The 55,554-nt window shown below is 73.8% G+C and carries 50 protein-coding genes, 1 other RNA gene and 1 pseudogene (1 of these 52 only partly in view); 28 read left to right on the top strand and 24 right to left on the bottom strand.

The genetic code is table 11. From position 1 onward, the window contains the following. Together AB0O40_RS11240 and AB0O40_RS11235 are read left to right on the top strand one after the other, a co-directional pair. Positions 1-1,016, top strand: the 3' portion of a protein-coding gene (locus tag AB0O40_RS11240) for a LacI family DNA-binding transcriptional regulator (RefSeq protein ID WP_365038314.1). The gene continues 7 nt to the left of window position 1, outside the view; only the last 1,016 of its 1,023 coding nucleotides appear in the window; its start codon lies beyond the left edge, outside the window; the stop codon is at positions 1,014-1,016. Positions 1,017-1,144: 128 nt separating this feature from the next. Further along, the gene (locus AB0O40_RS11235) at positions 1,145-2,026 is read left to right on the top strand and encodes a phosphatase PAP2 family protein (protein ID WP_365038311.1); all 882 of its coding nucleotides are present in this window, start codon (positions 1,145-1,147) and stop codon (positions 2,024-2,026) included. A gap of 81 nt (positions 2,027-2,107) precedes the next feature. Here the strand turns inward: AB0O40_RS11235 and AB0O40_RS11230 are convergent, their stop codons facing one another. The 3 genes from AB0O40_RS11230 to AB0O40_RS11220 form a co-directional block, all read right to left on the bottom strand. Continuing rightward, positions 2,108-3,091: an oxidoreductase gene (locus AB0O40_RS11230; protein ID WP_365038308.1), complete on the bottom strand. Its 984-nt coding sequence runs from the start codon at positions 3,089-3,091 to the stop codon at positions 2,108-2,110. Positions 3,092-3,137: 46 nt separating this feature from the next. Further along, positions 3,138-3,503: a YbjQ family protein gene (locus AB0O40_RS11225; protein ID WP_365038305.1), complete on the bottom strand. Its 366-nt coding sequence runs from the start codon at positions 3,501-3,503 to the stop codon at positions 3,138-3,140. A 63-nt stretch (positions 3,504-3,566) separates the two neighbouring features. Then, a complete protein-coding gene (locus tag AB0O40_RS11220; RefSeq protein ID WP_365038302.1) occupies positions 3,567-5,663 on the bottom strand; it encodes a PIG-L family deacetylase in 2,097 nt (698 codons plus the stop codon). A 357-nt stretch (positions 5,664-6,020) separates the two neighbouring features. Between AB0O40_RS11220 and AB0O40_RS11215 the strand changes: the two genes are divergently transcribed. Together AB0O40_RS11215 and AB0O40_RS11210 are read left to right on the top strand one after the other, a co-directional pair. After that, a complete protein-coding gene (locus tag AB0O40_RS11215) occupies positions 6,021-9,008 on the top strand; it encodes a bifunctional [glutamine synthetase] adenylyltransferase/[glutamine synthetase]-adenylyl-L-tyrosine phosphorylase (RefSeq protein ID WP_365038299.1) in 2,988 nt (995 codons plus the stop codon). A 6-nt stretch (positions 9,009-9,014) separates the two neighbouring features. After that, positions 9,015-11,297 (top strand): restriction endonuclease, encoded by a 2,283-nt coding sequence (locus AB0O40_RS11210; RefSeq protein WP_365038296.1) that lies wholly within the window; start codon positions 9,015-9,017, stop codon positions 11,295-11,297. Here AB0O40_RS11210 and AB0O40_RS11205 read toward each other — a convergent pair. Together AB0O40_RS11205 and AB0O40_RS11200 are read right to left on the bottom strand one after the other, a co-directional pair. Continuing rightward, positions 11,294-12,304, bottom strand: a complete 1,011-nt coding sequence (locus tag AB0O40_RS11205; protein WP_365038293.1) for a hypothetical protein — start codon at positions 12,302-12,304, stop codon at positions 11,294-11,296. The genes AB0O40_RS11210 and AB0O40_RS11205 overlap by 4 nt on opposite strands. Before the next feature lie 109 nt (positions 12,305-12,413). Next, on the bottom strand, positions 12,414-13,775 hold the full coding sequence (locus tag AB0O40_RS11200) for a glutamine synthetase family protein (RefSeq protein WP_365038290.1): 1,362 nt from the start codon (positions 13,773-13,775) through the stop codon (positions 12,414-12,416). Positions 13,776-13,938: 163 nt separating this feature from the next. Here AB0O40_RS11200 and AB0O40_RS11195 point away from each other — a divergent pair, with 163 nt between their 5' ends. From AB0O40_RS11195 to AB0O40_RS11185, 3 genes are all read left to right on the top strand, one after another. After that, positions 13,939-14,355, top strand: coding sequence for a hypothetical protein (locus AB0O40_RS11195; protein ID WP_365038287.1), 417 nt, complete (start codon positions 13,939-13,941; stop codon positions 14,353-14,355). Positions 14,356-14,427: 72 nt separating this feature from the next. Continuing rightward, positions 14,428-15,087: a DUF3105 domain-containing protein gene (locus tag AB0O40_RS11190; RefSeq protein WP_365038285.1), complete on the top strand. Its 660-nt coding sequence runs from the start codon at positions 14,428-14,430 to the stop codon at positions 15,085-15,087. After that, on the top strand, positions 15,084-15,764 hold the full coding sequence (locus tag AB0O40_RS11185; RefSeq protein ID WP_365038282.1) for a DUF305 domain-containing protein: 681 nt from the start codon (positions 15,084-15,086) through the stop codon (positions 15,762-15,764). Before AB0O40_RS11190 ends, AB0O40_RS11185 begins: the two co-directional genes overlap by 4 nt. A 3-nt stretch (positions 15,765-15,767) precedes the next feature. Here AB0O40_RS11185 and AB0O40_RS11180 read toward each other — a convergent pair whose 3' ends face one another. Then, complete coding sequence (locus AB0O40_RS11180) at positions 15,768-16,649, bottom strand: alpha/beta hydrolase (protein WP_365038279.1); 882 nt, start codon at positions 16,647-16,649, stop codon at positions 15,768-15,770. Positions 16,650-16,672: 23 nt separating this feature from the next. Further along, positions 16,673-17,353 carry a DUF998 domain-containing protein gene (locus tag AB0O40_RS11175; RefSeq protein ID WP_365038276.1) on the bottom strand — a complete coding sequence of 227 codons (681 nt, stop codon included), beginning with the start codon at positions 17,351-17,353 and terminating at the stop codon, positions 16,673-16,675. A 117-nt stretch (positions 17,354-17,470) separates the two neighbouring features. On the opposite strand from AB0O40_RS11175, the gene AB0O40_RS11170 reads away from it, so the two are divergent. Next, positions 17,471-19,222, top strand: a complete 1,752-nt coding sequence (locus tag AB0O40_RS11170) for an NAD+ synthase (protein WP_365038273.1) — start codon at positions 17,471-17,473, stop codon at positions 19,220-19,222. 61 nt (positions 19,223-19,283) lie between these two features. Here AB0O40_RS11170 and AB0O40_RS11165 read toward each other — a convergent pair whose 3' ends face one another. Further along, the gene (locus AB0O40_RS11165) at positions 19,284-20,306 is read right to left on the bottom strand and encodes an endonuclease/exonuclease/phosphatase family protein (protein WP_365038270.1); all 1,023 of its coding nucleotides are present in this window, start codon (positions 20,304-20,306) and stop codon (positions 19,284-19,286) included. A 328-nt stretch (positions 20,307-20,634) separates the two neighbouring features. Here AB0O40_RS11165 and panB point away from each other — a divergent pair, with 328 nt between their 5' ends. From panB to AB0O40_RS11150, 3 genes are all read left to right on the top strand, one after another. Continuing rightward, positions 20,635-21,486: a 3-methyl-2-oxobutanoate hydroxymethyltransferase gene (gene panB / locus AB0O40_RS11160; RefSeq protein WP_365038268.1), complete on the top strand. Its 852-nt coding sequence runs from the start codon at positions 20,635-20,637 to the stop codon at positions 21,484-21,486. A 160-nt stretch (positions 21,487-21,646) separates the two neighbouring features. Then, positions 21,647-22,669 carry an ATP-binding cassette domain-containing protein gene (locus AB0O40_RS11155; RefSeq protein ID WP_365038264.1) on the top strand — a complete coding sequence of 341 codons (1,023 nt, stop codon included), beginning with the start codon at positions 21,647-21,649 and terminating at the stop codon, positions 22,667-22,669. After that, positions 22,666-23,526 carry an ABC transporter permease gene (locus AB0O40_RS11150; RefSeq protein WP_365038261.1) on the top strand — a complete coding sequence of 287 codons (861 nt, stop codon included), beginning with the start codon at positions 22,666-22,668 and terminating at the stop codon, positions 23,524-23,526. The genes AB0O40_RS11155 and AB0O40_RS11150 overlap by 4 nt, the downstream gene beginning before the upstream one ends. Positions 23,527-23,621: 95 nt before the next feature. On the opposite strand, the gene AB0O40_RS11145 is transcribed toward AB0O40_RS11150, so the two are convergent. Next, positions 23,622-27,101 carry a BTAD domain-containing putative transcriptional regulator gene (locus AB0O40_RS11145; RefSeq protein WP_365038258.1) on the bottom strand — a complete coding sequence of 1,160 codons (3,480 nt, stop codon included), beginning with the start codon at positions 27,099-27,101 and terminating at the stop codon, positions 23,622-23,624. A gap of 208 nt (positions 27,102-27,309) precedes the next feature. Here AB0O40_RS11145 and AB0O40_RS11140 point away from each other — a divergent pair, with 208 nt between their 5' ends. After that, positions 27,310-28,110: a site-2 protease family protein gene (locus tag AB0O40_RS11140; RefSeq protein ID WP_365038255.1), complete on the top strand. Its 801-nt coding sequence runs from the start codon at positions 27,310-27,312 to the stop codon at positions 28,108-28,110. A gap of 9 nt (positions 28,111-28,119) precedes the next feature. Here AB0O40_RS11140 and AB0O40_RS11135 read toward each other — a convergent pair whose 3' ends face one another. Next, positions 28,120-28,302 carry a hypothetical protein gene (locus AB0O40_RS11135; protein WP_365038252.1) on the bottom strand — a complete coding sequence of 61 codons (183 nt, stop codon included), beginning with the start codon at positions 28,300-28,302 and terminating at the stop codon, positions 28,120-28,122. A 100-nt stretch (positions 28,303-28,402) separates the two neighbouring features. After that, positions 28,403-29,149, bottom strand: coding sequence for an NADPH-dependent F420 reductase (npdG, locus tag AB0O40_RS11130; protein WP_365038249.1), 747 nt, complete (start codon positions 29,147-29,149; stop codon positions 28,403-28,405). Between the two features lie 85 nt (positions 29,150-29,234). Here npdG and AB0O40_RS11125 point away from each other — a divergent pair, with 85 nt between their 5' ends. Then, on the top strand, positions 29,235-29,837 hold the full coding sequence (locus AB0O40_RS11125) for a hypothetical protein (protein ID WP_365038246.1): 603 nt from the start codon (positions 29,235-29,237) through the stop codon (positions 29,835-29,837). A 373-nt stretch (positions 29,838-30,210) separates the two neighbouring features. Here the strand turns inward: AB0O40_RS11125 and AB0O40_RS11120 are convergent, their stop codons facing one another. After that, a complete protein-coding gene (locus AB0O40_RS11120) occupies positions 30,211-30,447 on the bottom strand; it encodes a hypothetical protein (protein ID WP_365038243.1) in 237 nt (78 codons plus the stop codon). Positions 30,448-30,504: 57 nt separating this feature from the next. Here AB0O40_RS11120 and map point away from each other — a divergent pair, with 57 nt between their 5' ends. Both map and AB0O40_RS11110 read left to right on the top strand, forming a co-directional pair. After that, positions 30,505-31,362 carry a type I methionyl aminopeptidase gene (gene map / locus AB0O40_RS11115; RefSeq protein ID WP_365038240.1) on the top strand — a complete coding sequence of 286 codons (858 nt, stop codon included), beginning with the start codon at positions 30,505-30,507 and terminating at the stop codon, positions 31,360-31,362. A 135-nt stretch (positions 31,363-31,497) separates the two neighbouring features. Beyond that, the gene (locus AB0O40_RS11110) at positions 31,498-32,145 is read left to right on the top strand and encodes a biliverdin-producing heme oxygenase (RefSeq protein ID WP_365038237.1); all 648 of its coding nucleotides are present in this window, start codon (positions 31,498-31,500) and stop codon (positions 32,143-32,145) included. A 117-nt stretch (positions 32,146-32,262) separates the two neighbouring features. On the opposite strand, the gene AB0O40_RS11105 is transcribed toward AB0O40_RS11110, so the two are convergent. Continuing rightward, positions 32,263-32,916, bottom strand: coding sequence for a PhzF family phenazine biosynthesis protein (locus tag AB0O40_RS11105; RefSeq protein ID WP_365038235.1), 654 nt, complete (start codon positions 32,914-32,916; stop codon positions 32,263-32,265). A 231-nt stretch (positions 32,917-33,147) separates the two neighbouring features. Here AB0O40_RS11105 and efeO point away from each other — a divergent pair, with 231 nt between their 5' ends. The 4 genes from efeO to AB0O40_RS11085 are packed head-to-tail and all read left to right on the top strand — an operon-like array spanning position 33,148 to position 37,528. Then, entirely contained in the window at positions 33,148-34,296 is a 1,149-nt protein-coding gene (gene efeO / locus AB0O40_RS11100) for an iron uptake system protein EfeO (RefSeq protein WP_365038232.1), read from the top strand. A 50-nt stretch (positions 34,297-34,346) separates the two neighbouring features. Further along, positions 34,347-35,645, top strand: a complete 1,299-nt coding sequence (gene efeB / locus AB0O40_RS11095; RefSeq protein WP_365038229.1) for an iron uptake transporter deferrochelatase/peroxidase subunit — start codon at positions 34,347-34,349, stop codon at positions 35,643-35,645. 46 nt (positions 35,646-35,691) lie between these two features. After that, positions 35,692-36,651 (top strand): iron uptake transporter permease EfeU, encoded by a 960-nt coding sequence (efeU, locus tag AB0O40_RS11090; RefSeq protein ID WP_365038226.1) that lies wholly within the window; start codon positions 35,692-35,694, stop codon positions 36,649-36,651. Next, on the top strand, positions 36,539-37,528 hold the full coding sequence (locus AB0O40_RS11085) for a hypothetical protein (protein ID WP_365038420.1): 990 nt from the start codon (positions 36,539-36,541) through the stop codon (positions 37,526-37,528). The genes efeU and AB0O40_RS11085 overlap by 113 nt, the downstream gene beginning before the upstream one ends. 15 nt (positions 37,529-37,543) lie before the next feature. On the opposite strand, the gene AB0O40_RS11080 is transcribed toward AB0O40_RS11085, so the two are convergent. Then, complete coding sequence (locus tag AB0O40_RS11080) at positions 37,544-38,155, bottom strand: GNAT family N-acetyltransferase (protein ID WP_365038223.1); 612 nt, start codon at positions 38,153-38,155, stop codon at positions 37,544-37,546. Between the two features lie 47 nt (positions 38,156-38,202). After that, on the bottom strand, positions 38,203-38,961 hold the full coding sequence (locus AB0O40_RS11075; RefSeq protein WP_365038220.1) for an SDR family oxidoreductase: 759 nt from the start codon (positions 38,959-38,961) through the stop codon (positions 38,203-38,205). Between the two features lie 101 nt (positions 38,962-39,062). Here AB0O40_RS11075 and AB0O40_RS11070 point away from each other — a divergent pair, with 101 nt between their 5' ends. The 3 genes from AB0O40_RS11070 (at position 39,063) to eda (ending at position 42,139) form a co-directional block, all read left to right on the top strand. Further along, positions 39,063-40,430 (top strand): multidrug effflux MFS transporter, encoded by a 1,368-nt coding sequence (locus tag AB0O40_RS11070; protein WP_365038217.1) that lies wholly within the window; start codon positions 39,063-39,065, stop codon positions 40,428-40,430. A 9-nt stretch (positions 40,431-40,439) separates the two neighbouring features. Beyond that, a complete protein-coding gene (locus AB0O40_RS11065; protein ID WP_365038214.1) occupies positions 40,440-41,441 on the top strand; it encodes a small ribosomal subunit Rsm22 family protein in 1,002 nt (333 codons plus the stop codon). 68 nt (positions 41,442-41,509) lie between these two features. Next, the gene (gene eda / locus AB0O40_RS11060) at positions 41,510-42,139 is read left to right on the top strand and encodes a bifunctional 4-hydroxy-2-oxoglutarate aldolase/2-dehydro-3-deoxy-phosphogluconate aldolase (protein WP_365038211.1); all 630 of its coding nucleotides are present in this window, start codon (positions 41,510-41,512) and stop codon (positions 42,137-42,139) included. Positions 42,140-42,161: 22 nt separating this feature from the next. On the opposite strand, the gene AB0O40_RS11055 is transcribed toward eda, so the two are convergent. After that, positions 42,162-42,914 carry a bifunctional DNA primase/polymerase gene (locus tag AB0O40_RS11055; protein WP_365038208.1) on the bottom strand — a complete coding sequence of 251 codons (753 nt, stop codon included), beginning with the start codon at positions 42,912-42,914 and terminating at the stop codon, positions 42,162-42,164. 361 nt (positions 42,915-43,275) lie between these two features. Between AB0O40_RS11055 and ddaH the strand changes: the two genes are divergently transcribed. Continuing rightward, positions 43,276-44,085: a dimethylargininase gene (gene ddaH, locus AB0O40_RS11050; RefSeq protein ID WP_365038205.1), complete on the top strand. Its 810-nt coding sequence runs from the start codon at positions 43,276-43,278 to the stop codon at positions 44,083-44,085. Positions 44,086-44,133: 48 nt separating this feature from the next. Here the strand turns inward: ddaH and yaaA are convergent, their stop codons facing one another. Next, complete coding sequence (gene yaaA / locus AB0O40_RS11045) at positions 44,134-44,934, bottom strand: peroxide stress protein YaaA (RefSeq protein ID WP_365038417.1); 801 nt, start codon at positions 44,932-44,934, stop codon at positions 44,134-44,136. 123 nt (positions 44,935-45,057) lie between these two features. Here yaaA and AB0O40_RS11040 point away from each other — a divergent pair, with 123 nt between their 5' ends. Then, positions 45,058-46,512, top strand: a complete 1,455-nt coding sequence (locus AB0O40_RS11040; protein WP_365038202.1) for an RNB domain-containing ribonuclease — start codon at positions 45,058-45,060, stop codon at positions 46,510-46,512. Here AB0O40_RS11040 and AB0O40_RS11035 read toward each other — a convergent pair. Next, on the bottom strand, positions 46,499-47,125 hold the full coding sequence (locus AB0O40_RS11035; protein ID WP_365038199.1) for a hypothetical protein: 627 nt from the start codon (positions 47,123-47,125) through the stop codon (positions 46,499-46,501). The genes AB0O40_RS11040 and AB0O40_RS11035 overlap by 14 nt on opposite strands. Then, positions 47,122-47,902: pseudogene (locus tag AB0O40_RS11030) on the bottom strand (MerR family transcriptional regulator). The gene AB0O40_RS11035 and the pseudogene AB0O40_RS11030 overlap by 4 nt, the downstream one beginning before the upstream one ends. A gap of 78 nt (positions 47,903-47,980) precedes the next feature. Between AB0O40_RS11030 and rnpB the strand changes: the two are divergent. Beyond that, positions 47,981-48,384, top strand: an RNA gene (gene rnpB / locus AB0O40_RS11025) — RNase P RNA component class A. 48 nt (positions 48,385-48,432) lie between these two features. On the opposite strand, the gene AB0O40_RS11020 is transcribed toward rnpB, so the two are convergent. From AB0O40_RS11020 to AB0O40_RS11005, 4 genes are all read right to left on the bottom strand, one after another. Continuing rightward, the gene (locus tag AB0O40_RS11020) at positions 48,433-48,981 is read right to left on the bottom strand and encodes a hypothetical protein (RefSeq protein ID WP_365038196.1); all 549 of its coding nucleotides are present in this window, start codon (positions 48,979-48,981) and stop codon (positions 48,433-48,435) included. 158 nt (positions 48,982-49,139) lie between these two features. Next, a complete protein-coding gene (locus AB0O40_RS11015) occupies positions 49,140-50,414 on the bottom strand; it encodes a bifunctional RNase H/acid phosphatase (RefSeq protein ID WP_365038193.1) in 1,275 nt (424 codons plus the stop codon). Next, positions 50,414-51,157, bottom strand: coding sequence for a C4-type zinc ribbon domain-containing protein (locus AB0O40_RS11010; RefSeq protein WP_365038414.1), 744 nt, complete (start codon positions 51,155-51,157; stop codon positions 50,414-50,416). Before AB0O40_RS11010 ends, AB0O40_RS11015 begins: the two co-directional genes overlap by 1 nt. Further along, positions 51,154-52,011, bottom strand: a complete 858-nt coding sequence (locus tag AB0O40_RS11005; RefSeq protein WP_365038190.1) for a Nif3-like dinuclear metal center hexameric protein — start codon at positions 52,009-52,011, stop codon at positions 51,154-51,156. Before AB0O40_RS11005 ends, AB0O40_RS11010 begins: the two co-directional genes overlap by 4 nt. 175 nt (positions 52,012-52,186) lie before the next feature. Between AB0O40_RS11005 and AB0O40_RS11000 the strand changes: the two genes are divergently transcribed. The 3 genes from AB0O40_RS11000 to AB0O40_RS10990 all read left to right on the top strand — a co-directional run bounded on the left by AB0O40_RS11000 (position 52,187) and on the right by AB0O40_RS10990 (position 54,763). Further along, complete coding sequence (locus AB0O40_RS11000) at positions 52,187-53,371, top strand: hypothetical protein (RefSeq protein WP_365038187.1); 1,185 nt, start codon at positions 52,187-52,189, stop codon at positions 53,369-53,371. Positions 53,372-53,556: 185 nt separating this feature from the next. Beyond that, positions 53,557-53,748 carry a hypothetical protein gene (locus AB0O40_RS10995; protein ID WP_365038184.1) on the top strand — a complete coding sequence of 64 codons (192 nt, stop codon included), beginning with the start codon at positions 53,557-53,559 and terminating at the stop codon, positions 53,746-53,748. A gap of 166 nt (positions 53,749-53,914) precedes the next feature. Continuing rightward, positions 53,915-54,763: an alpha/beta hydrolase gene (locus tag AB0O40_RS10990; RefSeq protein WP_365038181.1), complete on the top strand. Its 849-nt coding sequence runs from the start codon at positions 53,915-53,917 to the stop codon at positions 54,761-54,763. Between the two features lie 66 nt (positions 54,764-54,829). Here AB0O40_RS10990 and AB0O40_RS10985 read toward each other — a convergent pair whose 3' ends face one another. After that, on the bottom strand, positions 54,830-55,336 hold the full coding sequence (locus AB0O40_RS10985; RefSeq protein WP_365038178.1) for a hypothetical protein: 507 nt from the start codon (positions 55,334-55,336) through the stop codon (positions 54,830-54,832). Positions 55,337-55,554 lie beyond the last annotated feature (218 nt).

The raw sequence follows: 55,554 nt of genomic DNA, 5'->3' as shown, positions 1-55,554 counted from the left end.
CGAGGCTTGCCGACATCGCAGCCCAGGCGGGGGTCAGCGAAGCCACAGTCAGCCGCGTGCTCAACGGCAAGCCCGGTGTGGCCGCGGGCACCCGCGAATCCGTGCTGGCCGCGCTCGACGTGCTCGGGTACGAACGCCCGGTGCGGCTGCGCCAGCGCAGCGCGGGCCTGGTCGGCCTGATAACCCCCGAGCTGGACAACCCGATCTTCCCGGCGCTGGCCCAGGTCATCGGGCAGGCGCTGACCCGCCAGGGCTACACGCCGGTACTCGCCACCCAGACGCCGGGCGGCTCCACGGAGGACGAGCTCACCGAGATGCTGGTGGACCGCGGGGTCTCCGGCATCATCTTCGTCTCCGGACTGCACGCCGACACCACCGCGGACACCGCGCGCTACGACCAACTGCGCGGCCAGGGCGTGCCGTTCGTCCTCATCAACGGCTTCTCCCCCAAGGTGCAGGCGCCCTTCGTCTCGCCCGACGACCGGGCCGCGATGCAGCTGGCGGTCACCCACCTCAGCGCGCTGGGCCACACCCGGATCGGGCTGGCGGTCGGCCCGAAGCGGTTCGTGCCGGTGCTGCGCAAGATCGAGGGCTTCGTCGCCGGCATGCAGGAGCGGCTGGGGCTCGGTGCCGAGGAGGCGGACGAGCTGGTCCAGCACTCCCTGTACACGCTGGAGGGCGGGCAGGCCGCGGCCACCGCGCTGATCGGCCGGGGCTGCACCGCGATCATCTGCGCCAGCGACATGATGGCGCTGGGTGCCATCCGGGCCGCCCGGCAGCAGGGGCTGCGGGTCCCGCAGGACGTCTCGGTGGTCGGTTTCGACGACTCCCCGCTCATAGCGTTCACCGATCCGCCGCTGACCACCATCCGGCAGCCCGTGCAGGCCATGGGCCAGGCGGCGGTGCGCACGCTCCTGGAGGAGATCGCGGGCACCCCGGCGCCGCACACCGAGTTCGTCTTCATGCCCGAGCTGGTGGTCCGCGGCTCCACGGCCTCCGGGCCTGGTCGGGGCTAGGGGACGGGCCGGGGTCGGGGCCGTTCTGGAGGGGGGCGTACGAGTCCTCCACGAGGCGGACCCGATGCGGGCAAGACCGTCCGGAGGGATGATCGGAGGGTCGGACGCATCTGGCAGACTCTTTCCCTATGGGTGAAGCGAGCGTGAAGGCACTGGAAACCCGGACGGATGTCTCGTCACCCCCCGTGAGCGAGGACCGGACGGGGCACAGCCGCGGCCTGGTGCAGCGGCTGCGGGCCCCGCGACGCCCCCAGCTGTGGTTCGAGGTCCTGCTGATCGGCATCAGCTACTGGACGTACTCGCTGATCCGCAACGCCGTCCCCGAGCAGAAGGCGGCGGCCCTGGCCAACGCCGACTGGCTGTGGCGGCTGGAGCACCACCTCGGCATCGCCGTGGAGAAGAGCGTCAACCACGCGGTCAACGGCGTCACGTGGCTGATCGTGGGGATGAACTACTACTACGCCACGCTCCACTTCGTCGTGACCATCGGCGTCCTGGTGTGGCTCTACCGCAGCCATCCCGGCCGGTACGCCGCCACCCGCCTGGTGCTCTTCGCGACCACCGGCGTCGCCCTGGTCGGCTACTACTTCTACCCGCTGGCCCCGCCCCGCCTGATGAACGGCGGCGGCTTCATCGACACGGTGCTGGTGCACCACACCTGGGGCTCGATGGCCTCGGGGAACTTCAAACACGTGTCGAACCAGTACGCCGCGATGCCGTCCATGCACATCGGGTGGTCGCTGTGGTGCGGGCTGACGATCTTCGCGCTGGCCCGGGCGCCCTGGGCCAAGATCCTGGGCCTGCTCTACCCGACCGCCACGCTCGTCGTCATCGTGGCCACCGCCAACCACTTCTGGCTGGACGCGGTGGGCGGCATAGCCTGCCTCGCCTTCGGCTTCGGCGTCTCGCGCCTCTGGTACGGCTCGCTGCCGTACCGGCTGCCGAGGCAGCCCCGGGCCGATGCGCCCGCGCCGCTGGCGAACGCGCTGCTGAACCGTATCCGCCGCTGAGGCGGGGCCCCAGGGGGCCCGTACGTGACCGAGGGCGGTCCGGCCCGGAAGCCGGACCGCCCTCGCGCGTGTCCGGCCCGGTCAGGCGGTCTCGGCCGGCCGGTGGTGCAGCTCCTCCAGGAGGACCAGGTCCTCGGGGGTGAGCCGCAGGGCGCCGGCCGCGACGTTGGCCGCCAGGTGGTCCGGGTCGCCGGTGCCGGGGATGGCCAGCACGTGCGGGCCCCGGTGCAGGGTCCAGGCGAGCCGGACCTGCGCGGTGCTCGCGCCGTGGGCCTCGGCGACCGCGCGGATCTCCGGGGCGTCCACGGCCGCGGCCCCGGCCTGGCCCCGGCGGGCGGCGATCGCGTAGAAGGGCACGAAGGCGACGCCCTGCTCGCCGCAGGTGCGGACGAAGGCGTCCTGGTCGGGGCGCATGGCGATGCCGTACGGGTTCTGCACGCAGACCACCGGCGCGATGGCCCGGGCCTCGGCGAACTGCTCGGGGGTGACGTTGGAGACGCCCAGGTGCCGGATCAGACCGGCCTCGCGCAGCTCGGCCAGTGCACCGAAGCGCTCGGCGACCGAGGCGGTGCCCAGCACCCGGAGGTTGACCACGTCCAGGTGGTCCCGGCCCAGCTGGCGCAGGTTCTCCTCGACCTGGGCGCGCAGCTCGGCGCCGGTGGCGGCGTGCGGCTGCCACTCCCCCGCCCGGTCCCGGGAGGGGCCGACCTTGGTGGCGATGACCAGGTCGTCGGGGTAGGGCGCCAGGGCCCGGTTGATCAGCTCGTTCGCCGAGCGCAGCGGCGAGAAGTAGAAGGCCGCGGTGTCGATGTGGTTGACGCCCAGCTCGACCGCCCGGCGCAGGACGGCGACGGCGCCGTCCCGGTCGGCGGGGATGGCGTCCGGGATCAGCGCCTCGCCCTTCTGGGGCAGGCGCATGGCGCCGAAGCCGATCCGGTTGACGGTCAGCTCACCGCCGAGCTTCCAGGTGCCGGCGGCGTCGGCGGTGACGGGGCCGGTGCTCTTCTCGGTGCCGGCGTCTATGAGCGTGCCGGTCTCGGTCGTCGTGGTCCGGGGTGTGATCATCCGCGGATGATCACAGATCGCGCGCGGGATCGCCAACGAATAGGCGCTACTCCGGTACGAGCACCACGGCCGTGCCGTAGGCGCACACCTCCGTGCCCACGTCGGCCGCGTCGGTGACGTCGAACCGCATCATCAGCACCGCGTTGGCCCCGCGGGCCTGGGCGTGCTCGATCAGCCGCTCCATCGCCTGGTTGCGGGTCTCCACCAGGGTCTTGGTGAGCCCCTTGAGCTCGCCGCCCAGCATGGACTTGAGCCCCGCGCCGATCTGGCTGCCGAGGTGGCGGGAGCGGACGGTGAGCCCGAAGACCTCACCGATCACCTGCTGCACCCGGTGCCCCGGCACGTCGTTCGTGGTCACCACCAGCACCCCGGCCTGTCCGCCGGGCCCGCCGCCGTAGTCGTCGATTCCCATCCCCCCACGGTGCCGCCCGGCCGGGCGGCCCGCATGCGGGGAAGGGCCGTAAGGGGGTGCCGACTACGGCCGGTCCGCCGGTTCGGCGACCGCCGGCCGCCACGGCTGGGCCCGGCCGCTGCGGCCGCCGGCCGGGTACGTGGTCCAGTGCAGCTCGGCGTCCAGCCCCACCACCGCCAGGCTGATCGCCCCCGAGCTCTCGGCGGCCCCGGCCGGGGCGCCCGCGAACAGCACCTCCGACTCGGTCCAGGCCGGCGGCGCGCCCCGGGGGGCCACTCCGACCGTGCCGGTGTCGGCCCGGCCGGCCAGCAGGCGGCCCGCCGCGCCCACCGCTCCGTACCCGGCGTTCGCCCCCGCGTCCAGCGCCGGCGAGACCAGCGGCCGCACCGCGCCCGGCGCCAGGAGGACGGTGCGCACCGCCCCGGAGTCGGGCTTGCGGTAGAGGAGCCGTACCGCCCGGCCCTCGGGCAGCACCGAGAGCGGCAGGGTGGTGGCCGGCAGTCCGGTCGGGAAGGGGCCGGTCAGCGGCCCGTCGGGGGTGCGCTGGTACCAGGCGAGGACCGAGCGGGAGGTGGCCGCGACCACGTACCGGCGCCCGCCGGAGTCCTTGGCCGCGACCGGGTCGCTCTGGAGGTCGGCGCCGCCGAGCGCGCGCCACCGGCTCCAGGTCCCCTCGGGAAGCTGTTCGCGCACCCGCAGGGTGCGGCGGGAGTCCCGGACGTACACCGCCATCCGGCCGCTGCCGTCGAGGACCACCGGGGCCGGGGCGCTGATCGCCGAGGTTCCGCGGGCGTCGGAGGTCTCGGGGGTGCCGAGCGACTGCCAGGGGCCGAAGGCGCCGCCGGGCCCGGTCTGCTCGGTGAGGACCACCTCGCGCCGGTAGTCCGCGGGGCGGGGGCCCAGGGTGGTGCGGACGCCGTAGACGGCGAGCCGGCCGCCGGGCAGCCGGACGGCCTGGGCGCCGGGGTCCAGACCCGCGCCGGGCAGCAGCTCCGGGCCGGTCCAGCGGCCGCGGGCGCCGGTGCGGTGCCAGACGCCCAGCTGCCCGTCGAGCACCGCGAAGGCGTACAGGTCCCCGCCGGAGCCCTCGACCAGCCAGGAGGTGGACTCGCCCCGGGTGTAGCGCTGGCTCTGCACCCAGTTGTTGCCGGTGGGCCGGCCCGCGACCTTGCGGTCGCCGCAGCCCGCCGGGCTGTCGCAGTAGTCCTGGTGGTCGGTCCAGGAGTACGTCTTGAGTATCCGCAGCTTGGCGCCGGTGGTGCCGGGGTCCAGGACGTGCGGCAGGGAGCTGTTCAGGTAGCCCAGGTAGTTCTGGACGGTGAAGTGGGGCCGGTTCTTGTACTGCGCGTAGCGGGCGGCCGCGGCCTGCGCGAAGCGCGCACCGTACATGTGGTCCTGGTGGTCGGTGAGCTTGCCGCTGCGCAGGGACCGCCCGGGGGTGGGGTCCTGGATGCGTATCGTCGTGGGCCGGTAGCGCTCCATGAGCCCGGCGACGGTGCGTATCACCTGCTCCTTGGTGTACGCGTAGGGCGCCTTGACCGGGCTGCCCGAGGAGAGCACCGAGCCCAGCCGGGCTATTCGCCCGTCCCACAGGCCGCGCAGGCTCACCGGCCGGTCGGCGTTGATGTTGCGGGCCTCCTGGAGCTGCAGCCAGACCAGGTTGACCTGCGGGCGGGCGACCAGGACGTCGACCTCGGCGCGGCCGCCGCCGGCGGTGTTCACGACGGTGCGCCGCCAAGGGCTGCTGCGGTCGCCGGTGGCCATCTGGGCGTAGGCGGCGCGGATGCCGTTCTGCCGGGCCTCGGCGTAGCCGGCGCGGTCGGCGCGCGGCCGGGGGTCCTTGAAGCGGGGGCCGGTGGCGGCGTTGACGCCGTCGGACTCGCCGGAGGTGAGGTAGGCGGTGGTCGCCCCGTGGCCGGAGCTGAGCGAGCGGCTCAGGTCCGGGTTCATGAAGAAGAGGTCGTCGTCGGGGTGGGCGACGATCTGCAGGACCGACCCTCCCAGCAGCCGGTTGGGCGCCACCGCGGGCTGCGGCCGGTCCAGCGCCGTCACCGGGCCGCCGTCCATGACGGAGGCCACCCCGGCACCGCTCGCGGCGAGCACGGTGAGGAGGGCGGCGGTGCGGACCACGCGGCGTCGGGTGCTGCGGGCAGGGGGCATGTGCGTACGCCTCGGGTCGTGCGGGAGGGAGCCGCGCGCGCGGGCTCCATGGCAGTCAGTCAGATGGGCAACCGGGGGACTCGGTTTCACCGGCGCGGCGGATTCGCCAGAATAGGTGACGAACGGCCGAAAAGCCGATCTGGCGTTCGGTCAGCAGCACGTCCGTGCGGGGCCGTCGGGACGGCCTCCCGCCGGGTGCGGCGCGGGCGGCACACGGGTCCCGGGCCGGGCCGGCCGCCGCGGGCGGCCCCGCCCGACGTGACCAACCGCACTGCTCCGGCTCCCCCTGCGACTACGCTCGGAACCCGGATCCGGCAGGGCAGGCCGGAGCGGACGCCAGGAAGCGGAGGCGGCGGGATGACGGTCCCCGGACGCAGGAGCAGTACGTTCAGCCGGCTGCTGCGGCACGGATTCACCGACCCCTCGGCCGCCGGGCGTCTCTTGGACGCCCCGGAGCTGGCCGCGGTACGCACCGATCCGGTGCTGCTCGACGCGCTGGGTGCGGTCGCCGACCCGGATCTTGCCCTACTGGGGCTGGTGCGCCTCGCGGAGGCCCAGGATGCGGACGGCCGGGCCGCCCTGCTGACCACGCTGCTGGCCGCCAAGCCGCTGCGGGACCGGCTGCTGGGGGTGCTGGGCGCCTCCGAGGCGCTGGCCGACCACCTCGCCCGGCACCCGCAGGACTGGCAGGCCCTGGTCACCTACGAGGCGGCGGACCTGCACCCGGGGCTGGCGGAGTTCGAGGCGGGGCTGGCCGGGGCGGCGGACCCGGTCGCGCTGCGGGTGGCGTACCGGCGCTGCCTGCTGTCGATCGCGGCCCGGGACGTGTGCGGGACCACCGACGTGGCGCAGACCGCGGCCGAGCTGGCCGACCTGGCCACGGCCACGCTGCGGGCGGCGCTGCGGATCGCCTCGGCCGCCGAGCCCGCGGACGCGGCCCAGTGCCGGCTCGCGGTGATCGCCATGGGCAAGTGCGGCGGCCACGAGCTGAACTACGTCTCGGACGTGGACGTGATCTTCGTGGCGGAGGGGGTGGAGGGGGCCGACGAGGCCAAGGCGCTCCAGGCCGCCACGAGGCTCGCCGCACATCTGATGCGGATCTGCTCGGACACCACCGTCGAGGGCACGATCTGGCCGGTGGACGCGAACCTGCGGCCCGAGGGGCGCAACGGCCCGCTGGTGCGCACCCTCTCCTCCCACCTGGCGTACTACCAGCGGTGGGCGAAGACCTGGGAGTTCCAGGCGCTGCTGAAGGCGCGGGCGGTGGCCGGGGACGCCGAGCTGGGCGAAGCGTACATTTCGGCCATAACGCCTCTGGTGTGGCAGGCGGCCGAGCGGGACAACTTCGTCCCCGACGTGCAGCAGATGCGCCGCCGGGTGGTCGACAACATCCCCGCCGCCGAGGTGCACCGCGAGCTCAAGCTGGGCCCCGGCGGACTGCGGGACGTGGAGTTCGCCGTCCAGCTGCTCCAGCTCGTGCACGGCCGCAGCGACGCCGCCCTGCGCTCCCCCACCACCCTCGACGCGCTCCAGGCGCTGGCCGCCGCGGGATACGTCGGGCGGGCGGACGCGGCGCAGCTGGGCGACGCGTACCGGTTCCTGCGGGCGATGGAGCACCGCATCCAGCTCTACCGGCTGCGCCGCACCCACCTGGTCCCCGAGGACGAGGCCGACCTGCGCCGCCTGGGCCGGTCGCTGGGGCTGCGCACCGAGCCGGTGGCCGAGCTGAACAAGGCCTGGCGGCGGCACGCCTCGGTGGTGCGCCGGCTGCACGAGAAGCTGTTCTACCGCCCGCTGCTGGACGCGGTCGCCCAGCTAGCCCCCGGCGAGATCCGGCTCAGCCCGGCCGCGGCGGGCGAGCGGCTGGTGGCCCTCGGGTACGCCGACCCGGCCGCGGCCCTGCGCCACCTGGAGGCGCTGGCCTCGGGCGTGACCCGCAAGGCCGCGATCCAGCGGACCCTGCTGCCGGTGCTGCTGGGCTGGTTCGCCGACTCGGCCGACCCGGACGCGGGGCTGCTGGGCTTCCGCAAGGTCTCCGACGCCCTCGGCAAGACGCCCTGGTACCTGCGGCTGCTGCGGGACGAGGGCGCCGCCGCCGAGAACCTCGCCCGGGTGCTGTCCGCCGGCCGGCTCGCCCCGGACCTGCTGCTGCGCGCGCCCGAGGCGGTGGCCCTGCTGGGCGACCCGGAGGGGCTGAAGCCGCGCGGCCGGGAGGCGCTGGAACAGGAGGTGCTGGCCGCCGTGGGCCGGGCCGACGACGCCGAGACCGCGGTGGCCGTGGTCCGCGGGGTGCGCCGCCGGGAGCTGTTCCGTACCGCCGCGGCGGACATCATCGACTCCTACGGCACCGAGGACAACCCGGTCGAGGAGGACCACGGCGCCCTGGTCGACCGGGTCGGCGACGCGGTCTCCGACTTCACCGCCGCCACCCTGGGCGGCGCGCTGCGGGCGGCGGTCCGCGCCCAGTGGGGCGACGAGCTGCCCACCCGCTTCGCGGTGATCGGCATGGGCCGCTTCGGCGGGCACGAGCTGGCGTACGGCTCGGACGCGGACGTCCTCTTCGTCCACGAGCCGCGCGAGGGGGTGGACGAGCAGGAGGCCGCCAAGGCCGCGCAGGCCGTGATCGCGGAGATGCGCCGGCTGCTCCAGCTGCCCACCGCCGACCCGCCCCTCCTCATCGACGCCGACCTGCGGCCGGAGGGCCGCAGCGGGCCGCTGGTGCGCACCCTGGGCTCGTACGCGGCGTACTACCGGCGCTGGTCCCTGGTCTGGGAGAGCCAGGCGCTGCTGCGGGCCGAGCCGGTGGCGGGCGACCGGGAGCTCGGCGGCCGCTTCATCGAGCTGATCGACCCGCTGCGCTACCCGGTGGAGGGGCTGCACGAGGACGACGTCCGCGAGATCCGCCGCCTCAAGGCCCGGATGGAGTCCGAGCGGATGCCCCGGGGCGCCGACCCGACCCTGCACACGAAGCTGGGCCGGGGCGGGCTGAGCGACGTGGAGTGGACGGTCCAGCTCCTCCAGATGCAGCACGGCTGGGCCGAGCCGGGCCTGCGCACCACCCGCACCCGCCGCGCCCTCGCCGCCGCCCACGCGGCCGGCCTGCTGCCCACCGAGGAGGCCCAGATCCTCGACGAGGCCTGGGTCCTGGCCACCCGCGTCCGCAACGCCGTCATGCTGGTCCGCGGCCGCGCCGGCGACACCTTCCCCTCCGACGCCCGCGAGGTCGCCGCCGTCGCCCGCTACCTCGGCTACCCCGAAGGCCGAGCCGGCGAAATGATCGACGACTACCGCCGAGTAACCCGCCGAGCCCGCGCCGTCGTCGAGGAACGCTTCTACGGGGGGTGAGGGGGGGTGGGGGGACGGGCGGAGTCGTTCGATCTTGAGAAGCTGACGGACTTCGACTTCGAGGCGGTCTGCAAGGACCTCTTCGAGGCGGAGTTCGGGCACCCGTTGGAGATCTTCGCGGCGGGCCCCGACGGGGGTGTGGACCTGCGGTACCTGAAGGGCGACGGCCCGGCGCTGGTGATCCAGTGCAAGTACTGGGCGACGTCGGGCGGGGCGGCACTGATCAGACACGTGCGCACGACGGAGGCCCCGAAGGTGGCCCGCCTCTCCCCGGGGCGGTACGTCCTGGCCACCTCGGTGGACCTGACGCCGGCCAGGAAGGACGAGCTCTACGGGCTCCTGCGGCCGTACGCGCTCTCGCCGGGCGACGTCTACGGCCGGCGAGAGCTCGACGCCCTGTTACGCAAGCACGAGCACGTGGTCCGGCGGCACCTGCGGCTCTGGCTCACCAGCGCCTCGGTCCTGAGCGCCCTGCTCTCCCAGCGCATCGCCACCCGCTCCCAGGCCCTCCTGGACCGGGTCGCCGAGACCCTGCGGACGTACGCGGAGACCGGCAGCAGGGACCGGGCGGTGGGCGTCCTCGAGGACCGCCGCGTCTGCGTGGTGGCGGGTGCCCCCGGCGTCGGCAAGACCACCCTCGCCCACGTCCTGTGCGCGCAGTACGCGAGCCAGGGGTACGAGGTCGTGGAGATCTCGCAGGACGCGGACGAGGCCAACTCCCTCTGGGACGAGGGCCGGCCGCAGCTCTTCCACTACGACGACTTCCTCGGCCAGACCACCCTCGGCGAGAAGCTGGGCAAGAACGAGGACGCCCGGCTGCTGTCCCTGATGGACCGGGTCTCCCGCTCCCCGGGCAAACGCTTCCTCCTGACCACCCGCGAGTACATCCTCGCCCAGGCGAAACAGCGCTACGAACGCCTGGACCAGCAGCGCTTCGACCCGCTGACCTGCGTCCTGGACATCGGCGAGTACACCTACCGCGCCCGCGCCTCGATCCTCTACAACCACCTTGCGGCCGCCGCCCTCCCGGACGCCGAGAAGTCCCCCTTCGCCGACCGCACCGTCTACGAACCGATCGTCCGCCACCCCAACTTCAACCCCCGGGTCATCGCCGCCACCATCGCGGAGCGTGCCGCCTTCGGCTCCGCGGCCCCCGGCCTCGCCCGCGAGCTGGCGGACAACCTGGACGACCCCAGCCGCGTCTGGCACCACATCGTCACCCACCAGCTGAGCGCATCCGACGTGGCGCTGCTACGGCTGGCGTTCACCTTCACGAAGCCGGTCCGGCACGAGACGCTGCTCGCACAGTGGACGGCCGCGGGCCGCCCGTCCCGGTCCTTCCGCACGTCCCTGGCGATCCTGGACGGCACGCTCCTGCGCACCCGCCGCACCCCCGAGGGCGTCTCCATCGAGCTCCACAACCCCTCGATCCGCGACTACCTCAGGGATGCCGTCGCCGCCGACCCGGACGAGATCGCCTCGCTCCTCTCGTGCATCCGGCTCTACGAGCAGTTCAGAACCCTCTCCGCGATGCTGACCGCGCGCAACGGCGAGCAGCTGGCCGGACTCCTGACCCGGCACGCGGACGTCCTCACGATCGCCGCCCGCGCGGCGATCCGCCAGGGGCAGGAACCAGCCCTGCACCGGGCCCTGTTCTTCATCGAGTTCGGCGAACGGCTCTCCGTCCCGCCCCTCAGTGAACTGGGCTGGCAGATCGCACTCGACCGCCGGTACGCGCGCGACTGGTACGACGCCGACTGCGTCGTGGCCCTCGTGAAGCGCATGTCATCGGCCGAGGAGGGCTCGCTGCGGCGGGCCTTCCTGCCCGAGATGGTCGAGCAGGTGATCACCGAGGTCTGCGAGGACCTGTCCGACTGGGACTTCCTGCGCTCGGCATGGATGGTCCTCCAACAACTGGCCGAGATCGCCCCGGAAACCCGGGCGCCCCTGGCCGCCGACGAGGTCGACCGGCGCACGGACGACTACGCACGGCAGGCCGTCGCAAGCTGGGCGGACCCCGATGCCTTCCGGCGCCACGACCTCGCCGAGATGCGGGACATCATCGACTACTGCTGGACGCTGGAGATCGTCAGCGAGGAGACGTGGCGGGCGGCGGAGATCGAGGTACATCTGGCGGAGGAGCAGCGCCACGGCGAAGCCACCCAGGCGCACCGCACCCGCCCCACCCCCGCACCGTCCCCCCATCAGCCTTTCCCGACCCCAGCCGAAATCGCAGCCGTGGCCACCATGATGAGCACCCTGCCCCGGCCGGAGGCCGAGCCGGACTAACTGCTCTGCAGCGGGAACCCCTCGAACCCGTCCTCGGTCTGGTAGACCAGGGCGATCTTCTGAGCGGCGAGCAGGTCCTTCACATCAGCCGTCGGTTCTTCCGGCAGCAGCACCGCAACCCGCAGCTTCTCCGCCTTCTTGAGATGCCGGCGGTAGTCCGCCAGCTGCCCGATCGCCATGCGCACGTTGCTGCGGGTGGTCTGCCCCTTGGCTTCGTACAGCACGTGGTCGGTCTCGTCGTACACGTCTGGCGTGAGGGCGGCCGCCTCCCCCTCGATGGTGATCTGGAAGGTCTTGAAGGAGTGGCCGGCCTCTTCGAGGTGGGACTCGAAGGCCTTGACCAGCTGGCCTTCGCGGCGGATCACCTTGCGGGTGCCACCGACGATGTTCGCAACCGTCTCCGGGGTGCTGTGCTGCTCGGTCTTCTTGGCCTTGGCGCCCGTCTGGGTCGGCAGCTTCGCCAGCTGCTGCTCCAGGGAGAGTTCGATGACGGTCGTGTGCGTGGCGGGCTTCGTCGCGTCCTGAGGAAGCAGCGCCAGCTCTGAGCCTTCAGCGGCGCGGAAGCGGAAGACGATGATGCGGCGCGTTTCCAGGCCGTCCCCCACCGGGACCCAACGGTCCTGGTAGGGCTCTACCGGATCGAGTACTACCTGACCGATGTAGCGCTGCCGGGTTTCCTGCGTCCCCGGTACCCGGCCGTGCGCGACGAACAGGTGGATCGGGTGGCCGTTCGTCACCGTGTCGAGCAGCGTCTTGTTGCCCCGGATGAACTCCTGATCACCCACCGGTCCCGCCCCGGTGTACAGGTACAAGGTCCCGAACTCGTCGTCCTCGGCCTGTCCGTCGAAGGTGTAGCCGAACTTCTCGCCGACGGCCGGATCGGAGTAGACGAACACCATCTGCGAGGTCTTGGAGGGAACGATCCCGCTGTAGAGCGAACCGCCGTACGCCTCGGCGACCGCCTTGCGCGTGGTGATCACACCGGGAACAAGATCAAGAGTCGTCATGCGGCGAAGATAACCGGCCCCGCTGACAACCACCCGGCCGATACCCGATTTCACGCCAGCAACGAGCCCGGGCCGGCGGGTGGCGGCCGGCCCGGGAGCGGTGGAACGGTTACAGGACCGGGAGGTTCTTTCGCAGCTCGAAGGCGGTTACCTCGGAGCGGTATTCCTCCCATTCCTGCTTCTTGTTGCGGAGGAAGAAGTCGAAGACGTGTTCGCCGAGGGTTTCGGCTACCAGTTCGCTGCGTTCCATGAGGGAGATGGCTTCGCCGAGGTTCTGGGGGAGGGGTTCGATGCCCATGGCGCGGCGTTCGGCGTCGGAGAGGGCCCAGACGTCGTCGTCGGCGCCCGGGGGGAGTTCGTAGCCCTCTTCGATGCCCTTGAGGCCGGCGGCCAGGAGGACGGCGTACGTCAGGTAGGGGTTGGCGCCCGAATCGATGGAGCGGACCTCGATGCGCGCCGAGCCGGTCTTGCCCGGCTTGTACATCGGGACGCGGATCAGGGCCGAGCGGTTGTTGTGGCCCCAGCAGATGTAGGAGGGGGCCTCGCCGCCGGAGCCGGCGGTGCGGGAGGAGCCGCCCCAGATGCGCTTGTAGGAGTTGACCCACTGGTTGGTGACCGCGGCCGTCTCCGCGGCGTGCTTGAGCAGGCCCGCGATGAAGGACCGGCCGACCTTGGAGAGCTGGTACTCGGCGCCGGACTCGTAGAAGGCGTTGCGGTCGCCCTCGAAGAGGGAGAGGTGGGTGTGCATGCCCGAGCCCGGGTACTCCGAGAACGGCTTCGGCATGAAGGTGGCCTGGACGCCCTGCTCCAGCGCGACCTGCTTCATGACCAGGCGGAAGGTCATGATGTTGTCGGCCGTGGAGAGCGCGTCCGCGTACCGCAGGTCGATCTCCTGCTGGCCCGGGGCGCCCTCGTGGTGGCTGAACTCGACCGAGATGCCCATCGATTCGAGCATGGTGATCGCCTGGCGGCGGAAGTCCATGCCGACGTTCTGCGGGGTGTGGTCGAAGTAGCCGGAGTTGTCGGCGGGCACCGGGCGGGTGCCGTCCAGCGGCTTGTCCTTCAGCAGGAAGAACTCGATCTCGGGGTGGGTGTAGAAGGTGAAGCCCAGGTCGGAGGTCTTGGCGAGGATCCGCTTGAGGACGAAGCGCGGGTCGGCGAAGGAGGGCGAGCCGTCGGGCATCAGGATGTCGCAGAACATCCGGGCCGTCCCGGGGGCCTCCGCGCGCCACGGCAGTATCTGGAAGGTCCCCGGATCCGGCTTGGCGATCATGTCGGACTCGTAGACGCGGGCGAAGCCCTCGATCGCGGAGCCGTCGAAGCCGATGCCCTCGTCAAAGGCCTGTTCGAGTTCGGCGGGCGCGACGGCGACCGACTTCAGGAAGCCGAGCACGTCGGTGAACCACAGGCGCACGAAGCGGATGTCGCGCTCCTCGAGCGTCCGGAGGACGAATTCCTGCTGCTTGTCCATGCCTTCATCCTCGCAGTTCAGACGGCCTGTGCACCACCAGCCGGGCGTCGGTGAGCCGACCCAGTATCGCGACCCGCGGTTTCCGCCACATTACGGGCCCCGCATGAGCTGTGACACCCCCGCTCTGACCGTGGAGCCGTCATGAGCATTACCATCTGCGCCCATGGGGGGCGGGCAGGACACCGGGCAGGGGCGCGACACGCGTCCCGTCGCGCTGCTGTGCGCCCTCGGCACCCTGCTGGCGGCCCTTTTCCTGTGTGCCGCGGCCGGCTCGGGCGCGGCACCCGGGGCCGGGTACGGGACCGCGGAGGCACCCGGGGTGCAGACCGCGGCCGCCGTGCACCACCCGCACAGCCGGGCCGCGATGCAGGCCGCCTACCTGTGCCCGTACGAGCTGCCCGGCTGCTCGCCGTTCTCGCACCTCACGCCGGGGGTGCTCACCACTCCCCCGCCGGTCGCGCCGCTGCCGGCGCTGCCCGTACCGGCCGCCGGCCCGGCCCGCCGCCCGGGGCCCCGGCTGCCGGCCGGGCCGCCCGCCCGGGCCCCCGACCTCCACGTCCTTCAAGTGCTGCGGACCTGAGAGGGGCGTACGACGCCCGCTCGTCACGACCGACACTCCCACCCCCATCGAGAAGGACCACAGGGAACCACCATGGCTACCAAGGCCCCCAAGAACTCCCGCAACGCCGACCACGCCGACGGCTCGCGCCAGGCCCGCATAGCCGAGATGCGGCGCGCCGAGGCCTCCCGCGAGCGCCGCAACAAGATCCTCGTCATCAGCCTGTCCGTGCTGCTGGTGGCCGGTATCGGCGGCGCCGGCGCGTACCTCGTCACCAAGGAGAAGGACAAGAAGGACGAGGCCCAGGTCATCACCGGCGAGAAGAGCTGGGACCCGAAGACCCTCGGCCGCAAGCACGTCACCACGCCCGTCACGTACAAGATGACGCCCCCGGTCGGCGGGGACCACAACCCGGTCTGGATGGACTGCAACGGCGCGGTCTACAAGAAGCCGGTGCGCAACGAGAACGCCGTCCACTCCCTGGAGCACGGCGCCGTCTGGGTGACGTACACCGGCAAGGCCGCCAAGGGCGACGTCGAGAAGCTGGCCGCGAAGGTCGCCAGGACGCCGTACACGCTGATGAGCCCGGACGACGCGCAGGCCGGCCCGATCATGCTGAGCGCCTGGGGCAAGCAGCTGACCGTGACCAGCGCGAGCGACCCGCTGGTGGACAAGTTCTTCACCAAGTACGTGCAGGGCCCGCAGACCCCCGAGCCGGGCGCGGCCTGCACGGGCGGGGTGGCCGGCGAGTGAACCGGACGCGTTGGGCCGCCGTCACGGCGGTCGTGCTGGCCCTGCTGGTGGCGGGCGCCACCACCTTCGCCTCCGCCCGGGGCGGTTCCTCCGACACGCCGTCGGTGACCTCCGCGGACGCGGGCTTCGCCCGGGACATGGCGGTGCACCACCAGCAGGCCGTGGAGATGTCCTTCATCGTGCGCGACCGCACGCAGGACGAGGCGGTGCGCCGGCTCGCCTACGACATCGCCAACACCCAGGCCAACCAGCGCGGGATGCTGCTGGGCTGGCTGGACCTGTGGGGGCTGCCGAAGGCGTACCCGGCGGCCGAGCCGATGGCCTGGATGGCCGGCGGGGACGGCGGCGGGGCGGGCCACGACATGGAGGGGATGGACGGCATGGCCGACATGCCCGGCATGGAGCACGTGAAGCCCGGCGGCGCCCTGATGCCGGGCATGGCCACCGCGGCCCAGCTCGACCGGCTCCGCAAGGCCTCCGGCAAGGCGGCCGAGGTGCTCTACCTCCAGCTGATGACCGACCACCACAAGGGCGGCGTCGCGATGGCCAAGGGCTGCGCGCGGCTGTGCCGGACCGGGGTCGAGAAGGACCTGGCGGCGGGCATGGTGGCGGCCCAGCAGTCCGAGCTCGAGCTGATGGCCGACATGCTCAAGGAGCGGGGCGCACCGGCCGCGTGAGGCTCAGCAGTCCAGGACCGCCCGCGCCACCTGGCGCGGGCGGTCGTGCATCACCAGGTGGCCGGCGGGTTCGGCCACCTCGAAGCGGGCGCCGAGGGTGTCGGCCAGCGCCGCCTGCCGGGCCAGCCAGCGCAGCCCCGGGCCCAGGGCCCGGCCGTCGTACGCGGCCAGGACGGTGACCGGCAGGCCGGGCGGCAGCGGGCGGCGGGCCCGCAGGGCGAGCAGTTCGTCGGCCATCGCGCGGTAGCGGGCGTTCTCCAGCAGGACGCCGCGCCAGACCCGGCTCGTGCGGTAGCAGTGCGCCTGTTCGGGGGTGGCCCGGTCGGGCCGGACCGCGGCGCGGCGCAGCGCGGGGCCGAGGGCGGCGGGCGCCCCCGCGGCCGCGGCCAGCGCGCCCAGGCCCCGGGCGGCCAGCGTGTGCACGGCCGTGCGCAGGGCCGGCAGCCCGGCGGCGGCGCCGGCCCGGGGCCGCTCCTCGACGCTGGCGTCCAGCAGCACCAGGCCGGCCGCCAGCCCGGGATACCGGCGTACGAAGGCCTCGGCGTGGAAGCCGGCCAGCGAGTGGCCGACGACGGTGGCGGGGCCGAGGCCGAGCCGGTCGAGCAGGACCCGGATCCGGTCGGCCTCGCCCGCACAGGTGGGCGGCACGGCCGCGGGGGCGCTCAGGCCGTGCCCGGGCCGGTCGAAGCGCAGGACGGTGCGGTGCGGGGTGAGCAGCGGGACCACCTCGTCCCAGTCGAACCAGCCCAGGCCCAGCCCCGCGGTGAGCACCACGGCCGGCCCGGCGCCCTCGACGAGCACGTGCACGGGCCCGCCCCGGACCCGTACGAAGGCCCCGGGCGCGCCGGACGTACGGACGCCGGGCGCGCCGGACGTACCGGCCACGTGCCCGCCCCCGCCCCCACCCCTCACGCCCGCCGCTCCCGCGCCGTCGACCAGGCCAGGGTGAGCAGCCACAGGGCCACGAAGAGGACCTGGAGCCGCTGGCCGGCGCCCAGCGCCCAGGTGCCCCGGCCCGCGGTGAAGGCGGCGACGGCGCCCAGGGTCCAGACGGTGGCGGCGAGTTCGAGGACGACCAGGGCCGGGCCGGTGCGGGCCAACGGGGGCCACCAGCCGTACCGGCGGGCGGCCACGGTCAGCGCCACCACCCCGGCGAGCGCCCCGGCCATGGCGAGGCTGCTGCTGATGGCGTGCGCCTGGTGGGTGGCCGGTACCAGCCCGGCGGTCTCCCGGGCCGCGCAGACGGGGTCCGCGGTGGGCGCGCAGCTCAGCGGCAGCCAGGCGTCCGCGGCGGTGGCGGCCCCGAAGAGGGTCAGCCCCGCCCAGCCGGCCAGGGCCCAGCGGCGCGGGTCCCGGCGGGCCTGCCGGACCAGGGCGAGGAGCGCCCCGGCGAAGACCAGCAGTCCGGCCGTGAAGTCGGTGGCCCGGAAGAGGCCGCCGAGCGGCTGGTCCTCGGCGGCCAGTTCGCTCACGTACGTCTGTACCGGGTCCAGGCCGGTGGAGAACACGACCTCCAGCAGCCAGGCGGTGTAGGTCAGTGCGCCGAGGCCGAGGAGGGCGGCCTGCAGCCGCATGCCTTTTGTGGACATAGTGGGGCCAATCCTAGGCGGACGCCTTCCGCGGGAGATCAATAAAGGTGCCGTAGGAGACCGGGAAAGGCACCTCGCCCAGGACATCGCGTCAGAAAGACGATTAGACTGGCGGGCGTGCCTCAACTTCGCCTCGCACTGAATCAGATCGATGCGCACGTCGGCGACATCGCCGCCAACGCGGAGTCGGTCGTCCACTGGACCCGGCACTCCGCCGAGCAGGGCGCCCACCTGGTGGCGTTCCCCGAGATGGTGCTGACCGGCTACCCCGTCGAGGACCTCGCACTGCGCGGGTCCTTCGTCGACGCCTCCCGCCGCGCCCTGACCGAGCTGGCCGGGCGGCTGGCGGCCGAAGGGTTCGGGGAGCTGCCGGTGCTCGTCGGCTATCTGGACCGCTCCGAGAAGGCCGCCCGCTACGGCCAGCCCGCCGGGGCCCCGCAGAACGCCGCGGCCGTGCTGCACCGCGGGGCGGTCGCGCTCCGCTTCGCCAAGCACCACCTGCCCAACTACGGCGTGTTCGACGAGTTCCGCTACTTCGTGCCCGGGGACACGCTGCCCGTGGTGCGGGTGCGCGGGGTGGACGTGGCGCTCGCCATCTGCGAGGACCTGTGGCAGGACGGCGGCCGGGTGCCGGCCACCCGCTCCGCCGGCGCCGGGCTCCTGCTGTCCGTCAACGCCTCCCCGTACGAGCGCAACAAGGACGACCTGCGGCTCGAACTGGTCCGCAAGCGCGCCCAGGAGGCCGGCTGCACCCTCGCCTACCTGGCGATGACCGGCGGCCAGGACGAGCTGGTCTTCGACGGGGACTCCATCGTGGTGGACCGGGACGGCGAGGTCGTGGTCCGGGCCCCGCAGTTCTCCGAGGGCTGCGTGCTGGTCGACCTGGAGCTGCCGGCCGCGGCCGCCGAGCCGGTGACCGGCACGGTCGACGACGGCCTGCGGATCGACCGGGTCGTCCTCTCCGAGGAGCCCGTCGAGGCCTACGAGCCGGAGGTCACCGGCGGCTACGCCGGGCGCCTGGAGGACGACGAGGAGGTCTACACGGCGCTGGTCGTGGGCCTGCGCGCATACGTGCAGAAGAACGGTTTCCGCTCGGTGCTGGTCGGCCTCTCCGGGGGCATCGACTCCGCCCTGGTCGCGGCCGTCGCCTGCGACGCGGTCGGCGCGGCGAACGTGTACGGCATCTCGATGCCCTCCCGGTACTCCTCCGAGCACTCCAAGGGGGACGCGGCCGAGCTGGCCCGGCGGACCGGGCTGCACCTGCGCACCGTGCCGATCGAGCCGATGTTCGACGCCTACATGGGCTCGCTGGGCCTGACCGGACTGGCCGAGGAGAACCTGCAGTCCCGGCTGCGCGGCACCATGCTGATGGCCGTTTCGAACCAGGAGGGCCACCTGGTCCTCGCCCCCGGCAACAAGTCCGAGCTGGCGGTGGGCTATTCGACGCTGTACGGCGACTCGGTCGGCGGGTACGGGCCCATCAAGGACGTCTACAAGTCGGACGTCTTCACGCTGGCCCGCTGGCGCAACCGGGCCGCGGCCGAGCGCGGCCAGGTGCCGCCGATCCCGGAGAACTCCATCGACAAGCCGCCGAGCGCCGAGCTGCGGCCGGGTCAGGTCGACACCGACTCGCTGCCGGACTACGAGATCCTCGACGCGGTCCTGGCGCGGTACGTCGACCGGGACCAGGGCCTGGAGGAGATCGTGGCGGCCGGCTTCGACCGCGAGCTGGTGGCCCGCACCCTGCGGATGGTGGACACCGCCGAGTACAAGCGCCGCCAGTACCCGCCGGGCACCAAGATCTCCGCGAAGGGCTTCGGCAAGGACCGCCGGCTGCCGATCACCAACGGCTGGCGCGAGCGGGCGTAGGGCGCGCAACGCACGGAGGGGCCCCGCCGCGGCGGGGCCCCTCCTCGTACGTCGTGGCCGGTCAGACGGTCAGCCGGGCCGCCACCGGAAGGTGGTCGCTGCCGGTGGCCGGCAGGGTCCAGGAGGCGTCCGGCGTGACGCCCCGGACCATGATCTGGTCGATCCGGGCCATCGGGAAGCCGGCCGGCCAGCTGAAGCCGAAGCCGTCGCCCGCCGCGCCCTGGGTGGAGCGCATCTGGGAGGTGACCGGGGACAGCGCGCGGTCGTTCATCGTGCCGTTGAGGTCGCCGAGCAGGACGACCTTCTGCAGCGGCTCGGCGGCGAGCGCCTGGCCCAGCGCCTCGGCGCTGTTGTCGCGCTGGTTGGCGGTGAAACCGGCCTTGAGCTTGACCCGGACCGAGGGCAGGTGGGCGACGTAGACGCCGATCGGGCCCTCCTTGCTGTGCACGGTGGTGCGCATGGCGCGGGTCCAGCCGAGCCGTATGTCCACGGGCTTGGTGTCGCTGAGCGGGTACTTGCTCCAGACCCCGACCGTGCCCTCGACCCGGTGGTACTTGTACGTCGCGGCGAGCACGCCCTCGTAGACCGGGACGGCGCTGGCCTTCAGCTCGGTCAGGGCCAGCACGTCGGCGCCGGAGGCAGCGATCTTGGCGGCGGTGCCGCGCTGGTCGGGGTTGTCGGCGTCGACGTTGTGCGTGACGACCATCAGGTTGCCGCCGGCCCCCGACTTGTCGGTGACCAGGCCGCCGAAGAGGTTGAGCCAGACGCCCGCGGCCAGCGCTATGGCGATCAGGGCGGTGGCGGAGGTCCGCCAGATCGCGATCACCAGCAGCACCGGCACCAGCAGGCCCAGCCAGGGCAGGAAGGTCTCGATCAGGCTGCCGGTGTTGCCCACCCGGTTGGGCAGGTCCGCGTGGAAGATCATCACCAGTGCGATCAGCACCGCCACGGCCGCCGTGACCTTGCCGCGCCGCCAGATGCCAGGATCCCGGCGCAGTTCGGACAAGCGGCGCCGGAAGCGGGTTCCGGTGCGCTCGGGCTCCGAGCCGCCGTTCCCCGTCTCCGTCATGTACGCCTGTGCCATGCCCACGTCCTCACTGCCTTGCTCGCGCACCGACCCCGCCCCTTGACCCTAGGCGATGATCGCCGCGTTCCGTGCCGTCCTGGACGGCCGTACGGCCACAAGGACGGGGCGGGCGGCCCGAGCCGTTCCGCTTGTAACGAAACGCGCATATTCGCGGCCTCCCGTCATCCGTGCGAACCGGTCCCGGAGGACCGCCGGAGCGCGCCCGGACCGCCTGGCAGGGGGCGGGCCCGTCCCACTTTCGCCTCCCCCCTCGGTGATGCCACCATGGGGGGTGAGTCCGGGGACGCCGTGAGGGCGCCTCGAGATGACACAAGGAGCAGTTGCAATGACGCATGCCGTTACGCCTGCCCGGGAGACCTCCCTGTACGGAGGCAAGGGCAACCGCCGCATCACCGTCCGTGACCTGACCGGGGCCAAGGAGCGCGGCGAGAAGTGGCCGATGCTCACCGCCTACGACGCGATGACCGCCTCCGTCTTCGACGAGGCCGGCATCCCGGTGATCCTGGTCGGGGACTCGATGGGCAACTGCCACCTCGGCTACGACACCACCGTCCCGGTCACGATGGACGAGATGACCCTGCTGTCCGCGGCCGTGGTCCGGGGCACCAAGCGCTCCCTGATCGTGGGCGACCTGCCCTTCGGCTCGTACCAGGAGGGCCCGGTCCAGGCCCTGCGCAGCGCCACCCGGCTGGTCAAGGAGGCCGGGGTGCACGCCGTGAAGCTGGAGGGCGGCGAGCGCTCGCTGGCCCAGACCGAGCTGATCGTGCAGGCCGGCATCCCCGTCATGTCCCACCTGGGCCTGACCCCCCAGTCCGTGAACGCCATGGGCTACCGGGTGCAGGGCCGCGGCGACGAGGCCGCCCACCGGCTGCTGCGCGACGCCAAGGCCGCGCAGGACGCGGGCGCCTTCGCGGTGGTCCTGGAGCTGGTCCCGGCCGAGCTGGCCGCCGAGGTCACCCGCTCGCTGCACATCCCGACGGTCGGCATCGGCGCCGGCTCGGAGTGCGACGCGCAGGTGCTGGTGTGGACCGACATGATGGGCCTGACCGCGGGCAAGCTGCCGCGGTTCGTGAAGCAGTACGCCAACCTGCGCCAGACCATGGGCGACGCGGCCAAGGCGTTCCTGGACGACGTGGTCGGCGGGTCCTTCCCGCAGGAGGAGCACTCCTTCCACTGATGCCCGGGTTCCCCTGATGCCCGGACGGTGAGGCCCCGGGGCCTCCCTGTCGGCGGTCCGTCGGCGATCTGTCGGCGGACCGTCGCGTTCCGGGGCCGGTACCGGGCCGGCGTCGGCACTCTGTCGGGGCGTTGTCGGTGGTGGCTGGTCCTATAGGGGCATGACGCGAATCGACAAGAACCCCCAGCGCGGCGGCCACGCCGTGGAGGTGCGGGGGCTGGTCAAGCACTTCGGTGAGACCAAGGCCCTGGACGGGGTCGACCTGGACGTGCGCGAGGGCACCGTGCTCGGCGTACTGGGCCCCAACGGCGCCGGCAAGACCACCCTCGTGCGCTGCCTGTCCACGCTCCTCGTACCGGACGCCGGCACCGCCGTCGTGGCCGGCTACGACGTGGTCCGCCAGCCCCGCCAGCTCCGCCGCACCATCGGCCTGACCGGCCAGTACGCCTCGGTCGACGAGAAGCTCTCCGGCTGGGAGAACCTCTACATGATCGGCCGGCTGCTGGACCTCTCCCGCAAGGACGCCCGAAGCCGGGCCGACGAGATGCTGGAGCGGTTCTCCCTGACCGACGCCGGCAAGCGGGTGGCCGGCACCTACTCCGGCGGCATGCGCCGCCGCCTCGACCTGGCCGCCTCCATGATCGGCCGGCCGGCGGTCCTCTACCTGGACGAGCCGACCACCGGCCTCGACCCCCGCACCCGCAACGAGGTCTGGGACGAGGTCCAGCGAATGGTCGCCGAGGGCGCCACGGTCCTGCTCACCACCCAGTACATGGAAGAGGCCGAGCAGCTGGCCAACGAGCTGACCGTGATCGACCGCGGCAAGGTCATCGCCAACGGCAAGGTGGACGAGCTCAAGGCCCGGGTGGGCGGCCGCACGCTGCGCATCCGCCCGGCCGACGCCGCCGACCTGCCCGCGATGGCCCGCGCGCTGGCCGAGGCCGGCCTCGACGGCATCGCCGGCTCCCAGGCCGTGCCCGACGAGGGCGTGCTGCTGGTGCCGATCCTCTCGGACGAGCAGCTGACCGCCGTGGTGGGCCTGCTGGCCGCCCGCGGGTACGGCATCGCCGACCTGAGCACCTACCTGCCCAGCCTGGACGAGGTCTTCCTCGCCATCACCGGCCACAAGGCGACCCCCCAGGACGCCGCCCCCACCGAGCAGACCGAGGAGGTCGCGGCATGAGCACCAGCACCACCACCGCGCCGGCCCGCGACGCGGCCCCCGGCGGCCCCGCGAGCGCGCCGGTCGCCGCCGAGGGCCGGATCGGCCTGCGCGGCAACCTGCGCCACATCGCGGCCCTGGCCCGCCGCAACGCCCTGCAGATCAAGGCGGACCCGGAGTCGATGTTCGACGCCGTGCTGATGCCCATCATCTTCATCCTGCTGTTCGTGTACGTCTTCGGCGGCGCGATCTCCGGCAAGGGCAACAACGACGCGTACGTCAACTACGTCGTGCCCGGCATGATGGCGATGATGGGCATGAACATCGCCATGGCGGTGGGCACCGGCGTCAACGACGACTTCAAGAAGGGCGTGATGGACCGCTTCCGGTCCATGCCGATCGCCCGCTCCTCGGTCCTCATCGCCAAGATCGTGGTCGAGATCGGCCGCATGATGGTCGCCACCGGCATCCTGCTGGGCATGGGCTTCCTGCTGGGCCTGGACGTCAAGACCTCGGTGCTGCACCTCTTCGCCGCCATCGGCCTGTCGATGGTCTTCGGCGCCTCGCTGATGTGGATCTTCATCCTGCTGGGCCTGACCATGAAGACGGCCCAGGCGGTCCAGGGAGTCGCGATGCTCGTGCTGATGCCGCTCCAGTTCGGCAGCTCGATCTTCGCCCCGCCGTCCACGATGCCCGGCTGGCTCCAGGCGTTCACGGACTACAACCCCTTGTCCAACCTGGCCGACGCGGCCCGCATCCTCATCAACGGCGAAGGCGGCTCGCTCGCCCACTCCGTGTGGATGACCCTGGGCTGGTCCGTGCTGATCACCGCGGTCACGGCACCGCTGGCGGTGTCGAAGTTCCGCAAGAAGACCTGACCCGCCCCGGTACCGGGGCGGGGGTACGGGGGCTGCCCCGGTACCGACGGCGACAGGATCTGGTCCGGCACCCGGATCGCGTCCCGGACGCCGGATCAGACGAGGGCGGTGGCCTCCTCCAGGGTGAGGCCGCCGCCTTCGGCGTACGCCGCCTCGAAGGCGGCCGCGCCCAGTTCGGCCCGGGCCAGCTCGGTCGCCCGGTCCCGGCCCTCGCGCTCCATGGCCGCGGCGAAGTGGCCGGGCGGCAGCAGCGCGGCGTACGTGCCCAGCAGCCGGGCCGCGTCGGCGGCGTTGGCGGGACCGCCCAGCCCGGCCCGGGCGCCGGCCGCCGTCATCAGGTGGACGGCCGCCATCTGCGGGATCACCATCAGGGCCAGCGGGTCCCCCGCCTTGCTCAGCGCCTCGCGCAGCAGCTCCAGGGCTTCCTCGTACCGGCCGTCGGCGTTGTCCAGCCAGGCCAGCAGGCCGATCACGATCCCGTCGAAGACGGCGAACGCGCCGTACGAGAACTCCTTGCGCAGCTGCATGAGTTGGGCGCGGGCCTCGGCGGTCTTGCCGGTCCGGCCGAGCAGCATGGCGAGGAACATCCGGGCCGCCGGCATGGCCTCGGAGCCGGCGTGCTGCCCCGCGGCGGCGACGTCGCTCAGGATCTCATGGGCCTCGGCGAAACCGCTCTCCTCGGAGTCCTCGGCGAGCACCCCCGCCAGCCGCACCCGCAACAGCGCCACCTGGGCCTCGGCGCCCAGCCGGCGGGCGTACTCGACGGCCTCCCGGAAGTCGGCCGCGGCCTCGGTGAACCGCCCGCACTGCTCGCGCGCCTCACCCCGGGCGGACAGCGCCTCGGCGGCGCCCCAGTCGTCGCCCAGGTCCGTGTAGATCTCCAGGCTCTCCTCGGCGTCGCGGGAGGCGTCGCCGGCCCAGTCGGTGCGGTTGGCCAGGACGTTGGCGCGCAGCTGGAGGGCGCTGGCCAGCTCCCAGCGGTAGCCGAAGGCCCGGCAGCTCTCGACGGTGGCGTCGATGGTGTCGCGCAGCCGCTGCGGGTCCCCGGCCAGCATCACGGCGTAGATCCACAGCGCGCCGGGGGTGCGGCAGGTCTGCGGCAGGCCCGGCCGGTAGGTGGCCACCACGGCCTCGACCAGCTCCCGGGCGGCGGGGGCGTGCCAGTGCTCGTACGTCTGGTCCCGGGAGGCCAGTTGGATCAGGCGGATGCCGCGCCGGGCCTCGGCGAGCAGTTCGCCGGTGAGCGGCGGCTGCACGTCGGTGACCCGCTCGTGGACGGGCGGCGCCGGCCGCAGCGGGGCCGGGAAGGCCTCGGGGCCCAGGGCGATGGCCGCCTCGGCCCAGTGGCCGGACTCGGTGCGCAGGTCGCGCATCTGCCAGTACCAGGCCAGGCCGTGGATCAGGCAGAGCATCTCCTGCTCGTCCCGGGCGGCGGCGGCCCGGCGCAGGGCGGTGCGCAGGTTCTCGTACTCGGCGCTGAGCCGGGCCAGGGCGGCGCGCTGCTCCCTGCTGCGCAGCAGGGCGTCGTGGCCCCGGGCCAGTTCGCGGTAGTGGACGAGGTGGCGGCGCTCGGTGGCCCCCCGGTCCCCGTCGGCCTCGGCGAGGCGTTCGGCGGCGTACTCGGCGACGGTCTCCAGCAGCCGGTAGCGCATCTCGCCCCGGCCGTCGGCGGCGGCCACCACCAGCGACTTGTCGACCAGCGAGCCGAGGACGTCGGGCACGTCGAGGCCGTCGGCCGGTCCGGCGCAGACGGCCTCGGCGGCTTCGAGGTCGCAGCCGCCGGCGAACACCGACAGCCGGCGCAGCACGGCGCGTTCGGGGGCGTCGAGCAGGTCCCAGGACCAGTCGACGACGGCCCGCAGGGTCTGCTGGCGGGGCAGGACGGTGCGGGCGCCGCTGGTCAGCAGCCGGAAGCGGTCGTCGAGCCGGTCGGCGATCTGCCGGGGGGTGAGCAACCGCAGCCGGGCGGCGGCCAGTTCGATGGCCAGCGGCAGGCCGTCCAAGCGGCGGCAGATCTCGGCGGCGGCGGCCGCGTCGTCCTCGAGGGTGAAGCCGGGCCGGGCGGCGGCGCCGCGGTCGGCGAGCAGCCGCAGGGCCATCGGGTCCGGCAGCGGCTCGACCGGGCGCAGCGACTCCCCCGGCACGCCCAGGGGTTCGCGGCTGGTGGCGAGGATCTGCACGCCCGGGCAGCGGGCCAGCAGGTCCTCGGCCAGGCGGGCGGCCGCCTCGACGACGTGCTCGCAGTTGTCGAGGAGCAGCAGCATCCGGCGGCGGGAGCAGTGCTCGGCCAGCCGGGCCAGCGGGTCGTCGCCGGTGCGGTCGGTCATGACGCGCAGTTCCTCGGCGGCGGCGCCGCGCAGCTTGGTCTCGCGGGCGCCGAGGGCCGAGAGGACGGCCTCGGGCACGTCCTCCGGGTCGTCGACCGGGGCCAGCTCGGCCAGCCACACCCCGTCGGGCCAGCGGTCGCCGATGCCGGCGGTCTCGGCGGCCTCCTGGGAGAGCCGGGTCTTGCCGGCGCCGCCCGGGCCGAGCAGGGTCACCAGCCGCGCCCGGGCCAGGTCCTGGCCGATGACGCCGATGTCCTCGGCCCGGCCGACGAAGGTGGTCAGCCGGGCGCGGAGGTTGCCGGGGACCTGGATCCGGTCCCGGGTGGCCACGGTGACGGGGGCCGGGGCGGGCGCCGCGAGCGGCGCCTCCTCGAAGTCCTCCGGGGCGGCGGCGGAGCAGTGCGGGAAGACCGAGGGGCCGCCGCCGGACCAGCCGGCCCCCATCGTGCCGCCCAGGCCCTCGGGGCGGGCGCCCGCGCCGTCGGCGGGCGCGGCCGGGGCGGGGGCGGGCTGCTCCGCGCGGGGCGCGGGCGCCGGGGCCGGGTTCAGGAGTTCGGCGTGGACCGCGCGCAGCGGCGGGCCCGGATCGGTGCCGAGGCGGTCGGCGAGGTCCCGGCGGACGGACTCGTAGGCGGCCAGCGCCTCCGCGGACCGGCCGGCGTCGCGCAGCGCGCGGATCCGCAGGGCCTGCAGGGGCTCGTCCAGCGGGTGGTCGGCGCACAGCGCGGTCAGGTCCGGCAGGGCCCGCTCGGCCCGGCCCAGCGCCAGGTCCGCGGCGAAGGCGCCGCGGCGGGCGTCCAGCCGTACGGTCTCCCACCGGGCGGCCTGCGCCGACCGGTCGGGCAGGTCCGCCAGGGCCGGTCCCCGCCACAGCCCGAGGGCCTGCTCGTAGAGCGCGCCCGAGCGCGCCGGGTCGGGCTGCCCGGCCGCCTCCGCGACCAGCCGCTCGAAGCGGAAGGCGTCGACCGCGTCCCGGGCCGCCACCAGCCGGTAACCGCCCTGCGCCGAGTCGACCGTGGTGTGCCCGAGGGTCCGCCGCAGCCGGCCGACCAGCGCCTGGAGGGCGCCGACCGCGTCGGCGGGCGGGTCGCCGTCCCACACCTCGCCGATCAGCGTGGCCGCCGGTACGGTCCGCCCGGCGCGCAGCGCCAGCGCCGACAGCAGCGCGCGCAGCCGTGCGCCGCCCACGGCGACGGGCGTCCCGTCGTCGCGTACTACCTGGGTGGTGCCGAGAATCCCGTAACGCACCCGCCCATTGTCCCTGCTCCCCCGACCACCTCCACCGCCCGCCTCAGATCCGCATGAACCGCCCCGAGTCCAGCTCGAGGACCTGCCCTCCACCGGAATCCGGATCGCCGCACCCCCGCGCACGGCCGGCCGGTCTCCACCAGTACGGTCGGAGCCTCCTCCGGCGCGCGTCGGGGGGCAGTGCCAGGAACACGTCACCGGGAGCAGCATGGCCACGCCGATCCGCCGTAGCGACCGACGGGTGAGTCCCGTCTTCCTCGGGATCCTCGCCGTCATGGCGGTCACCGGGTGGGCGGTGTGGGACGGCTACGGGGCCAGTGCCGGCTTCGCGGTGTTCCTCTTCGTGACCTCGGCGTGGGTGGTCTCGCTCTGCCTGCACGAGTACGCGCACGCCCGCACGGCCCTGCACGGCGGGGACATCTCGGTGGGCGCCAAGGGCTATCTGACGCTCAATCCGCTGAAGTACACGCACGCCCTGCTGAGCATCGTGCTGCCGGTGGTCTTCGTGATCATGGGCGGCATCGGTCTGCCCGGCGGCGCGGTCTTCATCGAGCGGAACCGGATCCGGGGCCGTTGGAAGCACAGCCTGATCTCGGCGGCCGGCCCGCTGGCGAACGCGCTCTTCGCGGTCGTGTGCACGGCGCCGTTCTGGCTGCACGCGCTGGACGGGGTGCCGCTGGTCTTCCGCTACGCGCTGGGCTTCCTGGCGCTGCTCCAGATCACCGCGGCGATCCTGAACTTCCTGCCGGTACCGGGGCTGGACGGCTACGGGGTGATCGAGCCCTGGCTGTCGTACGGCGTCAAGCGGCAGATCGAGCCGTACGCGCCGTACGGCCTCTTCGCGGTCTTCGTGGTGCTGTGGATCCCGGAGGTGAACGACGTCTTCTTCGGCGCCGTCCACCACCTCATGCAGGCCCTCGGGGTGAGCGAGCTGGAGTCCTACTGCGGCCGGGAGCTGTACCAGTTCTGGCGGTCGCCGGACGAGTACGTCTGCGGGCCCGTCGGCTGAGCCGCCGGCTCAGACCCGCTTGGCGGCCTTGGCCAGCTTGGCCTTGCGCAGGTAGAACCAGGCGATGTTCGACGAGACGCCGGCCAGCATCACCCAGATGATGCCGAGGAAGCTGCCGTCCTTGAAGGCGACCGCGGCCGCGGCCACGGCCAGGACGCAGACGACGAGGGCGAAGACGGCGAGACGGGGCATGGGGGAAGGCTCCTCGAGGACGGCGGATGTGCTGCGCGTCCAGTGTCCCCCATGCCCCGCAATGGTTCCGTAAGGGCCCGTACGAGGGTTCCGTCAGGGCTCAGACGTCCGTGACCCGCAGGCCCGCGTGGGCCTTGTAGCGGCGGTTCACCGAGATCAGGTTCGCCACCAGCGACTCGACCTGGTGGGCGTTGCGCAGCCGGCCGGCGAAGACGCCCCGCATCCCGGGGATCCGGGCGGTCAGGGCCTGCACCAGGTCGGTGTCGGCGCGGGCCTCGCCCAGCACCATCACGTCGGTGTCGATCTCCGCCACCGACTCGTCCTGGAGCAGGACCGCCGACAGGTGGTGGAAGGCCGCGGTCACCCGGGAGTCCGGCAGCAGGGCGGCGGCCTGCTGGGCGGCGCTGCCCTCCTCGGGCTTGAGGGCGTAGGCGCCCTGCTTGTCGAAGCCGAGCGGGTTGACGCAGTCGATCACCAGCTTGCCGGCGAGCTCCTCGCGCAGGGACTCCAGGGTCTTGGCGTGGCCGTCCCACGGCACCGCGATGATCACCACGTCGCTGCGCCGGGCGCAGTCGGCGTTGTCCGCGCCCTCGACGCCCAGGCCCAGCTCGGCCGCGGCGGACTCGGCCCGCTCGGCGGCCCGGGACCCGATGATCACCTTCTGGCCGGCCCGGGCGAACCGGTACGCCAGGCCCCGGCCCTGGTCGCCGGTACCGCCGAGGACGCCGACGGTCAGGCCTGAGACGTCGGGCAGGTCCCACGGGTCCCGGGCGGGAGCCTTCGGGGCCTTGGCGGGGGCGTCCGCAGGGGCCTGACCTGCGGGCTGAACGCTGTCGGAGGAAGTCATGCGCCGACCATACCGATGCTGCCGAACGGGTGAGGGGGCAACAACGCCTCCCGCCCGTCCGATGTGTGCGGCATCATGCCGCTTCATGGATGCCGTACGGGTCGCGCTGCTGCGCGAGGTCCTTGCCGGAACCGAGTGGCCGGGGGCCGCCCGCCGGTTCGCGGTGGCCCTGCGGACCTCGCTGGTACCGGCCGGCGGCGGGCTGCTGCTGGTCGGTACGGAGCAGTACGAGCCCTGGCACCTGGCCGCGCACCTGGTCGACGAGGCCGCCTGGTCGGGCCTGCCGGAACTGGCGCCGACGCTGGTGCGCCACCGGGTCGCGCCGGACGCCCCGCCGCACCTGTCGGTGGGCCTGGGCCGCCTGGAGGCGGCCGGCCGCGGGGAGACGCTGCTGGTGGTGGCGCCGGAGGAGCCGGACGGCGGCCTGCTGGAACGCGTCCACGACGCGCGGCGGGCGGGGGCGACCGTCCTGAGCCTGTCCGGCGGGGCCCGCGAGCTGGGCGCGCTGGCCCACGACGTGCTGTCCGTACCGGCCGGGGCGGGGCTGGACCTGGACACCGTCCAGCACCTGGTGAGTGCGGCGGCCGGGGAGAACAGCATGCCGGTCCAGCGGACGCCGCGGCGGTTCCGTGACCGCCTCTCCCGCCTCGCGGACCAATTGACTGCGCCCCCGCCCAGCCGCTGGTGAAGCCCCCTTGCCCTCTTCGCGTGGCCGCGGGCGGTCGGGATGTGCGGGGAGCGCCGCTTGACGGGGGTGGCAGGCTGGGCCGGAGGCAGGCCCGGGCCTGGGATCGCCGAAGGCGACGGCGAAGCCGCGAAGTCCCAGGGGTGGGCCTGCCGCAGGGCCTGCAGGCCGCCCCCGTCAAGCGGCGCGGGGACCCGCACATCCCGACCGCCCGCCGTGGGAGTGGCCGCTGCGCGGAGCCAGCCCCACCCCGCCCCTTCCCGAAACCGTGGGGCGCCGCCCCCGGACCCCCGCGCCTCAATCGCCGGCGAGGCTGGGAGGGGCACGGCAAGGCCGGACAAGGAGACCGCCGGGCCCAGGTCGTGGTGGGCCAGACCTACGCCCCCGCCTCCCCCTCCGGGTCCCCGCTCTTGTCGTTCCATTTGGGGTCGTTCTGCCATTCGAGGTTCCGCTCGCGGGCGGTTTCCATGGCGTGGGCGGCTTCCTCGCGGGTGGGGTAGGGGCCGAAGCGGTCCTTGGCGGGGCATTCGGGCCCCTCCTCGACCTTCTGGTGGACCAGGCAGTAGAACCACTCGCCCGGCTTGCCCACCTGGCGCTTCTTGAACACGGCCATCGCAGCTCCTCTCTCTGCCGCCATGCTGCCCGATCCCCGCTCGATACACTCGCTTGCATGTCCGCCCAGTCGCTGCTCGTCCCAGGGGAGCTCTCCCCCACCCGTTCCGTCCCCGGCAACATCCGGCGTCCCGAGTACGTCGGCAAGCCCGCGCCGACCCCGTACAAGGGGCCCGAGGTGCAGACCGCCGAAACGATCGAGGCCATGCGGATCGCCGGCCGCATCGCCGCCCAGGCGATGGGCGAGGCCGCGAAGCTGATCGCGCCGGGGGTGACCACCGACGAGCTCGACCGGGTCGCCCACGAGTACATGTGCGACCACGGCGCCTACCCCTCGACCCTGGGCTACCGCGGCTTCCCCAAGTCCCTGTGTGCCTCGGTCAACGAGGTCATCTGCCACGGCATCCCGGACTCGACGGTGCTGCGCGACGGCGACATCGTGAACCTGGACGTGACCGCCTACATCGGCGGCGTGCACGGCGACAACAACGCCACCTACCTGTGCGGCGAGGTGGACGAGGAGTCCCGCCTGCTGGTGGACCGCACCCGCGAGTCCCTGGAGCGGGCCATCAAGGCCGTGAAGCCGGGCCGCCAGATCAACATCATCGGCCGGGTCATCGAGTCGTACGCCAAGCGCTTCGGCTACGGCGTGGTCCGCGACTTCACCGGCCACGGCATCAACTCGTCCTTCCACTCCGGCCTGATCGTGCCGCACTACGACAGCCCGCACGCCACCACCCTCATCCAGCCCGGCATGACCTTCACCATCGAGCCGATGCTGACCCTGGGCACCCACGAGTACGACATGTGGGCGGACGGCTGGACCGTGGTCACCAAGGACCGCAAGCGGACCGCCCAGTTCGAGCACACCCTGGTGGTCACCGCAACCGGTGCGGAGATCCTGACGCTGCCGTAGCGTGGCGGAGGAAGCGTTTTACCGACAGGGCGTCGGGAAAGGGTGACTCGGGCTCCCGTCGCGCGGCACGGCTCGCGCGGGGGTCGCACGGCCGAGTCACCCGCCCGCCCGTCGTCGGCTCCCCGGAGGTCCGTCGTGGACAGCTTCGCCACCCTCATCCGCACCGCCTCGCAGACCCAGCACACCGAGGCCGAGACCTCGCCGTTCATGGCCGACCTGCTCGGCGGCCGGCTCGGGGTGGCGGCGTACGCGCGCTACACCGAGCAGCTCTGGTTCGTGTACCGGGCCCTGGAGGACGCGGCGCAGGCCCTGCGCTCCGATCCGGTGGCGGGCCCCTTCATCCGCCCGGAGCTGATGCGGGTGGCCGCGCTGGAGCGGGACCTGGCGCACCTGCGCGGGCCGGACTGGCGCGCCGGGCTGGCCGCGCTGCCGGCCACCGCCGGGTACGCCGAGCGGGTCGCGGAGTGCGCCCGGCGCTGGCCGGGCGGTTACGTCGCCCACCACTACACCCGCTACCTCGGCGACCTCTCGGGCGGGCAGATCATCCGGGACCGGGCCGAGCGGGTCTGGGGCTTCGCGCGCAAGGGCGACGGCGTGCGGTTCTACGTCTTCGAGGAGATAGCCAACCCGGCCGCCTTCAAGCGGGAGTACCGCGAGCTGCTGGACACCATCGCGGTGGACGACCTGGAGAAGCAGCGGATCGTCGACGAGTGCCGGCGGGCCTTCGCCTTCAACGGCGCGATCTTCCGCGAGCTGTCGGAGCAGTTCCCGCTGACCGCCTGAACAGCCGTCCTGTACACACGTCCGCCCCAGACGGCCGTCATGTACATACGTCCGCCCCAGACGGCCGTCTCACACGCCCGCCCCAGACGTACGTACGTCCATCCGCCCGCGGAATCGTTACGGCGTGGGCGGGGCGAAGCGGACGCGGCCGCCGAGCTCCACGGTGCCGTCCGGGCCGGGGGCGGTCAGCAGCTGGGAGCCGGCGCCCTGGCGGATGTTCAGGGCCCGGTTGAGCCGGGCGGTCAGGGCGATCGCGGCCGCGCCGGTGGCCTCGTCCTCGGCGATGCCGCCGCGCCGGGGAAAGCCCCGGGCCCGCACCCGCCCGGCCGTCTCGTCCTCCCAGGCCCAGGCGTACAGCCAGCCCTCGCCCGGCGGCGGGCTGGGCAGTGCGTCGACCTCGGCGGCGCTGGCGTACTGCTCCAGCCGGCGGCCCGCGGCCCAGTCGGCCCGGGCGGTGATCCAGGTGAACTCGCCGTCGCAGCGGGCCCAGACCTCGCCGGCGGGCACCACCAGCTCCTCGATGTCCAGCAGCCAGGCGGTGCCGACCAGCGGGTGGCCGGCGAAGGGCATCCGCATCCCGGGGGACCAGATGTCGACCACCCCCCGCTCGGGGTCGTCGACGAAGACCGTCTCGCTGAAGCCCAGCTCGGCGGCGAGCGCCTCGCGGGAGGCGTCGTCGGGGTAGGCCCGGCCGTCGCGGACCACGCCGAGGGCGTTGCCGTTGCCGCCGTCGGGGGCGCAGAAGACCTTGAGCACGTCGAGATCGTTCACGCCGGAATTCAAGCACGCATGCTGGTACACCCGGCGACTTGAACATCCCTTTACCTGTCCATGACCGCACCGTAGGGGTGCCGTGATGGCGCCGTAGCCCCGCCGGGCAGGTGTTAGGTGAATCACTGGACGAGTGGGTATCGGTCAGGTAAGCCTCGGTTAAGTTAGGTCCGCCTCACCCGGTCGCCTCTCCCCCGAGGCGGTCCTCTGACCCTCGCCAGGAGCCCGCATATGCGTCCCGTCCGCCTCTCCGTCGTGACCGCTGCCGCCGCAGCCGCCGCCCTGACCGCAGTCACCGGCTGCGCCGAGAAGAGCGACAAGGGCTCCGACGCGATCACCGTCAAGGCGACGGACACCGCCTGCGAGGTCTCGGTCAAGGAGTTCCCGGCCGGCAAGGTCGTCTTCGACGTGGAGAACAAGGGCTCCAAGGTCACCGAGGTCTACGTGCTCTTCCCGGACGACCGGATCGTCACCGAGCGGGAGAACATCGGCCCCGGCACCAAGGCCACCGTCACCGCCGAGATCAAGGCCGGCGACTACACCGTCGCCTGCAAGCCCGGCATGAAGGGCGACGGCATCCGCCAGCCCCTCAAGATCACCGGCAAGGGCGCCACCGCCGCGCGCAGCCCCGAGCTGGACACCGCCGTGGCCGAGTACCGCAAGTGGGTGCAGGAGCAGGCCGACGAGACCCTGCCGAAGGCCAAGGCCTTCGCCGAGGCGGTCAAGGCCGGCGACGTCGAGAAGGCCAAGACGCTGTACGCCGACTCCCGCCTGGGCTGGGAGCGCACCGAGCCGGTCGCCGAGTCCTTCGGTGACATCGACCCCAAGGTCGACGTCCGCGAGGACGGCCTGGAGGCCGGCCAGGACCCGGCCAAGGACTGGACCGGCTGGCACAAGCTGGAGAAGTCCCTCTGGGCCGACAAGAAGATCGGCGACAACGAGAAGAAGCTCGCCGACCAGCTGATCACCGACCTGACCGACTGGCAGAAGCGCGTCGGCAAGGCCGAGATCACCCCCACCTCGATGGCCAACGGCGCCAAGGAGCTCCTCGACGAGGTCGCCTCCGGCAAGGTCACCGGCGAGGAGGAGCGCTACAGCCACACCGACCTGGTCGACTTCAAGGCCAACGTCGAGGGCGCGCAGAAGGCCTACGAGCTGCTGAAGCCGCACGCCTCGAAGAACGACGCGAAGCTGACCGCCGAGCTGGACAAGCAGTTCGCGGCCATGGAGACCCTGCTCGACACGTACCGGACCGACAAGGCGTCGTACGTCTTCACCTCGTACGACAAGGTCGGCAAGGACCAGCGCAAGGAGCTCTCGGACGCGGTGAGCGCCCTGGGTGAGCCCCTGTCCCACCTCGCCGCCGCCGTCGCCAAGTAATCCTCCGCGCAATCCTCCAGGGGGTGCCACCCATGTCCGGGAAGCCTGAGATGTCCGAAGAGAACGCCGTGGTCGAGGAGACCGCCGTGGCCGAGCCGGCCCCCGCCGGCCAGGGCGGCCCCTCCCGCCGCTCCCTGCTGGGCTGGGGCGGCGCGGGCCTGGCCCTCGGCGCCGCCGCCGCGGGCGGCACGGCCGCCGCGCTCGGCAGCTCTGGCGACCCGGTGCCGGCCGCCCTCAGCGGCGCGGCGGTGCCCTTCCACGGCGCCCACCAGGCCGGCATCGCCACCGCCGTCCAGGACCGGCTGCACTTCGCCGCGTTCGACGTGAAGACCACGGACCGCGCCGAGCTGATCGAGCTCCTGAAGGAGTGGACCCGCGCGGCCGAGCGGATGACCGCCGGCCTGCCGGTCGGCGAGGGCGCGGTCGGCGGCCTCCCGGAGGCCCCGCCGGACGACACCGGCGAGGCCCTGGGCCTCAAGCCCTCCCGGCTCACCCTGACCGTCGGCTTCGGCCCCTCGCTCTTCGCCAAGGGCCGCTTCGGCCTGGAGGGCAGCCGGCCGGACGCGCTGGTCGACCTCGAGCGCTTCCCCGGCGACAACCTGGACCCGGCCCGCTCCGGCGGCGACCTGTGCGTCCAGGCCTGCGCCGACGACCCGCAGGTCGCCGTGCACGCCATCCGCCAGCTGGCCCGCATCGGCTTCGGCAAGGTCGCCATGCGCTGGTCGCAGCTCGGCTTCGGCAAGACCTCCTCGACGACCCCGGACGCGCAGACCCCGCGCAACATGATGGGCTTCAAGGACGGCACCCGGAACGTCTCCGGCACCGACGACGCCGCGCTCGACCGGCACGTCTGGGTCGCGCCCAAGGACGTCCCCGGCGCCGCCGCCTGGATGGCCGGCGGCTCGTACCTGGTGGCCCGCCGGATCCGGATGAACATCGAGACCTGGGACCGCACCTCGCTCGCGGAGCAGGAGGACGTCTTCGGCCGCGACAAGGCCGAGGGCGCCCCGGTGGGCAAGTCCAAGGAGCGCGACGAGCCCTTCCTGAAGGCGATGAAGCCGGACGCGCACGTCCGCCTCGCCCACCCGGACAGCAACCACGGCGCGACCATCCTGCGCCGCGGCTACTCCTTCACCGACGGCACCGACGGCCTCGGCCGCCTGGACGCCGGCCTGTTCTTCCTCGCCTACCAGCGCGACGTCCGCACCGGCTTCATCCCGGTGCAGCGCAGCCTGGCCGGCCACGACGCCCTCAACGAGTACATCCAGCACGTGGGCTCGGCGGTCTTCGCCGTCCCGCCGGGCGTCCGCGGCAAGGACGACTGGTGGGGCCGGGCGCTGTTCGCCTGACGGCGCCGCACCCCGTAGCCCGTAGCTCGCAGAGGAGGGAACCACCGTGTTCAGCAACTACCTGATCGGCCTGCGCGAGGGTCTGGAGGCCAGCCTGGTCGTCTGCATCCTCGTCGCCTACCTGGTCAAGACCGGCAACCAGCACAAGCTGCCGGCCATCTGGGCCGGCGTCGGCATCGCCGTCGCCATCAGCCTCGCCTTCGGCGCGGGGCTGGAGTTCGGCAGCTCCGAGCTCACCTTCAAGGCGCAGGAGGCGCTGGGCGGCAGCCTGTCGATCCTCTCCGTCGGCCTGGTGACCTGGATGGTCTTCTGGATGAAGCGCACCGCGCGGCACCTGAAGGCCGAGCTGCACGGCAAGCTGGACGCGGCCCTCGCCATGGGCACCGGCGCGCTGGTGGGCACCGCCCTGCTGGCCGTGGGCCGGGAGGGGCTGGAGACCTCGCTCTTCGTCTGGGGCTCGGTGCGGGCCGCCGGCGACGGCGCGGGCCCGCTCACCGGGGCGCTGCTGGGCATCGCCACCTCGATCCTGCTGGGCTGGCTCTTCTACCGCGGTGCGCTGAAGATCAACCTGGCGAAGTTCTTCACCTGGACCGGCGGGATGCTGGTCGTGGTCGCCGCGGGCGTGCTCGCGTACGGCGTGCACGACCTCCAGGAGGCCGACTTCCTCGGCGGCCTGGGCACCACGGCCTTCGACATCAGCGCCACCATCCCGCCGGACAGCTGGTACGGCACGCTCCTCAAGGGCACCTTCAACTTCCAGCCCGACCCGACCGTCCTCCAGGTCACGGTGTGGGCGCTGTACCTGATCCCCACGCTGGCGCTCTTCCTGGCCCCGGTAGGGTTTCGTCCGTCGACGGGGGCGAAGGAGCAGAAGGTTGAACGGGGTGGGAAGGCTGACCAGGCGGGGCCTGCTGACGGCACTGCTGAGCGCGGCGGCGCTGACGGCGAGCGGCTGCGTGACGGTGCACGGGGAGCAGGCGCTCGTACCGTCGGCGACCAGGCCTGAGGCCGCGACGGCCCTCAAGGACTTCCTCGTCACGTACAACAAGGCCGAGCAGGCCTATGACGCCCGGCTGCTGGACGCCGTGGTGGCCGGGCCCTACGGGGACGGCAAGAAGGCCGGCCTGCGGACCCTCAAGGCCCTCAAGCCGGGCGGGAACACCAAGTTCAAGCCGCTGGTGCTGAGCGACGCCTCCTTCGTCATCCCGAAGGCCACCGGCTGGCCGCGCTTCTTCGTCGCGAACACCGACAGCAACCGGGACACCGGGACCTCTAAGGCGAGCAGCCGCGTGATGCTGGTCTTCACCAAGTTCGCCGCCGACCTGCCGTGGAAGGTCACGTACGTGGCCGTCCTGATGCCGCAGGAGGTGCCGGCCTTCACGACGGACCCGCAGGGCTGGGCCGAACCGCTCGACCCGCACGCGACGGACCTGGCGATCGCGCCGGCCGAGCTGAGCAAGCGGTACACCGCCTACCTGGCGGACGGGCGGCCCAACGGCTTCGCGCCGGGGGACGAGACCACCGGCCGGCGGGCCGTGCGGGCCCGGTACGCCGACAAGCCGGGCATGACCACGCAGTGGATCGACCAGCCGCTGGACGCGGGCGCGTACCTCCCGATCGGGCTGCGCACGCAGAACGGCGGCGGCTTCGTCTTCTTCTCCTCCCGGCACGTCGAGCAGCAGAAGATCGACAAGTCGGTGAAGGGGGCCAAGCTGCCGACCAGCGCGAGCCTGCGGGCCCTGATCACGGGCACGGCCGACACGACGCTGGTACGGGAGTTCCTGTCGGCCCAGACGGTCTCGGTCCCCCCGGCCGGGCCGGCCGGCGCCAAGGCCCTCTTCCTCAGCCGCACCCAGGCCCTGGTCTCCGCCCAGGGCTCCTGACTGCGGCCGCCCCGGTCACCACAACCGGTCGATCGTGCCCGGGTACAGACCGATGCGGGCACTGGTGAAGAGCGGGCGGGCGGCGCGGGCCCGGTCGGTGAAGAACGCCCCCATGGTGACCTTGTCGAAGCCGGCCCGATCGCTGGGAAACGGCTCCTCGGGCGTCCCGCCCACCAGCACGCTCCCACCCAGCTCCGCCCACCCGGCCGCCCGGTAGAACCGCGCCAGCCCCCGGTCACAGGTGAACAACCCGACCTCGACGGCGACCGGTTCGGCCCTGCCTGACGGGTCTCTTCCGTCGGGCGGGACCGTCCCTTCGGCCAGGGCCGTGCGGGCGGCCTCGGCCAGGCGGCGGCCGTGGCCCCGGCCGCGGGCGGCGGGGTGGGTGACGACGGCACTCAGGCCGGCGGCGCGCCACTGTTCGCCGGCGTGGTGGAGCGTCTTGAACAGCAGGTCCAGGGCGGCGAGTACGCGGCCGTCGGCGTCGACCAGGACCATGGAGCGGGGGCGCAGCAGCGGATCGTGCCCGTACGTCGCCTCGCCCTCGGGCGGCCAGGCCTCGTCCTGCAGCGCCTCCACCTGCACCCGCAACGCCCCGGGCAACTCCCCGTACATCTCAATCCGCATCCCCCCAGTCTGCCCCCGCCGAGCGCAACCGGGCCGCGGTGGGGCGGTCAGCCTCGGCCGATGTAGGGCATGTTGGTGGCAAGGACCGTGGTGAACTGGATGTTCGCCGACAGCGGCAGGGACGCCATGTGGAGCACCGTCCGCGCCACGTCGTCCGCCGCCATCACCGGCTCGACCGCCAGCGACCCGTTCGCCTGCAGGATCCCGGTCTGCATCCGCTCCGTCATCTCCGTGGCGGCATTGCCGATGTCGATCTGCCCGCAGGCGATCCCGTACGGCCGGCCGTCCAGCGAGAGCGACTTCGTCAGGCCGGTCACCGCGTGCTTGGTCGCCGTGTAGGCCACCGAGTTCGGCCGCGGCACCTGCGCCGAGATGGAGCCGTTGTTGATGATCCGGCCGCCCTGCGGGTCCTGCTCCTTCATCTGCCGGAAGGCCGCCTGCGCGCACAGGAACGCCCCGGTCAGGTTCACGTCCACCACCGAACGCCACGCCTCGTAGGAGATGTCCTCCAGCGCGACCCCGGCCGGCCCGAACGTGCCCGCGTTGTTGAAGAGCAGGTCGAGCCGCCCGTACCGCTCCCGGACGGCCCCGAAGAGCGCGGCCACCTCCGCCGGGTCGCTCACGTCCGCCGGTACGCACAGGACCTCCGCGGACCCGGCCGCCGCGGCCGTCTCCTCGAGCGCGGCGAGGCGCCGGCCGGCCAGCGCCAGGGACCAGCCCGCCCCGGCCAGTGCGAGCGCCACGGACCGGCCGATGCCGGAGCCCGCGCCGGTCACTACAGCGATCTTCTTCTGAGGTGCGTCCATGAGGCCGCAGAGTACGGGACGAGCAGACCCGGCCCCCGGACGTTCCGCCTGCTGAAACGCACGGTGCGCGGGGGCATGCGCGCACACGATGGGGAGGCCCCATGAGCGACACCGGACCCGCGCCCGGAACGACCGCCACCGCCGCCTCGGCCGCCCCCGCCCGGGGCCCGGGACGCCGCGGCCTCCCCCAGCCCGCCGGTCCGCCCGGCACCACCGCCGCCCGCCGCACCGGCCTGCTGGTCACCTTCCTGCTCGGGGCGCTGAGCGCGATCACCCCGCTCACCATGGACATGTACCTGCCGGCCCTGCCGGAGATCACCGACGAGCTCGCCAGCCCCGCCGCGGCGATCCAGCTCACCCTGACCGCCTGCCTGGCCGGCACCGCGCTCGGCCAGCTGGTGGTGGGCCCGCTCAGCGACCGGTACGGCCGGCGCCGGCCGCTGCTGGCCGGTCTGGCCGGGTACGTCCTGGCCAGTCTGGCCTGCGCGGTGGCGCCGAGCGTCGGGCTGCTGATCGGCTGCCGGCTGGCCCAGGGCCTGGCCGGCTCGGCCACCATCGTGATCGCCCGGGCCTGCGTCCGGGACCTGTACGACGGCATGGAGATGGCCCGCTTCTTCTCCACGCTGCTGCTGATCTCGGGGGCGGCCCCGGTGATCGCCCCGCTGATCGGCGGGCAGTTGATGCGGTTCGCGCCCTGGCGGGCGGTGTTCCTGGTGCTGGCCGCCTTCGGGGTGCTGCTGGCGCTGGCGGTCTGGCGGCTGCTGGCCGAGACGCTGCCGCCGGAGCGGCGCAACTCCGGCGGTCCGGCCGCGGCCCTGCGGACCATGCGGGGGCTGCTGCGGGACCGGGTCTTCACCGGCTACATGCTGGCCGGCGGCTTCACCTTCGCCACGATCTTCTCGTACATCACCGCCTCGCCCTTCGTGATGCAGGAGGTCTACGGGGCCTCCCCGCAGGCCTTCAGCCTGCTCTTCGGGCTCAACGCGGTCGGCCTGATCATCGCCGGCCAGGTCAACGGCAAGCTGCTGGTGGGCCGGGTGCCGCTGGACCGGCTGCTGTCGGGCGCGCTGCTGCTCAGCGTGGCCGCGACCACCTCGCTGGTCCTGCTGACCACGGGGGTGTTCGGGTCGGCGGGGCTGGTGCCGGTGGCGGCGAGCCTGTTCGTGATGATGTCGGCGATGGGCGTCGCGCTGCCCAACACCAACGCGCTGGCCATGATGCACACCCCGCACGCCGCCGGCAGCGCCTCCGCGCTGCTGGGCACCGCGCAGTTCCTGGTCGGCGCGGCGGCCTCGCCGCTGGTGGGCCTGGCGGGCGAGGGGACGGCGGTCCCGATGGCGGTGGTCCAGCTGTCCTGCGCGCTGGCGGCGGCGGGCTGCCTGCGCTTCCTGTGCCGCCCGGCGGCGGCCGGGGACACGGCACCGGCCGGGAGGACCGCACCGGCCGGGGGCACCGCGCCGGCCGCCTAGACTCTTCAGGTGAACGCCATCCCCACCGCCGACGCGCTGCGCGGCGCGCTCGCCGGGCTGCTCGACGGCCTCCCGCCCAAGCAGGCCTCGGCCGCCGTCGAGCGGCTGATCGCCAACTACCGGGGCCGCACCCCGACCGACGCGCCCGTGCTGCGCGACCGCTCCGACGTCGTCGCCTACGCGGCGTACCGGATGCCGGCCACCTTCGAGGCGGTGCGCTCGGCCCTGGCGGCCTTCGCGGACGCGGCGCCGGGGTTCGCCCCGGCCTCCCACGTGGACGTCGGCGGCGGTACCGGCGCGGCGACCTGGGCGGTGGACGCGATCTGGGCGGGCCCCCGCCGGACCACGGTCCTGGACTGGGCGGAGCCGGCGCTGGCGCTGGGCCGGGAGCTGGCCGGGGCCTCCGGGTCGCCGGTGCTGAAGGACGCGCAGTGGAGCCGGGCCGTGATCGGCACGGCCCTGGCGCTGCCGGCGGCGGACCTGGCGACGGTCTCGTACGTCCTGGGCGAACTGACCGAGCAGGCGCGGACGGCCGTGGTGGCGGAGGCGGCGCGGACCGCACAGGCCGTGCTGGTCGTCGAGCCGGGGACGCCGGAGGGCTACCTGCGGATCCGGGCGGCCCGGGACCAGCTGATCGCGGCCGGTTTCACGGTCGCGGCGCCCTGCCCGCACTCCGGCGCCTGCCCGATCGAGGTGGGCGCGGACTGGTGCCACTTCTCGGCCCGGGTGAGCCGGTCCTCCCTGCACCGGAAGGTCAAGGGCGGGTCGCTGGCGTACGAGGACGAGAAGTTCAGCTACGTGGCGGCGACCCGGTTCCCGGTCGAGCCGGCCGCCTCGCGGATCACGCGGCGTCCGCAGATCCGCAAGGGCCAGGTCCTCCTGGACCTCTGCGGCCCCGACGGCCTCTCCCGCACCACGGTCACCAAGCGCCACGGCACCCTCTACCGCGCCGCCCGCGACACCGACTGGGGCGCCCCCTGGCCCCCGCCCGAGGCCGACCCGGCCGAGTAGCGGCGGGCCGTGTTGCGCTGTGCGCAACGGCCGTTGCGCAGAGGGCACATGGGTCGGACGATGGCGGCATGTTGCGGTTCGAGTTCACGGCGCCCGTCATGCCGGTGCTGGTCATCGAGGAGCCGGCCGACGCCGTGCCGGTCGCCCGGGCGCTGGTGGCCGGCGGGCTGACCGCGGTCGAGATCACGCTGCGCACGCACCGCGCCCTGGAGGCGATCCGGGCCGTCCGCGACGAGGTCCCGGAGGCCGTGGTCGGCGCCGGTACCGTGCTGCGCGCCGGGGACGCCGAGCGGGCGGTCGCGGCCGGGGCGCGCTTCCTGGTCAGCCCCGGCTGCTCGGCGGGGCTGCTGGCGGCCTTCCGGGCCAGCGGGGTGCCCTGCCTGCCGGGGGTCTCCACCGCCTCGGAGGTGCAGGTGCTGCACGAGCAGGAGGTCCGGGACTTCAAGTTCTTCCCCGCCGAGGCCGCGGGCGGCACCCGCTACCTGCGCTCCCTCGCGGGGCCCTTCCCGGCGGCGCGCTTCTGCCCGACCGGCGGCATCACGGCGGCCGCCGCACCCGACTACCTCGCGCTGCCGAACGTCGCCTGCGTCGGCGGCAGCTGGCTGCTCCCCCCGGACGTGCTGGCCGCCCGGGACTGGGGCCGGGTCACGGCCCTGGCGGCCGCGGCCGCCGTGCTGGCCGGACCGGCCGCCCGCTGAGGCGGCACCGGCCCGGGACGGGTCAGCGGCTCAGCGGCCAGGCCACCGCGTGGGCGTCGTGGTCGGCCTCGGCCGCGTGCTGGGCGCAGGCGTCGGTCAGGGTCTCCAGCAGGGTCAGCGGGTCCGGGAGGGGGTTCTCCGGTCCGCGGATCCAGCGGACGGACTGCTCGCCCGGCAGCTCGGCCGGGGGGACGAGGACGTAGCTGCCGCGGCAGTGCCAGCGCAGCCCCGGGTGCTCGTCCATGGTCTCGGGGTGGCAGTCCAGCTCACAGGGCCACCACTCGTCCTCGTCCTCGGGGGTGCCGCGGGTGGCGGTGAAGAACATCAGCCGGCCGTGCGTCTCGTCGTCCGAGGACTGGACGACCGGGCCGGGCTCGATCCCGGCGGCCAGCAGCCTCTTGAGGGCGGCCCGCCCGGCGGCCAGCGGGACGTCCAGGACGTCGTGGACCATGCCGGTCGCGGTGATGAAGTTGGCCTGCGGGTGGTTGCGGGCCCAGCGCTCGATCTGGCCGCGGTCGGTGGTGGACTGGGTCTGCCACGCGAAGGAGAGCGGGTGCCGGGCGGGGGTGGGGCAGCCCATGCGGTCGCACGAACATCGATAGCCGACCGGATGGGCCGCGGGGGCTATCGGCATCCCCGCCGCCGCCACGGCCAGCAGCATCGTCTCGCGGTCACGCCCGGGGTCCTCGGCGACGGCGGGCTTGCGCAGCCGGCCCAGCCACTGGGAAATCCTGTTCTGCTCACCGCGTTTGACGCGGTCGGATCCAGACCCCATGTATCCCCTCATCCTCCGTCGGCCCCGGCAGACCGTTCCATGCTCCCACCATCCTGGGCCCCGGGTGACCGCACTCCTCAACCGGGGCCGCGGACCCCTACCTTCCGCTCCCCTCACCCCCTCGACAAATAGGCCCATATATCGACAATCAACCCGTGCGGGGACCGGCCTCCGCACGTGTGTGCCGCCTCCCCGCCCGGATCCGGGCAGCGCCCCGGTGACTTTCGCCACCCTCCGTTCGCCCTCCGCGACCACAAACCACCCGAACAGTTCAATGCGCGGCCGGGCCGGAGGAGAGACGATTCTCTTCCGCGCCGCCAACCCTCGCGTCGCGGTCGTCGTGTCCCGTGAGGAGCCTTCTTTGCGCCGAGACGCCACACCCCGCCGGTACCTGATGTGCCCACCCACGCACTTCAAGGTCACGTACTCCATCAACCCGTGGATGGATCCCGCCAAGCCGGTGGACCTGTCGTTGTGCATGACCCAGTGGGAGGACCTGCGCGACCGCTACCGGGCGCTCGGCCACACCGTGGAGCTGCTGGAGCCCCGCCCCGAGCTGCCGGACATGGTCTTCGCGGCCAACGGCGCCACCGTCATCGACGGCCGGGTGCTGGGCGCCCGCTTCGCCTATCCGGAGCGGACCGCCGAGGCCGAGGAGCACCTGGCCTGGTTCCGGGCCCACGGCTTCACCGACGTCCACGAGCCCTCGCACGTCAACGAGGGCGAGGGGGACTTCGCGGTCACCGCCTCGTACGTGCTGGCCGGCCGGGGCTTCCGGTCCTCGCCGCTCTCGCACGACGAGGCGCAGGAGTTCTTCGGCCGCCCGGTGATCGGGCTGGACCTGGTGGACCCGCGGTACTACCACCTGGACACCGCGCTGTCGGTGCTGGACGGCGACGAGGTCATGTACTTCCCCGACGCCTTCTCGCCGGGCAGCCGGGCGGTGCTGCGCCGGCTCTTCCCCGACGCGCTGATCGCCACCGCCGCCGACGCGGCCGCGCTGGGGCTCAACGCCGTCTCGGACGGGCACCACGTCCTGCTCCCGCAGGCGGCGGTGGGGCTGTTCGCCCCGCTGCGGGCCCGCGGCTTCGAGCCGCTGGGCATGGACCTGGGCGAACTCCTCAAGGGCGGTGGCAGCGTGAAGTGCTGCACGCAGGAGCTGCGGCCGTAGACCGGCGGGCGGGGTCCGGCCGGTCTACGGCCGGGCCCCGCACCCGGGTCAGTGGATCTCGGTGACCACCACGTCCAGGGACCAGGCCTTGCCCGGCTTGGCCGGCGCCTCGCCCTCGACCAGGTAGCCCAGGTCCCGCAGCGCGGTGCGCAGCTCGGCCGGGCCGGCCGGGACGGTGCCGGTCCGCAGCAGGTCCCGGACCAGCCGGCCCTTGGTGGCCTTGTTGAAGTGGCTGACCACGGACCGCTTCTCCACGCCGTCCACGATCTGCGACTGGAGCACCCGCACGGTGGCGGTCCGCCCGGCGACCTCGCCCTTGGGCTTCCAGGCCGAGGCGTAGGCGGCCGAGCGCAGGTCCAGCACCAGCCCGTCGCCGGCCGCGGCCGGCATGACCTCGGCCATCGGGGTCCGCCAGTACGCCCCCAGCGCGCCGAGGGCGGGCAGCTTGACGCCCATCGAGCAGCGGTAGGAGGGGATCCGGTCGTCCACGCCGACGGCACCCCACAGGCCGGAGAAGACCAGCAGGGTGCGCGAGGCCAGGGCGCGGGCGGCCGGTTCGAGCCCGGCCAGGTCCAGGGCGTCGTAGAGGACGCCGGTGTAGATCTCGGCGGCCGGGCGGGCGGCGGCGGTGCGCAGCTCGGCGTTCTTGGCGACCTCGCCGCGCAGGCCCTCGCTCAGCCCCAGCACCTCGCGGGCCTTGTCCTCGTCGCCCGCGCACAGCTCGACCAGTTCCTCGAAGACCGCGGCCCGGGCCGCGGCCAGCCCCGGCAGGGAGAGCCCCTCGGGCTTGAGCGGTGCGCCGGAGCCGCCGGCGGCCTTTCCTTCGGACGGCGGCAGCAGCACGAGCACGGGGTTCTCCTTCTTCACGTACGGGACGGGGGTGCGGCCCCGCCACCAGCGTAGGGGGTGCCGGGCGGGCTCCCGGCCGCCGTCCGCCGTGCGGGCGCCCCTCCCCCGCCCTACGCTCGGGGCATGCCCCGCCGCCCGATGCGCCTGTCCGAGGACGCCGAAGCCGCGCTGCGGTCCGCCCTGCAGAAGCTGCGGACCCGGCTCCAGGTCCCCGCCGCCTTCCCGCCGGCCGTGCTGGCCGAGGCCGAGGCCGCCGTGCACGCGCCGAGCCTGCCCGACGAGGACGCCACCGAGCTGCCGCTGTTCACGATCGACCCGCCGGGCGCCAAGGACCTCGACCAGGCGATGTACCTGGAGCGGCGGCCCGGCGGCGGCTTCCGGGTGTACTACGCCATCGCCGACGTGGCGGCCTTCGTCCCGCCCGGCGGGGCGCTGGACACCGAGGCCCACAAGCGGGTCGAGACGCTGTACTTCCCCGACGGCAAGGTGCCGCTGCACCCGCCGGCCCTCTCGGAGGGCGCGGCCAGCCTGCTGCGGGACCAGAACGCCCCGGCCCTGCTGTGGCAGCACGACCTGGACGCGCACGGCGAGGTCGTGCGGTCCACGGTCCGCCGGGCGCTGGTCCGCAGCCGGGCCCAGCTGGACTACGCGGCGGTCCAGCGGGCCATCGACGCGGGCACGGCCGAAGAGCCGCTGGTCCTGCTGCGCGAGGTCGGCACGCTGCGCCAGGCCGTCGAGGTGGCGCGCGGCGGCATCTCGCTCGACCTGCCCGACCAGGAGGTCACCTTCGAGGACGGGCAGTTCCGGCTGACCTACCGGGCCCAGCTGCCGGTGGACGGGTGGAACGAGCAGATCTCCCTGATGACCGGCATGGCCGCGGCGAAGATCATGCTGGACAGCGGGGCGGGCGTGCTGCGGGTGCAGGGCACCAGCGCGCCGGACGTGGTCGCCCGGGTGCACGCGATCGCCGCGTTCCTGGGCATCGACTGGCCGCACCACCTCTCGTACGCCGACCTGGTGCGCAGCCTGCGACCGGAGACGAACCAGAAGCACGCCGCCTTCCTGCACGAGGCCCGGGCCATGCTGCTCAAGGCGGAGTACACCTCCTTCACGGACCACCACCCGCCGGCCCTGACGATGCACGCGGCGATCGCCGCGCCCTACGCCCACGCCACCGCCCCGCTGCGGCGGCTGGTCGACCGGTACAGCGGCGAGCTGGCCGTGGCGGCCTGCGCCGGGCAGGACCCGCCCGCATGGGTGCTGGCCGCCCTGCCGGGCCTCCCCGCGGACATGAAGCGGAGCAAGGGCAGCCAGGCGGACGGGGGTTCCGTGGACATCATGGAGGCGGCGCTGCTGCTGCACCGCAAGGGCGAGTTCTTCGACGCCGCGCTGGTGGACACGGACGCGGAGAAGGGCCACCCGGAGCGCGGTCAGGTGCAGCTGGCGGACCCGCCCGTGGTCGCCAGGGTCGGCGCGGACCGGGACCTCTCGCCCCTGCTGGGCACGACCGTCCGGGTCCGTCTCGACCAGGCGGACCCGGCGGCCGAGCACGACCAGGTGCTCTTCACGCTCTCGTAGCGGCCGCCCGCAGCGCCCCGACCAGGGCGGCCGGGTCGTCGGCGTGGAACCGCAGGCAGGTCGCCTCGCCCCGGGCCCCCAGCGGCCGGAGGTACGCCAGCGGCCGGGTGAGTGCCACGCTGACGGTGGTCTGGCTGCCCACGACCAGGTCCAGGCTCCCGTCCGGACCGGCCTGGAGCAGCCGGCCCTCGGGATAGCGCCGGTCCACCCGTACGGAGGCGATGGCGTCGGCCGGTACCTCCAGGTCGAACAGCGCGCCGTACCGCACCCGCAGGGACCCGTCGGCGCGCACCACGTGCGGCCGCGTCACACAGGCCGCGTGCAGGGCGAGCACCAGCACGATCCCGTACAGGTCGAGCACGAGCACCGCCCGGTGCACGGCCGGCCAGGGGATCAGCAGCGCCAGGCCCACCGTCTCGATCACGGAGACGAAGAGCATGCCGTACACCATCGCGGTCTGGGGGCCGGTGTACCCGGCGGCCAGGTCGCCGGCGCGGACGCCGTGCCGGCGCCGCCGCACCCACAGCCAGAGCGAGGCCAGTCCGCGCAGTTCGTGGGCGACCAGCCGGCGCAGCCACACCGGTGTCGCGGCCGGGGCCGTCGTCCTCGTCATGTCCCGCCGTCCTTCCGTGCCGCGGTGATCTTCTGCTGCATGCCGGCCATCAGGAGCCGGACCACCTCCGCCTGGGCGGGGGCGAAGTCCTCGAGGAGCGCCCGGGTGAAGCCGGGGGCCGCGGGCCCGGCGGCGGGCAGGGCCGCCAGCACCTCGGGGGGCACGGCCGCGACCAGGTCCCGGGCCAGCGGGCCGATCCGGGGGTCGTCCGGGGCCGCGTCCACCAGCTCGTCCAGCCGCTCGTAGAGGGCGAGCACGCCCGGGTCGGCGGCCAGCGGGGCGAGGGCGGCGTAGAGCTCCGCGCCGCCGGTGCCCGCGGTGTCCAGCAGGGCCAGGTGCTCCCGGTCCTTGGCGGCCGTCGGGGAGTCGGTGGCGGGGGCGGTGGCCAGCAGGGCCGCCAGGGCGGGCGAGAGCGCCTCGGTGTCCCCGTCGGGCGCCTCGCGCAGCGCGGCCAGCCGACGGCGGCGCTCCCGGATCTCCGCCTCCTGCCGGGCCAGGTCGGCGTCCAGCTCCGCCAGTACCTCGGCCAGCTCGCGGCCGGCCTCGTCGGCGAGCACGTCGCGCACCTCGTCCAGGGCCAGGCCCAGCTCGGTCAGCCGCCGGATCCGGGCCAGCAGGACGGCGTCCCGCACGGTGTACGCGCGGTAGCCGTTGGCCCGGCGGTGGGGCTCGGGCAGCAGCCCGACATGGTGGTAGTGCCGGATCGCCCGGGTGGTGACCTGGGGGCACCTCCCAGCGGTAGCTGGGGGAGAGGGCGGCGATCTCTCCGATCCGCATGGGGCCAGTAGAAACCCTGCCGCTGCGGCAGGGTCAAGCGGCGCCCGCGGGCCCGGGTAGCATGGTCACCACGGCAGACGAGCCGGCCGGACGGCCGCGTCGGGGAACGCAAAAGCCCCGCCGAGGAACGTCCGGGCTCCACAGGGCAGGGTGGTGGGTAACGCCCACCCGGGGTGACCCGCGGGACAGTGCCACAGAAAACAGACCGCCGGGGGCTTCGGCCCCCGGTAAGGGTGAAACGGTGGTGTAAGAGACCACCAGCGCCTGAGGTGACTCAGGCGGCTAGGTAAACCCCACCTGGAGCAAGGTCAAGAAGGACCGGAGCGATCCGGTCCTGCGCGGACGTTCGAGGGCTGCCCGCCCGAGTCCGCGGGTAGACCGCACGAGACCGGTGGCAACACCGGTCCTAGATGGATGGCCGTCTCCCCGGCGACCGCGAGGTCTCCGGGAGACAGAACCCGGCGTACAGGCCGACTCGTCTGCCGCCTTTCCGCCGGGCCCCCCCTATCTACTGCGCCCCCTGGGTGCGACTAGCGCAGGCCGGACTGCGAGCGGATGGTCAGCTTGCCCTTCTCGAAGAGGAAGCTGGCCGCGCCGAAGGTGCTGGACTGGGTGCACTCGTACATCGAGCTGTAGTAGCCGCCGGTCGACGAGGCCTGGGCGACGCGCACGCAGGTGCCCGAGCCCGCGATCGCCTTCATCTGCGCGATGGTCTTGCCCTTGGTGATCTTGAGGTACTTGGCCTTCGTCATCTTGCCGTTGGACGTGCCGCCGTCCAGGCCGGCCTGGGTCTTGATGCCGAGCTTGTTGTTGCTGAAGGTGAAGGACGCGGTGCTGTAGGCCTTGTTGCCCTTGCAGTCGTACGTCTTGTAGGTGATACCGCCGCCGGAGGAGCTGTCGACCAGCTTGCAGGCGCCGGTGCCCGCGGTGGCCTTCAGGGTGGCGATGGAGCTGCCGAGCTTGACCTTGTCGTACTCGGCCTTGGTGATGGACGCGGTGGCGGCGGAGGCCGTGGTCGCGGTGGCCAGGCCCATGGCCGCGGCGAGCACGGGCACGGCGAGCAGACGCATGCGGGACATTCCGGTTTCCTTCGTCAGAAGTGGCGACTCGCACGGAGCGAGCCGAAGATCACCGGAATGGTGCACACACTTTCGAGCCACCCGGAAGGGGGCATTTTTCGGAAGGATGCCGTCCGGCTGAACCGGACGACACCCCTCCGACCTGCGTCAACGCAGGTTCACCGCAGATGTGACGTGTCGTTCAGCAGCCGGACCGAGGCGTTCCCGTCGGTGTAGTACGCCACCGCCGAGAGCGAGGCCGCGGCCAGCTCCATGCGGAACAGCGCCTCCGGCGGCGCCCCGAGGGCGAGCCGCACCAGCGTCTTGACCGGGGTCACGTGGGTGACCAGCAGGACGGTGCGGCCCTGATGGCGGGTCAGCAGCCGGTCCCGGGCGGCCGTGACGCGGCGGGCGACCGCGGCGAAGCTCTCGCCGCCGGGCGGCGCCGCCTTGGGCGAGGCCAGCCAGGCGTCCAGCTCCGCCGGGAAGCGCTCGCGCGCCTCGGCGAAGGTCAGGCCCTCCCAGGCGCCGAAGTCCGTCTCCCGCAGCCCCTCCTCGACGGTGACGTCGAGGCCGAGGCGCTGGGCCACCGCCTGGGCGGTCTGCCGGCAGCGCCGCAGCGGGGAGGTGACGATCTCCTGGATCGTGCCGCGGGCGGCCAGCGAGGCGGCCACCGCCTCGGCCTGCCGCAGCCCGGCCGGGGACAGCTCCGGGTCGGTGCCGCCGCTGCCGGAGAACCGCTTCTGGGGCGTGAGCGCCGTCTCGCCGTGCCGCAGCAGCACGAAGGTCGCGGGGGTGCCCAGGTCGGGGGCGCCCCAGCCGGGGGCGCCGCTGGTCGCGGCCGCCGGGGCCTCGGTGGCCACGGCCGCGGGGGCCGGGGCCGGGGCTGCGGCGTTCCGCGCCGCGCTGCCGGCCGCGAGCGCCGCCCGGGCCGCCGCGGCGCCCGCCGCCGCGTCCCCGGGGGGACCCGCGGGCGGCGGCACGGCCAGGGCGCGGGCGGTGCCCGCGTCCAGGGCCGCCGAGGAGGCCGAGGGGGCCCACTGCTTGCCCTTCTTGCCGGCGTCCATGGCTTCGTTGGCCAGCCGGTCCGCGTGCTTGTTCTGCTCGCGCGGGATCCACTGGTACGTCACCTGGCGGCCGGGCAGGACCCGGGCGGCCTCGGCGGCCAGCGGCTTCATGTCCGGGTGCTTGATCTTCCAGCGGCCGGACATCTGCTCGACGACCAGCTTGGAGTCCATCCGGACCAGGACCTCGGCGTCCGGGAAGAGCTCGGCCACCGCCTTGAGCCCGGCGACCAGGCCCTTGTACTCGGCGACGTTGTTCGTCGCGACGCCGATGTACTCGGCCCGCTCGGCCAGCGTCTCGCCCGTCGCCGGGTCGAGCACGACCGCGCCGTAGCCGGCGGGCCCCGGGTTGCCCCGGGAGCCGCCGTCCGCCTCGACGACCAGTCGCATCAGATGCCCGAGTCGGCCGTACGGACCAGGATCCGGCCGCAGTTCTCGTGCCGCACCACCTTGTCGCGGGCCGCGGCCTTGATCTCGTTGATCTCGGCCATGTCCAGCTCGATCTGGCAGCCCATGCAGCGGCGCTGGTACAGCTTGGCCGCGCCCACGCCGGCCTGCTTGGCGCGGATCTTCTCGTACAGGGCGATCAGGTCGGCCGGCACGGAGCCGGAGACGACCTCGCGCTCCTTGGTGACCGAGGCGGCCTCGGCGTCCAGCTCGGCGGTGGCGGCGTCCCGGCGGGAGGTCGCGTCGTCGGTCTTGGCCTGCACGGAGGAGACGCGCTCGGTCAGCTCGGTGACCCGCTCGGCGGCGGACTCGCGGCGCTCCATGACCTCGAGGACCACGTCCTCCAGGTCGCCCTGGCGCTTGGCGAGGGAGACCAGCTCGCGCTGGAGGTTCTCCAGGTCGCGGGGCGAGGAGACGGCGCCGGAGTCCAGGCGCTGCTGGTCGCGGACCGCGCGCTGGCGGACCTGGTCGACGTCCTGCTCCGCCTTGGTCTGCTCGCGGGCGGTGTCGCTCTCCTCGGTCTGGGCGGCGATCAGCAGGTCGCGCAGCTGGGCCAGGTCCTTGGTGAGGGAGTCGAGCTCGGCGTGCTCGGGCAGCGACTTGCGCTTGTGGGCGAGCTGCGACAGCCGTACGTCCAGGGCCTGGACGTCGAGAAGTCGGATCTGGTCGGCGGGCTCGGCGTTCAGTTGGGGGCTCCATCGGTAGTGGTGGGGACGGTGGACGGCGCGTGGCCGGTCCAGGGGTCGGTGACCGTGTGCGAGACGTGGGTGCGCAGACCCCAGCCGTGCCGGTCGGAAATCGCGTCGAGCTGGGCCGCGGCCTGCTCGCACCAGGGCCACTCGGTGGCCCAGTGGGCGGCGTCGACGAGGGCCGGCGGGCCGGTCTCGCGCGCCTCGGACACCGGGTGGTGCCGCAGGTCGGCGGTCAGGAAGGCGTCCACCCCGGCCGCCCTGACCTGCGGGAAGAGGCTGTCGCCGGAGCCGCCGCTGACCGCGACGGTACGGATGACCGCGTCGGGGTCGCCGGCCACCCGGATGCCCTGGGCGGTACGCGGCAGCCGGGCTGCGGCGCGGGCGGCGAACTCGCGCAGGGTCTCGGGGCGGTCCAGCTCGCAGATCCGGCCCAGGCCCCGGCGGCCCGCCGGGTCGGTGGGGTCGGGTACCAGCGGGCCGGTGATCCGCAGGTCCAACGCGCCGGCCAGGGCGTCGGAGACGCCGGGGTCGGCGGTGTCGGCGTTGGTGTGCGCCACGTGCAGGGCGATGTCGTGCTTGATGAGCGTGTGCACGACCCTGCCCTTGAAGGTGCCGGCCGAGACGGTCGTGGTGCCGCGCAGCCAGAGCGGGTGGTGGGTGACGACCAGGTCGGCACCGATGCGCACGGCCTCCTCGGCGATCTCCTGGACCGGGTCCACCGCGAACAGCACGCGGCCGACCTCGGCGTCCGGGTCGCCGCAGACCGTTCCGACCGCGTCCCACTGCTCGGCCCGCTCGGGGGGCCAGAGGGCGTCGAGCGCGGCGATGACTTCAGACAGACGGGGCACGGAGCCAAGGCTACCGTCCGTAGGGCCGCCGGCCGGTCCCACGGCCCGGCAGCACAACCGCATCGGCTTCCTCAGGCGAATCGCCCGGTGGCCACCCTTATGTGTGAAGCGGGTGTGCTCGTGTTGTTCGGCAGGAAGTGCGAAAACTAGCTTCCTCGCTGGAGGTGACGTACCGATGACAGCCTGTGCCATCGAGACCGCCGCTCCCGCCTTCACGATCGCCGCGGACGGCTCGTACGCCGCGCGGCTGGCGGGCGACGGAGAGGCCCGGTTCCCCGAGCGCTGGACGTTCGAAGGTCCCGAGCCGTACGCGGTGCCGCTCCCCCTGGAGCAGCCCGAGGAGGCCGACAGCGAGGTGCTGCCGCTGGCCGACGGGCGGGTGCTGATCCACCGCCGGGTCGCGGACCGGCACGCCTTCGCCCTGCTCTACCCGACGGGGCACGCGTCGGGACCGCGCACCGGCGAGCTGCCGCTGGGCACCATCGCCGCCGAGGAGGGCCAGCGGGTCCGGCTGCTGCCGCCCGCGCCGGACGGCCGCAGCGCCTACGCCCTGGTCGTCGGGCGCAAGGGCAGCGCGCTCTGGCTGGTCGCCGGGGACGGCGGTACGGGCACCCCGGTGCCGCGCCCCGCGGGCACCGGCACCGCCGGGGGCGGGCCGGTGCCGGTGGCGGAGGTCGCGGGCGCCTGCTCGGGGGGCGTGTGGCTGGACCGGGCGGGCCGGCTGCTGGCCCTGGACCGGGAGCTGGGCGGCCGGGTCAAGGCGGTCTCGGTGGACCTGAGCCGGGGCGGCGAGGTCACCCCGCTGCTGCAGATCGCCGAGGAGAGCGAGGACCGGCTGCTGCTGGCGGAGCCGGACAGCGGGCTGCTGCTGATCCGCTCCGACGCGCCCGGGGAACCCCGGCTGGGCTGGGGGGTGCTGGGCAGCGCCCGGCCGGTGCGGTTCCCGGAGTGCCTGCGGGCGGCGGGGGCGTCGGCGGTGCCGTTCGCGGTGCAGCCGGGCCAGGCGCTGATGCCGGAGAGCTCCGCGGTGGCGCTGCGGCTGCCGGGCGAGGGGGATGCCCCGGACGAGCTGGGGCTGTGGCGGCCGGCCGACAAGCGGCTGTTCCGGCTGCGGCCGCCGGTGGGCTGGCTGGGCGGGACCGGCCTGTGGACCCGGGAGGGCACGCTGCGACTCCCCTACGCCACCCCCGAGGTGCCGTGCGGGGTGCTCGCCACGGCCATTCCGCATCCGGTCCCGGCGATAAGGGTGATCCCCGTCTCGGTGCCCGCGCAGCCGCCCGCCGGAGCGGCCGGACCCGCCGGGTCGAAGCCGGCCCCGCGGCCGGTACCGCTCCAGGAGGCTCCGCTGACCGGGCGGTGAGCAGGACGGCGGCCGGGGTGGCGGCTTGACGGTGCGTCCAGAAACGCTTGAGGACGGCTCGGCGGGCGATTCGCACTCGGAGACTGTCGGTGCGGTCTGGTTAGATGCCTCTGCGACTGGGGGAACGGCTGCGTCAGGGGGGCACGGCCGACAGTCCGAGTAGTGAAGACGGAGTGACTTCGCAGATGTCTCAAGCCATGACCGACACCATGCAGGCGCGCCCGGCGGGGGCCGAGGGCCGCGGCCGGCACCGCGGCGGGGCCGCCCCGGCGGAGGAATCGGCCAAGCCGGTCGTCGGCCGCCACCGCCGGACCTCCGGCGGTTCCACCGCCACCGCTTCCGCTTCGGCTCCGGCCGGGGCCTCGCTGGAGGTCTGACCGGCCGGGGTGAACCGGCCCCGCGGGCCGGTGAGTTGCCGTACAGGGCCCGGGGAGCAGCCGCTCCCCGGGCCCTGTTGTGCGTCCGGGGGCCGGCCCGGGTGTGACGCGCCTGGCGGCAAAACCCCATTGACCTGCAAAGTTTTTGGCGGAGATGATCTCCGGCGTGATTCTTTCCCATGACGCGGCCGGATCCGGCCCTGCCCTCGTCCTCCTCCACTCCGGCGTCTGCGACCGCCGCATGTGGGACCCGCAGTGGGAGGCGTTCCAGGCCGCCGGCTACCGGGTGGTCCGCGCCGACCTCCGCGGTTTCGGCGAGACGCCGGCCGAGGCGGGCGACTACGACCCGATCGCGGACGTGTGGGAGCTGCTGGACTCGCTGGGCATCGAGCGGGCCGCGTTCGTCGGCGCCTCGTACGGCGGCAAGCTGTCGCTGGCCGTCGCGGCCCGGCACCCCGAGCGGGTCACGGCCCTGGCGCTGCTCGCCTCCGGGCTGCCCGGCCGGGCGCCGAGCGAGGAGATCCGCGCCTGGGGCGCCCGGGAGGACGCACTGCTGGAGGCGGACGACCTCGAGGGCGCGGTGGCCCTGAACGTCGACACCTGGCTGGGCCCGGAGGCCTCCGCCGAGACGCGGGCGGCGGTGGCGGAGATGCAGCGCCACGCCTTCACCGTGCAGTTGGCGGCGGAGGCGGCGGCCGTGGCGGCCGCCGAGGCCGCCGGGCCGGAGGCGGCTGAGGCCGAGCCCGAGGCCGAGCCGGAGCCCGCGGCCGCCGAGGAAGCCCCGCAGCCCGCGCCGGAGTTCGACCTCTCCGGGATCACCGCGCCGGCGCTGTCCGTGGGCGGCGCCCACGACTTCGCCCACCACCGCGAGCTGGCCGCGGAGCTGGCCGTCCTGCTCCCCCACGCCCGCCACCGGGAACTCGACTGGGCCGGCCACCTCCCGTCCCTGGAGCGCCCGGAGGAGATCACCGCCCTGCTCCTCGACTTCCTCACCGAGGCCGGCGTACGCGCCTGACGCCCGGACCGCACACCGGTGCCCCGGCCGACTCCTGTCGGCCGGGGCACCGGTGCGTCCGGGCCGTCAGTGGGCGGCCGCGGCGGCCTGGCGGGCGGCGACGTACCGGCTGGTGACGTACATCGGCAGGGCGAAGCCGGCGACCTGGACGAGGGTGGCGGCGGTGGAGTGGGCCTGACCGGCGTGGTCGAGGAGGGCGAGGGCGGCGGCGGTCAGGGCGAAGGCGCCGGTCCAGACGGCCGTGATGACGGTGTTGGCCCGGACGAAGGGCTTGGTGCCCCACACCGCCCGGGGCGTGCCGCGCTTGGCGATGCCGAGCGTGAAGGGCTTGCGGACCAGCAGCGAGACCCCGGCGATCAGGGCGAGCGTGCCGGCGGAGAGGGCGGCCGAGTAGGCGTGCAGGCCCGAGTCCGGGTCGGCGAAGGCGAGGGCCGCCAGGACCGCGAAGAAGGCCGCCGAGCCGGTCTCGATGATCAGCGCGTCGAAGCCAGCCCCGGCCCGCCGCTCCTGCAGGGCCACCCCCACCGCCACCACCAGCGCGGCGAGCGCGCCCCACTGCCACCGGAGTGGCATGTCCGGCTCCCCGGAGAGTGGCGACTCCAGCCCGCCGGCGCTTGAGGCGCGGGGCCCGGGGCGGCGCCCCGGGACCTGGACCCGCCCACCCATGACGGCCGCCGCACCGGGGACGTCCCGATCGCCCCCGGGGAGTGGCATATCCAGCCCCGCCGGCGATTGAGGCGCGGCTTCCGGGCCCGCGCCCGGCCGCTGCGCGAAGCCAGACCCCACCCCAG

This window comes from Streptomyces sp. NPDC089919, from assembly GCF_040684615.1.
GTDB lineage: Bacteria > Actinomycetota > Actinomycetes > Streptomycetales > Streptomycetaceae > Streptomyces.
Note: the sequence above shows the minus strand (reverse complement) of the source record. Positions and strands in the feature narration are given on the sequence as shown.

Bases quoted from the DNA above. Each gene is read 5' to 3' on its own strand.
- npdG (WP_365038249.1), bottom strand. From the start codon at position 29,149: ATGACTTCCTCCGACAGCGTTCAGCCCGCAGGTCAGGCCCCTGCGGAC.
- AB0O40_RS10985 (WP_365038178.1), bottom strand. From the start codon at position 55,336: ATGCCACTCCGGTGGCAGTGGGGCGCGCTCGCCGCGCTGGTGGTGGCG.
- AB0O40_RS11190 (WP_365038285.1), top strand. From the start codon at position 14,428: ATGGCTACCAAGGCCCCCAAGAACTCCCGCAACGCCGACCACGCCGAC.
- AB0O40_RS11055 (WP_365038208.1), bottom strand. From the start codon at position 42,914: ATGGGGTCTGGATCCGACCGCGTCAAACGCGGTGAGCAGAACAGGATT.
- AB0O40_RS11200 (WP_365038290.1), bottom strand. From the start codon at position 13,775: ATGGACAAGCAGCAGGAATTCGTCCTCCGGACGCTCGAGGAGCGCGAC.
- AB0O40_RS10995 (WP_365038184.1), top strand. From the start codon at position 53,557: ATGTCTCAAGCCATGACCGACACCATGCAGGCGCGCCCGGCGGGGGCC.
- map (WP_365038240.1), top strand. From the start codon at position 30,505: ATGTCCGCCCAGTCGCTGCTCGTCCCAGGGGAGCTCTCCCCCACCCGT.
- AB0O40_RS11070 (WP_365038217.1), top strand. From the start codon at position 39,063: ATGAGCGACACCGGACCCGCGCCCGGAACGACCGCCACCGCCGCCTCG.
- AB0O40_RS11230 (WP_365038308.1), bottom strand. From the start codon at position 3,091: ATGATCACACCCCGGACCACGACGACCGAGACCGGCACGCTCATAGAC.
- AB0O40_RS11205 (WP_365038293.1), bottom strand. From the start codon at position 12,304: ATGACGACTCTTGATCTTGTTCCCGGTGTGATCACCACGCGCAAGGCG.
- AB0O40_RS11120 (WP_365038243.1), bottom strand. From the start codon at position 30,447: ATGGCCGTGTTCAAGAAGCGCCAGGTGGGCAAGCCGGGCGAGTGGTTC.
- AB0O40_RS11220 (WP_365038302.1), bottom strand. From the start codon at position 5,663: ATGCCCCCTGCCCGCAGCACCCGACGCCGCGTGGTCCGCACCGCCGCC.
- panB (WP_365038268.1), top strand. From the start codon at position 20,635: ATGACGCATGCCGTTACGCCTGCCCGGGAGACCTCCCTGTACGGAGGC.
- AB0O40_RS11195 (WP_365038287.1), top strand. From the start codon at position 13,939: ATGGGGGGCGGGCAGGACACCGGGCAGGGGCGCGACACGCGTCCCGTC.
- AB0O40_RS11175 (WP_365038276.1), bottom strand. From the start codon at position 17,353: ATGTCCACAAAAGGCATGCGGCTGCAGGCCGCCCTCCTCGGCCTCGGC.
- efeO (WP_365038232.1), top strand. From the start codon at position 33,148: ATGCGTCCCGTCCGCCTCTCCGTCGTGACCGCTGCCGCCGCAGCCGCC.
- AB0O40_RS11075 (WP_365038220.1), bottom strand. From the start codon at position 38,961: ATGGACGCACCTCAGAAGAAGATCGCTGTAGTGACCGGCGCGGGCTCC.
- efeB (WP_365038229.1), top strand. From the start codon at position 34,347: ATGTCCGAAGAGAACGCCGTGGTCGAGGAGACCGCCGTGGCCGAGCCG.
- AB0O40_RS11165 (WP_365038270.1), bottom strand. From the start codon at position 20,306: ATGGCACAGGCGTACATGACGGAGACGGGGAACGGCGGCTCGGAGCCC.
- AB0O40_RS11140 (WP_365038255.1), top strand. From the start codon at position 27,310: ATGGCCACGCCGATCCGCCGTAGCGACCGACGGGTGAGTCCCGTCTTC.
- AB0O40_RS11040 (WP_365038202.1), top strand. From the start codon at position 45,058: ATGCCCCGCCGCCCGATGCGCCTGTCCGAGGACGCCGAAGCCGCGCTG.
- AB0O40_RS11135 (WP_365038252.1), bottom strand. From the start codon at position 28,302: ATGCCCCGTCTCGCCGTCTTCGCCCTCGTCGTCTGCGTCCTGGCCGTG.
- AB0O40_RS11015 (WP_365038193.1), bottom strand. From the start codon at position 50,414: ATGCGACTGGTCGTCGAGGCGGACGGCGGCTCCCGGGGCAACCCGGGG.
- AB0O40_RS11225 (WP_365038305.1), bottom strand. From the start codon at position 3,503: ATGGGAATCGACGACTACGGCGGCGGGCCCGGCGGACAGGCCGGGGTG.
- AB0O40_RS11000 (WP_365038187.1), top strand. From the start codon at position 52,187: ATGACAGCCTGTGCCATCGAGACCGCCGCTCCCGCCTTCACGATCGCC.
- AB0O40_RS11150 (WP_365038261.1), top strand. From the start codon at position 22,666: ATGAGCACCAGCACCACCACCGCGCCGGCCCGCGACGCGGCCCCCGGC.
- AB0O40_RS11235 (WP_365038311.1), top strand. From the start codon at position 1,145: ATGGGTGAAGCGAGCGTGAAGGCACTGGAAACCCGGACGGATGTCTCG.
- AB0O40_RS11080 (WP_365038223.1), bottom strand. From the start codon at position 38,155: ATGCGGATTGAGATGTACGGGGAGTTGCCCGGGGCGTTGCGGGTGCAG.
- AB0O40_RS11035 (WP_365038199.1), bottom strand. From the start codon at position 47,125: ATGACGAGGACGACGGCCCCGGCCGCGACACCGGTGTGGCTGCGCCGG.
- eda (WP_365038211.1), top strand. From the start codon at position 41,510: ATGTTGCGGTTCGAGTTCACGGCGCCCGTCATGCCGGTGCTGGTCATC.
- AB0O40_RS11155 (WP_365038264.1), top strand. From the start codon at position 21,647: ATGACGCGAATCGACAAGAACCCCCAGCGCGGCGGCCACGCCGTGGAG.
- AB0O40_RS11215 (WP_365038299.1), top strand. From the start codon at position 6,021: ATGACGGTCCCCGGACGCAGGAGCAGTACGTTCAGCCGGCTGCTGCGG.
- AB0O40_RS11020 (WP_365038196.1), bottom strand. From the start codon at position 48,981: ATGTCCCGCATGCGTCTGCTCGCCGTGCCCGTGCTCGCCGCGGCCATG.
- AB0O40_RS11125 (WP_365038246.1), top strand. From the start codon at position 29,235: ATGGATGCCGTACGGGTCGCGCTGCTGCGCGAGGTCCTTGCCGGAACC.